Source organism: Psychrobacillus sp. (genome assembly GCF_032154225.1).
In the GTDB taxonomy this organism is placed as follows: Bacteria; Bacillota; Bacilli; order Bacillales_A; family Planococcaceae; genus Psychrobacillus.
Genome location: NZ_JALDYF010000007.1, coordinates 57,672 through 114,950, shown reverse-complemented (window position 1 = coordinate 114,950; position 57,279 = coordinate 57,672). Strand labels below are relative to the sequence as shown.

The window sequence follows — 57,279 nt, the reverse complement described above, 5'->3', positions numbered from 1 at the left end:
AACCAGTGTTAGAAAGGGATCGTAATAGAATGGATGAAGCTATTTCGAAAGCATCCAAAAAGAAAAAAGTTTCAGTAGAAGTATGATGAAACTTTTTGCTGTCCCATTCGTATTAATGTAGAGTAAACAAAATGTTTCATACTTTGAACTAATGAGGAGGCCTTTTAATATGCAAGATGAACGCAAACGCATTTTAGATATGGTTGAGAACGGTACAATTACTACCCAAGAAGCACTAGTTCTATTAGAATCGCTAGGTAAACAAACGAAGTCTATAGCTCCACTTGTGAAAGAAGAGCCAAAGCTGGAACAGAAGTTGGAAGGTCGAAAATTTACGTTTGATGACCAAAAAGAATCACAAGAAAAGCAAGGAAATCCTGATTTTATAGAAGATTTAAAACGTGATTTTAACGTAATGGGCGAGCGTTTCATGCATTTTATGCAAGGAACGGTAGATAAATTAAAACAATTTGATTTTGACATGCCATTTGGAGAACCAGTTGTTTTTAAAGAAAAAATAGTAAAAGAACATGCACAGTACGATGATATATCTATTGATATTGCCAACGGTAAAATTGAAATTTATCCAGCTGAGAATGATGTGACATACGCAGATATATCTGTGAAGTCGTTTAAAAATTCTACAGAGGAAGAAGCAAGAACTCGCTTCCAAAGAGAATTTTTCCTTGAAACTGAGGGAAATAAATTACGTGTATACAGTGATATGAAAACAACATCTGTGCAAGTTGAATTGTATGTACCGAAAAAAGCATACAATCAAATTTCCGCACGCTTATTTAATGGTGATTTTATTGCTAAACAAATAGAAGCTAATTCGATTAAAGTGAAAACGACGAATGGTAAAGTTAATTGGGACGATATTCGTTTCGAAACAGCTGATATTGAGACAATGAATGGAGCGGTTCAAATCCAGCATGTCGTTGGTAATTCGATTGAAGTAGAAACGATTAATGGTCGAATTTATGTAGATGGTAAGATAAAAGAGATAGAAGGTTCATCGGTAAGTGGAAATGTAATTTTGACGACGAAGGATAAGGAAGCCCGTAAAATGGAAGGGGTTGCTGTAGCTGGAACTGTCGAATTGTATGTACCAAAAGATGTGTCTCTAAAAGGTGAAGCGACATCTCAATTAGGTAGAATCGATGTTCAGTTAGCGGATGTAACGCAATTGAATCAATCGGAACAATTGCTCAATAAAAAAGTTGGGTTCACGAAAATAGTGGATTCTTCAATAGAGCCTTTACGTGTCTACGGAGATGCAAAAACAGGTTCTGTCGTAGTGCGATACACAACAGAAGGCGAATAAAAAAAGCTGGTCGAAAGCATATATTTGCTTCGACCAGCTTTTTTATCTAAGGAAGTATATAAAAATATAGCCTGAGCACGGGTTTACGGTATCAATATATGAGGGAGTACAGGTATGAATGTAGTGGATTTTGTTACAAGCAGGCGCTTTCCGTGGGGGGCGGCTTCAATCTCCTCGTCGCAGAAAACATCCACTGTTCCCACTGGTGTCGCCGCTTTTCACTACATCCATCCTGCTTATGAGAGTATATTCAGGTTCTTTCTACTTAAGCTCTTTCATGTAGAGGAAGAGTAAAAAGTTAATCAGCACTTCAAGTTAGAAATGACAGACAATTTTCGTACGAAATAAATTTCCATCTACTTCTACATTTTCTATCCAAATGTAGAAGTGTCTCTTTCTAAAACCTACAAAAAGCTTGTTGGAAGAGGCGCAGCCACTTCCGAAAAGTTTTTAAAGTTTTCCCGTTTATTGTATGGCCCAATGGGGAGCCTAGAGCGAGTAAGAAACTATTTCTTATTTATTTCTCCAACAAAGGATTGCTACGGCAATTGCCTTCGCACAGAGAAGGCGATATTGTTCGCTTTGTAGCAATAATGCTTCTTCTTTATTTGTCATAAATCCACACTCCACTAATACTGCAGGCATTTTTGTATCACGAACAACAGCAAAATCTGCTTGTTTCACTCCTCTATCTTTTCTTTTCAACAAAGCGCATATTGAATTTTGTATGGCATTTGCTAGTAATTTGGATTGCTCAGAAGGCTTTGTGTACATAAAAGTTTCAATTCCGCTTACTTCATTCCAAGTGGAGCCAAAAGCATTTGCATGGATCGAGATGAATGCGTGCACCTTGAACTTATTGGCGAGAGATGTTCTTTCACGCAATGGTAAATCAGAAGTTCCACAGTTGCTTAGTAGTACAACAACTCCGAATTGCTCTAATTCTTTTTTGAGAAAATGAACAACAGCTTGATTAAAATCGAATTCTTTCATTTTTCCATCGGGTGTTCTTTTTCCGGCTGTTTCTTGTCCATGACCTGCATCGAGCATAATTTTCAATGTAAAGTCACCCCTTTCTATGAATAAATAGAACGAGAAAAGACAAATGGATACAAAAAGTTTGAATAATCATGCTAAAATAAGAACTATGTGAAAACAGAAGCGTGAGAGGAGTTTTAAAAATGCCCCATGTTACGACAAAAGAGATAAAAGAAAAGTTTAATCTAACATTAGTAAGTGGTGAAGAGGGAATAGGACGTCATGTTTCTCTTAGTGATATTTCTCGACCAGGAATTGAAATGGCAGGTTATTTCACACATTATCCATCGGATCGAATTCAGCTTATGGGTAAAACGGAAATTTCCTTTTTTCAACTTTTAGAGCCGGAAGAAAAAAAAGAAAGAATGTTGAAATTATGTGAGCAGGACACACCGGTAATTATCATTTCGCATGGTATGGAGGTTCCTCCAGAATTAATTGCAGCTTCAAATGAAAAATCGGTTCCTGTTTTAACAACGAAAATGCCGACAACACGATTTTCAAGTTTGTTAACGAATTTTTTGGAAAGCCAGCTTGCACCTACAACCGCAGTCCATGGCGTGCTAGTTGATATATATGGTGTAGGCGTGTTAATTACTGGGAAAAGCGGAGTCGGGAAAAGTGAAACGGCTCTGGAATTAGTGAAAAAGGGTCACCGATTAGTTGCCGATGATTGTGTAGAAATAAGGCAAGAAGGCGAGAATACATTAGTCGGCAATGCTCCGAAATTAATAGAGCATCTTCTAGAAATTCGTGGTTTAGGTATCATTAATATAATGACGCTGTTTGGTACAAGTGCAATTCGTAGCTATAAGCGTATTACACTTGTGATAGAGCTGGAAATATGGGATGAGAAAAAGACGTATGATCGTCTTGGTTTAGAAGAAGAAACGATAGAAATTATTAATACGAATATTACGAAGTTAACCGTACCAGTTAGACCTGGTCGAAATTTATCTGTAATTATTGAAGTAGCTGCAATGAATCATCGTTTAAAACGTATGGGAGTAAATACTGCCGAGGAATTTGCAAAACGTTTAGATGATGTTATTACTCAAAATGGAGAAAGCAGCTTTTAAGTTGAGAGGAGTTTAAGATGAATATTATTTTACAAGCAATAGATCCAGTAGCATTTTCACTAGGCTCGTTAGAAGTACGATGGTATGGAATTATTATTGCATTAGGGATTGTTTTGGCGTTTATTGTCGCACAAAGAGAAATGGTAAAGCGTGGATTTCATCAAGATTATTTAACAGATCTTCTTATTTGGGCAGTTCCTTTAGCTATTGTAGGGGCAAGAATTTATTATGTAATTTTTAAATGGGACTTTTATAGCCAGCATCCAGAGAAAATTATTCAAGTTTGGAATGGTGGAATTGCAATTCACGGTGCATTAATTGCTTCTTTTTTAACTGCGTACTTCTTTACGAAAAAAAGAAACAGTTCTTTTTGGAAAGTAACGGATATTGTTGCGCCAAGTATTTTGATCGGGCAAACAGTAGGGCGTTGGGGCAATTTTATGAACCAAGAAGCGCATGGTGGAGAAGTAACTAGAACTTTTTTAGAAAACTTAAAGCTACCAGAATGGATTATTAATCAAATGTATATAGAAGGTAGTTATTACCACCCTACTTTTTTATATGAATCGATTTGGAATTTGATAGGGGTTATTATTTTAATTTTATTACGAAAAGTAAATTTACTTCGTGGAGAAATGTTCCTGTTCTATTTAACTTGGTATTCAGTAGGAAGATTTTTTATAGAGGGAATGCGTACGGATAGTTTGTATTTAATAGGTGATTTACGTACAGCACAAGTAGTTTCGTTAGTAACGATTGTTATAGCAATAAGCATATTTATTTATAGAAGAATAACTGTAAAACCAGCTGTTCGTTATCAGGATAAGTAAGGGAAGAAGTGAATGCCATGGGAACATTAAAAAGGGGTCTAATGGCCGGGTTAAAGACGACTTGGACATTAAGTAAAATTATTTTTCCTATTACATTATTGATTGTCGTTTTACAATATACACCAGTGCTCCCGTGGGTGATCAGTTTAATATCGCCTTTTATGGGACTGATTGGGCTAAGCGGAGAGGCTGCCATTCCGTTAGTTTTAGGAAATGCGCTTAATCTTTATGCGGCGATTGCTGGAATTCTTTCGCTTGAGCTAACAGTGAAAGAAGTATTTATTTTAGCGACGATGTTATCTTTTTCTCATAATATTTTCATCGAAACAGGTGTAGCACTTCGAGTAGGCGTTAAATTATGGGTAGTTTTAGTTGTTCGTTTTGGACTAGCGATATTTTCAGCAGTAATCATTAACCTTGTTTGGCAAGGTGGTGGTGAAGTTGCAAAATATGGTGTTGCAACTGCGACAACGCAAGTCCCAGATGGTTGGGGAGAAATTGTGTTGCTCGGTTTGCAAAAAGCTACATTCGGTGTGTTGCAGCTTGCCATAATCGTTATTCCTTTAATGATTATTATTCAGTTTTTAAAGGATCGTCATTATTTACAAAAGTTTTCAGAGAAAGTTGCACCATTTACGAAAGTAATTGGCGTACAACCAAATGCTTCGTTAACGTTGGTAGCAGGGCTTGTTATGGGCTTAGCGTATGGAGCGGGCGTCATGATTCAAGCGGTACAGGAAGATGGCGTTAGTAAAAAGGATGCAACGCTAGCTTTTATCTTTTTAGTAGCTTGTCACGCTGTGATAGAAGATACACTCATATTTGTTCCATTAGGAATTCCAATATTACCTTTGTTTTTAATTAGAATTACGACGGCATTTGTATTAACGATTATTATTGCTTATGTTTGGCGAAGGTCTGAGCAGTTGAAACAAAAGGAAGTGATGACATCGTGAAGAAGGATTGTTATAAAGCATTGTTATTTGATTTTGATGGTACGTTACTTGACACAAATGAACTTATTATCCAGTCTTTTTTACATGTATTAGGAGGGCGATTTCCTGGGAAATACGATCGAGAGAGTGTTCTACCTTTTTTAGGTCCAACTTTATATGAATCAATGAATAGTGTCGATCCAACATTAACAAAAGAGCTAATGGAAGAATATCGAGCATGGAATAGTCAAATGCATGATCAAATGGCGGTTCCTTTTGATGGGGTTGTAGAAACATTGCATGCTTTAAAGGAACAAGGATATAAACTCGCGATTGTATCAACGAAGAGAAAAGTGATGATTAATAGAGGTTTAAAGTTAATGGGCTGTGAAGCTTTGTTTGATACGATTGTTGGGTTGGACGATGTGCAAAATCCGAAACCTGATCCAGAGCCAATTGAGCTTGCTTTGGAGAAAGTTGGAGTAGAAAAACAAGATGCTTTAATGATTGGTGATAATTTTCATGATATCGTTGGTGGTCAAAGAGCTGGAGTAGATACGGCAGCAGTTGCTTGGTCTATGAAAGGTGAAGCATTCTTAGCTACATATAAACCGACGTATGTGCTTCGTCATATTAGTGACTTACTAGCAATTGCAAAAGGTAATGCTATATGAGGAAAACAGAAAGATATCCTGTAAGTGGTGCAAATTCGTTATGGCATGTATATGATACCGTTCCTTTTTGGAAAGTAGTGAAAAATTTTGTTTTTATTCAAGCTGCAAGATATACGCCGTTTTTGAGTTGGAAAAACTTTTTCTATCGTACGTTTTTAAAGATGGAAGTAGGGGAACAGACGTCTTTTGCATTGATGGTTATGGTAGATGTGATGTTTCCAGAGCGAATTAAAATAGGTGTGAATTCAGTTGTTGGGTATAATACGACAATTCTAGCGCATGAATATTTAATCGATGAATACCGAATCGGTGATGTTATTATTGGTGACCGGGTGTTAATTGGTGCGAACACGACCGTTTTACCTGGTGTGACGATTGGAAACGATGCGATTATTTCTGCTGCTACGCTTGTAAATAAAGATGTTCCGGAAGGCTGCTTTGTTGGAGGGAACCCAATGCGTATTATTTATACGAAAGAACAAATGTTAGAACGAAAAAATAAGTAACTAAAAAGCTATTTTTCTAAGAGATAAAACTTAGAAAAATAGCTTTTTTTAGGGAAGTATATGAATTGATAGCAAGGATTCCGTTTCAAGCGGACGCTTTCCGGCTGGCACGGCTTCAATCTCCTCGTCGCTGTAAAAACATGTGCTCCTGCGGTTACTCGTCGCAAAGACACTGGCCGAATAAAGTTCGGCCAGTGTCTTTCCTGCGGGGTTTTCTGCTCGGTGCACCTGCCGCTTTGCTTTCGGTGCAAAAAACATCCGCTATTCCCGCTCGAGTCGCCGCTTTGCACTGTATCCATCTAGTTTAGAAGGATGTAATCATATTCTTTCTAATCAAGTGTTTTTACGAAGTACTTACTTCACTATCTTTAAACACTAAGTGGTGAATCTGGTAAGAAAGTGAATAATTTGTCATCTCGTCTTTCTTACTAAAAAGGTAAGATTCATTTTTGTAGGTAGTAAGTGTTCTTTCTACAGACTGGATCAACCAATAGAAGTGTCCCTTTATAAAAAACTACAAAAAGCTGCCAAAATTGTATCTTTGGCGGCCTTCAAATGATATAGAATGTGACTCGCTTCTTCTATTGCTAAAAATATTTAACTGCCTGGTATAGTAGTTTCTGGAGAGTGGAAAGCGAACATTTGCCATAGGACGACCGAACAAAAAGTGTGTTGGAAGAGGCGTAGCCGCTTCCAACACATTTTAAAAATTTCACCGTTCATCGCATAGCCCAATGAGAAGCCTGGAGCGAGCCGGAAACTCTATCGTCACGGTATTCTGTTTTGCGGTTTTCTTAGGATAAAAAAGGAAATATATAAGAAGTTGACGAATTGAACAATTTAAGATAGAATTTATTTTAATTCAACTCTCTAGTTCTCTAGTGTGTTAAAGTGTTGTTAAGGGGTGGGAAAATGAGTACTATTCAAATGTTTGAGAAACCGCTAGGAATGCGGGATTCATTTCCGAAAGTAAATGAACAAAAGGAATACATACGCTCAGTGGCAAGGGAGTTTATAAGAAATAAAGGATACGACTTTATCAAAACACCATCTGTTGAATATTTTGAAACAATTGGTAAAGCATCTGCAATTGATGAGTCTTCCCTTTTTAAACTCGTTGATAACCAAGGAGAAATGCTTGTTTTACGCCCAGATATGACTACTCCGATTGCTCGAATTGCAGCTTCAAAGCTATTAAAAGAAAAAAATCCGCTGAGGTTAGCTTATTATGCCAATGTATTTCGGGCACAGCATCGAGAAGGTGGTAGACCAGCGGAATTCGAACAGCTAGGTTTAGAGTTAATTGGCGATTTTAGTCCATATGGGGATAGTGAAATTATTCATACGGCCGTCGAGCTTGTGAAGGCTCTTGGCGTAGAAAGCTTTCGAATTACGGTAGGGCATGCAGGTGTACTAACGGCCATTTTAAAAAATAATACGAATAAAAAAGATCAAGCTGAAACTTTACGTCAGCTGTTAGTAGAAAAGAATTTTGTAGGATTCGAACAAAAATTAGAAGATATGTTATTGCTAGAAGGCGATAAAGAAAATTTAATGACATTAATTGATAACACAGTAGAATCGAAGTCAATTGAAGATTATAGACCATTATTAACAACTGATCAGCAACATTTGATTGATCAAGTGGAGCAGCTTCAATCTTTATTGACAATGCAGTTAAATGATCCTTCGATTGTTTCATTCGACTTTACATTGGCAAGTCATATGAGTTACTACACGGGCATGCTTTTTGAAATTCATGCTGCCGGAAGTGGATTTCCTATTGGAAATGGTGGTCGCTATGACGAACTGTTTAAGCTATTTGATGAGGAAGTCGGAGCAACTGGCTTTGGCATTCGGGTCGATCGATTATTAGAAGTATTACCTCCTAAAGAAGTGGAAGAAAAACATACGCTTTTATTATTTCATAAAGATTCATATGCAAAGGCAAATGGACTTGCAGAAGAAAAAAGAAAAAATGCAGAAAGAGTGACGGTTCAATATATGGGAAGTGTCAGTGACTTAGAGGCATTTAAACGGATTTTTGATGACGTCATAATTGTTTCAGAAGGTGGTTCTGTACGTGAATGAATTAACGATTGCCATGCCAAAAGGGCGCATTTTTGAAGAAGCATATAAACTTTTTATAGAAGCAGGATTTGATTTGCCGAATGAAATAAATGATTCTCGCAAGTTAATAGTAGAAGCACCTAATGAAAGAATTGCATTCATCTTAGCAAAGCCAATGGATGTTCCAGTGTATGTAGAACATGGCGTAGCGGATATCGGAATAGCAGGCAAAGATGTGTTGCTTGAGCAGCACCGAGATGTGCATGAGTTACTTGATTTACGTATAAGTAATTGCTACATCGCAACGGCGGGACTTCCAAATACAAAAATGAATGAAATCGCACCGAGAGTAGCAACGAAATATCCGACAATCGCAACGAATTTTTATAAAGAAAAAGGCGAGCAAGTAGAAATTATTGAGTTAAACGGTTCGATTGAATTAGCACCGATGATTGGGCTGGCGGATCGAATTGTTGATATTGTTTCCACTGGTCAAACATTAAAAGAAAATGGACTTGTGGAGTATGAAAAAATTGTCGCTATATCCTCTCGATTAATTGTGAATCCAGTAAGCTATCGAGTGAAAAGTGAACGAATACGAGAATTTGTCGCACAATTAAAAAATGCGCTGAATAAAAGGTAGGGAACTTCTATGAAAATAGCAAAGCTTACGGATAAAATTTCTTTACAAAGATCAGTAGAACAAGCAAATGAACAGCATGTATCAACTGTTCGAGAAGTTATTGCAAACGTTCAAAAGAATGGGGATCGAGCACTTTTTGATTATACGAAACAATGGGACGGGGCAACGCTTTCTAGTCTTCGAGTGACTGAGCAAGAAATGGAGGAAGCGTACGCTAATTTTGATGAACAGTTAGTGAAAGATTTAGAAGAAGCTGCTGCTAATATTCGGGCATTTCATATACAGCAAGTGCGTCAAGATATCGATTTTTCATTAGCTAAAAATTCGTATATAAAATATAAAATCACTCCACTGGATGCAGTAGGTTTGTATGTACCAGGGGGAACTGCTGCCTATCCGTCATCTGTATTAATGAATGCTATTCCAGCAATTGTTGCGGGAGTGGAACGTGTCGTTATCGTATCACCACCTTCGAAGGACGGGAAGCTTCCTGCCTCCGTACTTGTCGCAGCTCAGATAGCTGGTGTAACCGAAATATATAAAGTCGGAGGAGCGCAGGCAATAGCGGCGCTTGCTTATGGAACGGAAACGATTCCTGCGGTTGATAAAATTACAGGACCAGGGAATAGCTATGTGGCACTTGCTAAAAGAGAAGTGTTTGGTAAAGTTGCGATTGATATGATTGCCGGGCCAAGTGAAATCGCTATAATTGCAGACGATACAGCGTATGCAGATGAAGTCGCAGCTGATTTATTGGCACAAGCAGAGCATGATCAGTTTGCAAGTTCTGTTTTAATAACGACGAGTGAAGGACTTGCAAAAGAAGTGGCGAAGCAAGTGGAAATACAGTTAAAGCAGCTTCCAAGGAAGGAAATTGCGAGAGCTTCCATTGAAAACTTTGGCTGTATTTATATTGCGGAGTCGATGGAAAAAGCAATAGAAGCAGTTAATGAGTTAGCACCAGAGCATTTAGAAATTATAACGGAGCAGCCAGAGCAAGTTAGTGAAAAAGTGAAACATGCAGGAGCTATTTTTATCGGAAGATTTAGCAGTGAGCCAGTCGGCGATTATTTTGCTGGAACGAACCATGTGCTGCCAACAAATAGTACAGCAAGGTTTTCAAGTGGATTATGTATAGATGATTTCGTGAAGAAAACAAGTATTGTTTATTATTCAGAGGAAATGTGGAATGAGCAATATCCTAAAATTGCTCGGTTAGCGAGATTAGAGCAGTTAGAAGGCCATGCTCGTTCCGTTGAGTCGAGAAGTTGGGATAAGGGGGAAGTAAATTGATGAATAAAAGAACGGCAAGTATAGAGAGAATGACAAACGAAACGAAAGTATTTGTTGAAATAGACTTAGATGGAGAAGGAAAAGCGGACATTGAGACAGGGGTTCCGTTTATGGACCATATGCTTGATTTATTTACAAAACACGGTTTATTTAATGCGAAAATCAAAGCAGTTGGCGACACGCATATTGATGACCACCACACGACAGAAGATATTGGGATTGTGTTAGGGCAAGCAGTGAAAGAAGCACTTGGCGATAAAAAAAGCATCAAACGATACGGAAATGCATTTGTACCAATGGATGATGCACTTGCACAAGTAGTTATTGATATCTCCAATCGTCCACATTTAGAGTTTCGAGCTGCATTTCCTACTGAAAAAGTTGGACAGTTTGACACAGAGCTTGTGCATGAATTTTTATGGAAATTTGCATTGGAAGCGCGTATGAATGTTCATGTAATCGTCCATTATGGTGTCAATACACATCATATGATTGAAGCAATATTCAAGGCGTTAGCTCGTGCAATTGACGAAGCAATTACGATAGATGAAAGAGTGAAAGGTGTTCCTTCCACAAAAGGATTACTAACATGACAACTATTCAAGTATATCCGGCAATTGATATGAAAGGCGGAAAATGCGTTCGTTTATATCAAGGGGATTATAATCAGGAAACAGTTTATGGCGATTCTCCTTTTGAAATGGCAAAAAAATTCGTAGATGAAGGCGCAACATGTATCCATCTAGTCGATTTAGACGGTGCAAAAGATGGTGAAAAAATTCATGCAAATGAAGTAATTCGTATTGCAAAGGAACTTCCTGTACAAGTTCAAATTGGCGGAGGTATTCGTTCCAAAGAAGACGTCAGCTTTTACTTAAATAACGGTGTTACGAGAGTCATTATTGGTAGCCTAGCTATTTCGAATCCTCAGTTGGTCGCAGATTTATTGGAGCAATTCGGTGGTGATCGAATTGTTATTGGATTAGATGCGAAAGATGGAATGGTTGCTACGCATGGTTGGCTAGAAACGTCGACTCAATCAGCTATAGAAGTAGGACAATATTTTGCTTCTAAAGGGGCAAAGCATGTTATTTTCACAGATATTGCAACGGATGGGACACTTCAAGGTCCAAACCTTGCTGCGAATAAAGAACTTGCGGAAGCAACTGGTCTTTCGGTCATTGTTTCGGGAGGCATTAGCTCATTAGAAGATCTTCGAGAAGTAGCAAAACTAGCGAATGATACATCTGTTTCTGGTGTTATTACTGGAAAAGCATTATATAATAATCGATTTACATTAACAGAAGCATTGGAGGAAACCGCTAAATGGTAAAGAAAATAATTCCTTGTTTAGATGTGAAAGATGGGCGAGTTGTAAAAGGAATCCAATTTGTTGGATTAAGAGATGCTGGCGATCCTACGGAGTTAGCTGCATTTTATGATCAACAAGGTGCGGATGAACTCGTATTTTTAGATATTTCTGCTTCTGTTGAAGGTCGAGATACGATGCTGGATGTGGTGAAAAAAACAGCTGCACAAATTTCGATTCCTTTAACAGTTGGTGGTGGAATTCGAACTGCTGAAAATATGAAGCAATTATTAGAAGCTGGTGCTAGCAAGGTATCGATGAATAGCGCTGCAATAAGCAATCCTGCTGTCATTACAGAAGGTGCAAAATTGTTCGGTTCAAATAAAATCATTATTGCCATAGATGTGAAACAGTCTGAAGAAGATAATGAGTGGTTTGTTTATACACATGGTGGACTGAAAAAAACGGAATGGAAAGCTGTCGACTGGGCGAAAGAAGTAGAAATGCTTGGAGCAGGTGAAATTTTATTGACAAGCATGGATCGTGACGGAGAAAAAGATGGCTATGATTTAGCTATTACAAAGCTCGTGAAGGATGCTGTTTCCATTCCAGTTACGGCAAGTGGCGGAGCAGGGAATGTAGAGCATATTTTATCTGCATTTACAGAAGCTAATGCAGATGCTGCACTAGCAGCTTCTATTTTTCATTTTAAAGAAACAAGTGTGCAGGAAGTGAAAAACTATATTCGTGAACGAGGAGTAGAGGTACTATGACAAACTTACAATTTGACGACAAAGGACTCATTCCTGTCATTGTGCAACATGCCATCACGAGAGAAGTGCTGACACTAGCGTATATGAATGAAGAATCATATAAAAAAACGGTAGAAACAAAAGAAACATGGTTTTTCAGCCGTAGTCGACAAGAATTATGGCATAAAGGGGCAACATCAGGCAATAAGCAACAAGTGGTTTCCATTCGCACAGATTGCGATTCAGACGCTCTTGTAGTGGAAGTATTGCCAAATGGGCCAGCATGTCACACGGGAGAAGAAACTTGTTTCCACAATAACTTAGAAAAATTTGATGATACAGTTGGTTACAATGTTATTACGTCATTGATTAGTATTATTGAAGAAAGACAGAAAACGATGCCAGAAGGAGCTTACACAACTTATTTGTTTAACGAAGGCGTCGATAAAATTTGTAAAAAGGTTGGAGAAGAATCAGCCGAAGTAATAATTGCTTCCAAAAATAATGATGCAGAAGAGCTAAAATGGGAAGCTGCGGATTTAATGTACCATTTATTGGTGCTGTTACAAAATCAAAATGTTAGTTTCTACGAGCTTTTACAAGTGCTCCAAAAAAGACATGAGACGAAAACACATAATTAATATTTGTTTATGATATACTGAAGAATATACTGATAAGGGACGTTTATAAAACGTTCCTTATTATTTTTCGGAGGACTATTTTGAATAAAAAAAGCAAACAGATATTAAAAGAAAATATTATTTCGTTTTTGCCAACGGGCGAATACTACTATAAAAAAGCACTTGATGAACTACAAAAGGAACGGTATGAAAAAGCACATAAATATTTAAAAAGAGCAGCAGATTTAAGCCCAGAAGATCCATTAATTTTAATGCAATATGCTATTTTACAAATGGAAATAGAGAACTTTGATTTGGCTCATGAGCTTTTACGAGCAGCCTATTCAGCCGATTCGAATGAACCTGAAATTGTATTTTTCCTTGCGGAAGTAAATGCACATTTAGGGAACTTTTTAGACGCAAATCGATTCGCTAGAAAGTATATAGAAATGGCAGAGAACGGTGAATATGCCGAGGAAGCGATGGAAATTGTCGAGTTTTCAGAACAAGAAGATATTGAGGCTTTAAATATGGAAAATAACCCTTCCAGTGAGGCACTTTTTTTGCAGGAGAAATCTCGTCGATTAATGGAGCAGGGGAAATTTCAAGAAGCAGTAGAGTTATTAGAATCGATTATTACCGATAATCCAGATTTTTGGGCAGCCTATAATAATTTAGCGCTCGCTTATTTTTATGTTGGGGAAGAAGAACAGGCAAAAGCTTTACTTCACCAAGTGTTAAGCGAAAATAGAGGGAATATCCATGCACTTTGTAATTTAGCTGTCATTCATTATTATGAAAAAAATGAAGAAGAACTAAATGAAATTGCAGAATTTTTAACAAAGATTAATCCTTATTTTATCGAGCATCGGTATAAATTAGGAGCAACATTTGCATTGATCGGAAAATATGAGGAAGCATATAAATGGTTGAGAAGTTTACAACGTAAAGGGTTTGAAGGCGATCCAGGGTTTTATTTCTGGTTGTCGCATTCTGCTTATTTCGCTGGACATGAGGAAATTTCTCGCAATGCTTGGAAATCATTATTGAAGCTAGATCCAGAAAAAGCAGGCTTCGAGCCGTGGTTGCCACAGATGAAAGAGATTAACAATCATGGTACCGAGCATCAAAAGGAGTTTATTTTGGAGAAGCTTCAAAATAAACATGTGAGTGAGCGTATTTTTGGGTTTTATTTATTGGGAAAATCAAAACATCGCCAAGAGATTATTTCACATCCAAAGTGGATTGTAGTCGATGAGTTAACGACGATGGAGAAATTGTTTTTAGCACAGTCTTTAGGACATTCATTTGAAGAAAATTCCGTTGCAGAAAAAGCTTTTTTACGTGCGATTGCAGCAACGGATTTACTTTTCGAAAAGTATAAACCATTAGCGCAATCCGCGACGTATTTATTTCAAATGTGGTTTGTCCTAGTGGAACGAGCACTTGAAAAAGGATATGACTTCAAAAATCCGAAAGCATTAGCAGCAGCAACGGAGTATATGTTTGAATCGTCACGTGAAAAAAATGTGACGAAAAAATCTTATGCGGAGCAATATGGTATTACGACAAACACATTGACGAAATATGTGAATGAACTAATTCAATTTTTGCCATTGTTCGACTCATAAGCAAAAAAGTTGAATACGGCATAAAAATCCTATAGATTGAGTGTTAGTAGAGTTGTAGGAGGAATTAACGATGACAGAAGAGAAAATTTATGATGTTATAATAATTGGAGCAGGACCAGCAGGAATGACAGCAGCAGTTTATACTTCACGTGGAAATCTTTCGACATTAATGATTGAGCGCGGAATACCTGGCGGGCAAATGGCCAATACAGAAGAAGTAGAAAACTATCCTGGATTTGAAAAGATTTTAGGGCCAGAGCTTTCAACAAAAATGTTTGACCATGCAAAAAAATTCGGTGCTGAATATGCATACGGTGATGTTTCGGAAATTATTGATGGCGAACAATATAAAACAGTAAAAGTTAGTGGAAAAGAATATAAAGCATTGGCAGTTATTATTTCTTCTGGTGCAGAATATAAGAAAATGGGGATCCCTGGTGAGAGTGAGCTTGGCGGACGTGGCGTAAGTTATTGTGCGGTATGTGACGGAGCATTCTTTAAAGGGAAAAACCTTGTAGTTGTAGGTGGAGGAGACTCTGCTGTTGAAGAAGGAGCATTTTTAACGAAATTTGCTGATAAAGTAACGATTATTCACCGTCGTGATGAGCTTCGTGCACAAAAAATTCTTCAAGAACGTGCATTTGCAAATGAAAAAATTGACTTCATCTGGAATACTACGTTAAAAGAAATTAACGCAAAAGATGGAAAAGTAGGTAGCGTAACATTAGTTTCTACTGTAGACGGTTCTGAAAAAGAATTCGAAGCAGATGGAGTTTTTGTTTATGTTGGAATGCTTCCATTAACGAAACCATTTGAAGGTTTAGGAATTCTAAACGACAATGGTTATATCGTAACGAATGCAGAGATGGAAACGAATGTACCAGGAATATTTGGAGCTGGAGACGTTCGTGAAAAAACGCTTCGCCAAATTGTAACTGCTACAGGTGATGGTAGTATTGCAGCTCAAGCAGCTCAGCATTATATCGAAAAATTAAAAGATAAAGCACTTGCGAACGCTTAATATTATTTAACTTTATTTTAATCCTATTGTAATCGTTTTGAAATAAAGTGGGTGTATAGTAAGAATTATAAATTGACCCCCTTTTTATATAAGAAATATTTGAACAGGCTGTTTCTCGATATTAATCGATGAAGCAGCCTCTTTTTTGCAAGTATATGAAAACATATTGTGATCACTCGATTTGGTGCATTCTAAGTGTAAAAAAGTATCGGGCTGTATAGAGTGGTTTCCGTTCTAATCGGACGCTTTCCGCAGGCACTGCCTCAGCCACTTCCAGTGCTCCTGCGGTTACTCGTCGCAAAACAAAGTTTCGCTGCGCTCAGTCCATGTTTTTGGGCTCAGTGCTCCTGCGGTTACTCGTACCATAAAACATCCGCTGATCCCGCTGGAGTCGCCGATTTCCACTTCATCCATCTATTTATTAAAAAAGTAGTCATATTCATTCTAGTATTTTTATGAAGTATGTACTTCTCTACTTATTAGACAGAAAAAAGCTAACTTAATCTGTTGAGAATGAGAACAATTTCTCATTCCATTCTTCTTGTTAAAAAGGTGAAGCCATTTTCAGCTACACAATGAATCAACTTGTAGAAGTGTCACCTTCTAAAAAACAGCGGAGAGCCGCCAAAATTGAATTTTTGATGGCCTGCAAAGAATTTAGAGTGTGACTTGCTTCTTCTATTGCCAAAAGTATTTAGCTACTTGGTACTAAAGTTTTTTGCCAGCGGAAGGCGAACATTTGCCATACGATGATCGATGAAAAAGCGTGTTGGAAGAGGCGCAGCAACTTCCAACATGCTTTAAAAATTTTACCGTTCATCGTATAGCTCAATGTGAAGCCTGGAGCAAGCCGGAAACTGCATTGCAAAGGTTATTTTTACTTTAAAAGACCCGGGTGTTCTTTGCTCGGTTTTTCTTTTTAATTTCATGTATAATAAGTATTAGCAAAGGTTGAGAACAAAACCTAATTTGAATGGATTTGGAGTGACTACTCGTGCAACGAATCGCCAACTTACTTATATGTAAAGATAACGAAGTTTTATTATTAAAAAAACCTAGACGCAACTGGTATGTTGCTCCAGGAGGAAAAATGGAAACAGGTGAGTCCATTTTCGAAGCAGCAGTGAGAGAATTTACGGAAGAAACAAACACTGTACCGATCAAGCCATATTTAAAAGGAATCTATACGATGGTCATCGAAGAAGATGGCAAACGTGTAGATGAGTGGATGCTATTTACGTTTGTAGCGAAAGATTTAGAAGGAACTCCTTTTCAAGAAACAAAAGAAGGTATATTAGAATGGCATCCAGTAGAGGAATTACATAAACTACCTATGGCGGAAGGCGATAGAACGAATTTATTATTCGCGGTTCATGAGCAAGGAATCCAATATGGAACATTTGTGTACACACCTGATTTCACATTAATAAAAGAAACGATACAGTATTCGCTGGAGGGAAAAGTAAACAATGGATAATCAGCAAAAGCTTAATACGGAAGTAGTAATTATTACTGGAATGTCTGGAGCAGGTAAAACAGTAGCGATTCAAAGCTTTGAGGACCTGGGTTATTATTGTATCGATAATCTTCCCCCAGAGCTGTTAGTAACATTCATTCGTCTTATGATTGATTCGAATAAGCAACCTCGCAATATTGCAGCAGTGATGGATTTACGTGGTGGAGAGATGTTCCATTCACTAGTTGAATCTGTTAACAAACTCCATGAAGCTACTTCAGTTTCTCCGAGAGTATTATTTTTAGATGCCGAAGATGAAGTGCTAGTAAGAAGATATAAAGAAACGAGACGCTCTCACCCATTGGCACTTTCGGGTTTGCCATTAGATGGTATAAAAAAAGAGCGTGAACTTCTGTCGGATTTAAAAGGCAGAGCGCAATTTATTTATAATACGTCAAAGATGAAGCCAAGGGAGCTTCGTGAAAAAATTCAAGAAGAGTTTTCACAAAAAGGAAGTAGCTTGTTTACGATTAATGTGATGTCATTTGGCTTTAAGCATGGTATTCCGATAGATGCCGATTTAGTTTTCGATGTACGTTTTCTTCCAAATCCGTACTATATCGAAGAATTACGTTTGAAATCGGGATTGAATGAGGAAGTATCTAGTTATGTATTAAAATGGGCAGATACTAAAACATTAATCGAGAAGCTAACCGATTTATTTTTATTCATGATTCCACAATATAAGCGCGAAGGTAAGACACAGCTTGTTATTGCTTTCGGATGTACGGGTGGGCAGCATCGATCTGTTACACTAGCAGAATATTTTGGTAAACTATTAAAATCAGAAGACAAAACGGTTATTACGCATCGAGATGTTACAATCAGAAAGGATTGAGGTAATGGGACGTACAAAACACCAGAAAAAAATAGTTATTATTGGTGGAGGTACGGGATTATCTACTTTACTGCGTGGTTTGAAAAAACTTCCCCTCGATATTACAGCAATTGTAACTGTAGCAGACGATGGAGGAAGCTCCGGGCGATTGAGGGATGAGTATGATATACCACCGCCTGGTGATATTCGCAATGTTTTAGCTGCGTTATCTGAAGTAGAGCCGTTAGTAGAGGAAATGTTCCAGTACCGATTTTCTAATTCCGCTGAATTAGACGGACACTCATTAGGAAATTTAATGTTAACGGCGTTAACGTCCATTACAGGAGATTTTGCAAATGCAATAAGTGAGATGAGTCGTGTATTAAATGTACATGGGAAAGTACTTCCAGCTGCGAATCAAGTCGTAACACTTCATGCAAAGTTTGATGATGGTACAATTATTAGTGGAGAGTCTAAAATACCAGGCTATGGGAAGAAAATAGAAACGGTATTCATTTCACCAGCTGATGTGAAACCGTTACCAGAAACAATTAATACAATTCGAAAAGCTGATATTATCGCAATTGGTCCAGGAAGTCTATATACTAGTATATTGCCTAACTTATTAGTAGAAGATATTAAGACAGCAATTATTGATTCCAAGGCTAAGAAAGTTTATATATGTAACCTTATGACACAGGCCGGTGAAACAGGTAGTTATACTGCATACGATCATGTAAAAGCATTAATTGATCATGTTGGAGAAAACTTTTTAGATTCCATTCTAATAAGTAAAGAAGAAATTCCAGAAAATGTACAGTATTTATATAAGCAAGAAAAAGCATCGCCAGTTAAAATAGATATAGATAAACTAGAATCTTTAGGAATCGAAATAGTGAAGAAAGATATTTCCGTCGTACATGACGGTGCGGTTCGTCACGATGCACTAGAAGTAGCAAAATGGTTAGTAGAATATGCAGACTGATTATAGAAAATTGTAAAAAACAAGCTATAGTCTCTAGCAAGAAAGGGGGGGACAGCTTATGTCATTTGCTTCCGAAACGAAAAAAGAGATGACACAAGAGGAATCAAAACCTTGTTGTTCAAAAGCTGAACTCTCAGCTCTCATACGAATGAATGGTTCATTATCATTTAGCAATAAAGCATTAAGTTTAGATGTGCAAACAGAAAATGCAGCGATTGCACGAAGACTGTATACACTTATTAAGCAATTATATCCGTATCAAGTAGAACTGCTCGTTCGAAAAAAAATGAGATTGAAAAAAAATAATGTTTATATTTGTCGAGTTCGCGAAGGTGCAAAGAGTTTATTGGAAGATTTGAAAATTCTACAAGAAAACTTTCAATTTGAATATTCGATCTCCAAAGAGCTTGTGAAGAAAAAATGCTGTAAGCGTGCTTATTTAAGAGGAGCTTTTTTAGCAGGAGGATCTGTTAATAATCCAGAAACTTCGTCGTATCATTTAGAAGTGTATTCATTATATAAAACGCATAGTGATGCGCTAGTGGATTTGATGAATGGATTTGATTTGAATGGTAAAACGATCGAACGAAAAAAGGGCTATGTTGCTTATTTGAAAGAAGCAGAAAAAATTTCTGATTTTCTAAGTATAGCGGGAGCTCACAGTGCATTACTGAAGTTTGAAGACGTTCGCATTATACGAGATATGAGAAATAGCGTAAATCGCCTAGTGAATTGCGAAACAGCTAATTTGAATAAAACGATTAGCGCAGCAATTCGACAAGTGGATAATATACGATTTATAGAAAATGCAATTGGCTTAGATCAGCTACCAGAAAAGTTAAGAGAAATTGCCAGGTTGCGTGTAGAATACCAAGATGTTACATTAAAGGAATTAGGCGAAATGGTTTCCACTGGAAATGTAAGTAAGTCGGGTATTAATCATCGGCTACGGAAAATAGATGAAATAGCAGATGCACTTCGCAGAGGCGAGACAATTTAGTGAAATGGAGCGTGCACCAATGACAGAAAAACAAGTCGAAGTGAAATTACAAACTGGATTACAAGCAAGACAAGCGGCATTATTTGTACAAGAAGCTAATCGCTATATTGCAGATGTATATTTAGAAAAAGATGAGAAAAAAGTAAATGCAAAGAGCATTATGGGTATTATGAGTTTGGCTATTAGCAAAGGGATTACGGTTAACTTAAGTGCGGATGGCTTTGATGAAGAAGAAGCTGTAGAGGCATTAGCAAAATTTATTGCTAATGAAGAATAAAAAAAAACGGGCAAAATTGCCCGTTTTTTATTATGCTTTTTTCATATCGCTGCGAGAAATAATATGATCGATTAGGCCATATTCTTTTGCACGTTCAGCAGTCATGAAGTTATCACGATCTGTATCTTTTGAAATAACATCTAATGGTTGACCAGTACGTTCAGCCATAATTGTATTTAGTTTCTCACGTAAGAATAAAATACGTTTAGCAGCAATTTCAATTTCAGTAGCTTGCCCTTGTGCGCCACCAAGTGGTTGGTGAATCATTACTTCTGCGTTAGGAAGTGCGAAACGTTTTCCTTTTGTACCTGCAGTAAGTAAGAATGCTCCCATAGAAGCAGCCATACCGATACAAATTGTTTGAATATCTGGTTTGATGAATTGCATCGTATCGTAGATCGCCATACCAGCTGTAATACTACCACCTGGACTATTAATGTAGATCGAAATATCCTTTTCTGGATCTTCCGCTTCTAAAAATAGTAACTGAGCAACGATGGAGTTAGCAACATTGTCATCAATCCCGCTTCCAAGCATAATAATACGGTCTTTTAATAATCGTGAGTAAATATCGTATGCACGTTCCCCACGATTTGTTTGTTCAATAACTGTAGGAATTAAATTCATCCTGATTGCCTCCTTCAAAGGTGGTTTTATAATTTGCTTACTGAGAAATACTATCCCAGTTGTAACTTTATCATACACAGTAAGGTCAAGGAAGGTCAAATATTAAGCTTCGAAATGTTAGGTTGAATTATTTGCATTACATTTGTATAATATATAAGTCGCTAGCCCTCGTGGTGTAATGGATAACACACAAGCCTCCGAAGCTTGTAATGTGAGTTCGATCCTCGCCGAGGGCATATATTAGGTAATTCCGTGTTAAACTGGAATTATAGAGAAAACACGCTAAAACGCTATTGTAACGTTTCAGTGTGTTTTTTTTGTGTGTTCAATGAATCGAGGATAACATTTCGCTTGTTATCTCCATAATATAAGGTGATAATGAAAAAAAGAGGCGTTATAATGAAATTTTAACTTCATTCAGCAAACAATAACTACTGAATGAAGTTAAAGCCCCGGTGGATGCCACAGATTTTCAGAGGAATTTATCGAGCAAGCTCGATAAAAATCTTGGCGCAGTGTTTTCTGCGACGAGCTTTGCGCAGGAGCAAATACGCCGAGGCGTATTTGATTTAGAAAAAGTGAATAGGGAGTTCAGAGGTCTATGGATGTTGTAACGGAATTTTTTCAAAAAAAAGGCGTAAAACGAGTTTTAATTTTTGTTTTAATTGTTTTCATACTCTATAGCATGAGAAGTATGATGAATCTAATCTTATTGACGTTTATTTTCACATTTTTGGTAGATCGCCTCATAGAATTTGTAGTCAAATACATACGATTAAATCGGAAAACCCTTGTTATCATTATGTATTCACTAATTGTCGGACTATTGACCTTAGGCGTCGTGAAATATTTACCTATTATAACAGTACAAATCAGCCAGCTTGCTAGGCAAATTACTGCTTTTTATACACAGCCTCATGAAAATGTTTTGATTGGTTATATAGAAATGATTATTTCCAAAAATCAGCTTACTGCTTATTTAGAAAACGGCTTATCTTTTTTGTTGAAATATTTTACAGGTATTAGTAAAACAAGTGTTCAAGTCATGATTGCTTTAATTTTGAGCTTGTTTTTCTTGCTAGAAAAACCACGATTAAAAGAATTCACAAGTAAGTTTAAATATAGCAAGATTGCACCTTTTTATTTTGAAATTGAATATTTTGCATCAAAATTTACTCGTACTTTTGGAAAAGTAATTGAAGCCCAATTCATTATTGCTATCGTCAATACTATTTTGACGGTAATTGCATTAAGCATTTTAGGATTTCCGCAAATATTTGGCTTGGCGATTTTGATTTTCTTTTTAGGACTTATTCCGGTTGCAGGAGTAATTATATCGCTCATTCCATTAACTTTAATTGCTTTTACAATTGGAGGAGTCCTAAAAGTAGCCTATGTAGTAGTGGCAATTATGATCATCCATGCAATTGAAGCGTATATTTTGAATCCAAAACTGATGTCTTCCAAAACGGATTTACCCGTTTTTTATACGTTTATTGTTCTTATTTTTTCGGAAAGCTTCTTTGGTGTTTGGGGATTAATCATTGGAATTCCGATTTTTGTTTTCCTTCTAGATGTACTTGAAGTAACGAATAAAGAAACGATAAGTCCGCCTCCCGATCAAAAAAACGGATAAGTATATTAGAATTTCCATTAGTCGCATAAAGGAAAACACTCTTTTCGAATTTGAAGAGGGTGTTTTTTTGAAACTCTTTTCTCTTTTTTCCGTATACATGATATGTTTCAAATTTGAAAATAAAAAGTATAAGAGTACTATATCTATAAGGAGTGAAATACTTGAAAAAATTATTAGGGCAGATTGTGATAGTTCTCGTTATTAGTGCCGTGTTTGCAGCAATATTAATACCAAGTTATAACGGGTTTGTAGATGGAGAAGAAAATGTAAATAAAGCTTACGCACAAATAGAAAATCAATTACAGCGTCGATTAGATTTAATACCAAATCTTGTGAACACAGTAAAAGGGTTTGCAGAACATGAAAAAGAAGTACTTGGCAATATCGCGGATGCTCGTGCAAAATTAGCGGGGGCTGGAACACCGGAAGAACAAGCGGTAGCAAATGATGAATTGTCAGGTGCATTAAACAGACTATTAGTTGTTGTGGAAAACTATCCAGAATTAAAAGCGGATGCAAATTTCCGTCAATTAATGGATGAGCTTGCTGGTACGGAAAATCGTTTATCTGTAGCAAGACAAGATTATAATGAAATTGTTTCTGATTACAATAAAAAAGTAAAGCGTATGCCGGGCAGTATTATCGCATCGATTTTTAATTTCGATGAAAAGGAATATTTTAAAGCAGATGCAAATGCAAAAGATGCACCAGTTGTTGATTTTAAAGGAGATGGTAAGTAATGAAAAAAGTTGCGCGAATGCTTATAGCAGCGCTACTTTTATTTCTATCTGTTCCATTAATAACGGTAGCGGCATCAGATATTCCAAAGCCACAGGGTGGAGAATTATACGTACAAGACTTCGTAGGAGTTTTATCAAATAGCGAAGAAGAGGAAATAGAACAACTTGGTCAAAATTTAGATAATGCGACAGGAGCACAAATTGTTGTAATGATTATTGAAAGTTTAAATGGTCAGGATGTTGCACAATTTGGAGTAGATGTTATTCGTCAATACGGTATTGGTAATAAAGAAAAAAACAATGGTGCATTATTGATTATTGAAACTGATCCTACTAAAAAAGGAAAACGCGATGTGCATATTTCAGTAGGGCAAGGGCTAGAAGGAGCATTACCTGACGGAAAACTTGGTCGTATTGTCGAGGAGTATACGCTGCTATTTTTAGAGCAAGGATCGATCAATGATGCTGTATTGTCAACCTACCAAGTGTTATACAATGAAATTGCAAAAGAGTATGGCTGGGATGGTGAGCTAGTAGAGCCTAAAGATCCAGCTGAAGATGAAGGATTTTCATTTATGACTATTATTGCAATTATCGTGATTATCTACCTCATTTACACAATTACATCTAATGGCGGTAGAGGCGGAGGTAGCGGAGGCTCTAGACGAAGTTCTAAGCCATCCTGGTATGGAACAGGTAGCTTCGGAGGCGGATTTGGTAGCAGTGGTGGAAGATGTTCTAAAGGCGGTTTTGGAGGCTTCGGCGGTGGTAGCTCTGGAGGCGGAGGAGCAGGACGTAAGTGGTAATAAAAGATGCTGAATCTAGAATCGGTTGATTAGTAACCAAATAGCTAAGGGGCTGCCTAAGAAGTCCCTTTTACAACAAAAATATTTGAATTTGAAAATGCCGAAACATTGTTAAATCAATGTTTCGGCATTTTCTATTTTGAAGGAGTGTTTTTTGAAAGAATAAGTATTCGAAAATACATTAATCGGATGGTTCAGGTCAAAAATCGAATCGCTCTAGGATTTCTCATCTCTCATTATTCATTTTCAGCGAATTCATCTAGCTTCTGTTTGATCAATTCATATTCAAGGGCATGTGGTTTAATGGTGATATCACCACTAATTCCAAGATCAAAATCTGGAGCGAACATGATTACTCCATCTTCGAATAATGTAATTGTATACAATGTAGTTCCTTTATCTGCCCCGTTTGTTAAATAAATTTGAAAATTATCCATTTGAGAAAGGGCTTCTGTTCTCTCAAGACTATCTTGCTCAGTTGCTTCTTTAATGAAAAAACTATTGAACATCAACATGATGGATTTTATTTGCTTATTATCGGATGTACATCCCGACTTAAATGCTACTTCATCTTGTTGATTAACGATGCGACCATTGAAGCAAAGTGTGTCAAAGGAAACATCAAACGATGGTGTTTTTACATCACTTCCTTCAACAAATGCGCTGAAGTTCTCTATTTTCTCTTGTAAATCCACGCTATCGCCGTCTCTAAGCAGATTATAGCTCCCTATTTTTCCTGGCTCTGATGTAGAAAAGATAAATTCTTCTCTCAATGTATGAAAAATTTTCTGTCCTTGGCTATTTGTTAAGGAAACCTCTATTTCAGGGCGATAAATATTCGGATGATCTTTCTCTTTCATAATTTCCACGTTCTCTAGATACATCTCTATATCTGTATCTTCTAGGTAATAATGATATTTGAAAACCATATTGGAATAAATCGCTTTTGTCAGCATATCTTCGGTAAAATAATCCCCAAAAGTAGTTGGAAAATAATTCATTAAATCTTTGTACTGCTTAGACTCTAGGAGCAGATCATACTCCTCTTGATTTTTCGCTTCTGTTTCGCTTTGGAGGTTCATCCATTCATTCGTTAAGCGCAAAATTTCCCTATCAGGTCCATTGTATTCTCTCTCTAATACTGCCCTGATAACGTCTTCATTTGAAAGAGGTTTAGCCGATTGCTCGGTTTCCGAAAAAGTAAAAAATAGAAAGGAGGCAATTGCGATTACTGCTAATGAAATAAAGGCGGGGAATATAGTGGGTTTTCTTTTTGTTTCTATTCTATCCTTTAAGGCTAGCCACGAATTGCGCTTTGCTTCCTCTGTTCGCTCCACATCTTTCATTTCTTCAAAAAGCTTATCAAATTCATCCATTTGCTTGACCTCCTTCTTGATGAAATTCTTTTTTTAGTGCCTCTAGTGCACGTGTCATCTTCATCTTTACTTTTGCCTCGGTCCAGCCGAGTATATAGGCTGTTTCTTGGATGGAGCATTCTTGTATCTTTCGCAGGAGCAGCACTTCTTGATACTCCTTTTTTAGTTTGTTTAAGGAGTTATACATTTTGGCAAGCTGTTCCTTTTTTTCAAATCGGCTCTCTGGTGAGAGTTCCTTTGTTTCTAAATCATGTTCTTTCTCGAAGGAGAAAAATTGCACGACTCTTTTCCTTCGAAAATAATCATAGGTCACATTACGTGCTATTTTTAAAAGCCAAGTGGCAGTTGAAGCTTGTTTGTTAAAAGCATCTAGCCCTTTATATGCTTTATAAAATGTTTCTTGGGTAAGATCCTCGGCACATTCTTTATGACGGACAAGATAGTATATATAGCTGTAAACACGATCACTGTGCTCAGTGTATAGCGGTTCCATTTCCACATTCTGACCCCCTTATTGCAATAGACGAAGCAGCAAATCAAAAGTATCACTTTTATTTTACAAAAAGATTATAATAAAAATGTATCACATAATTTTTGGAAGGAGTGATATAAAATGATTGTCCATTTTTATACAAGACCAGGCTGTCATTTATGTGAAGAAGCCAGGCTTATGCTGAAGCTCGTGCAAGAGGATGTATCTTTTGACATAAAAGAAATAAATATCGAACAAGATGACAAGCTCCATGAAAAATATATGCTGATGATTCCGGTTGTCGAATTAGATGGAGACATCATTCAGTACGGACAAGTAGATTACGCAACAATATTAGAAGCATTAGTAAAATAATGCTTCGGTATTGCTAAGCTGAAAATTATATTGTATGATAATTATAGAAATTCAATTTTTTTTGATACACTGGGACATTTTTTTATCTAGTGGGACAAAAACGTCACAAGCGGTTAGGAAGTGAAATATGGAATCTTTTCTCTCTGCTCAATTAAAACTAATTCCTGAAATGAGTGAATTGCTGCAAAAGAGGTATCGAGTCCTTCAAACGATTCAGCTTTCACAAGGAATTGGCCGACGAGTTTTAGGGGAACATCTAGCTCTCACCGAAAGAGATATTAGAAAAGAGCTAGACACTTTAAGAAATCAAGGATTAATTGAAGTAACACGAGGTGGAGCAGCTATTACTCCTGACGGAACGAGCGTTTTATTGGAATTGAAAGAACTTGTTCGTGAATGGTCAGGTAGATTACAGCTAGAGCAAACACTGTCGAAACATTTACAAATTAAAGAAGTCATTATTGTACCAGGAGATGTAGATGGTGATTCCAACTCAAACCTACTTCTATCACAAGAAGCAGCAAAATATTTGGAAAGCATCCTAACGGATGACAAAATAATCGCTGTAACTGGTGGATCAACAATCGCATCTATTTCCAATTATGTGCAGCAAACAACAAGGTTAAAAAACTTATTGTTTATTGCCGCTAGAGGTGGAATAGGGAAAGATGTTCAGCTTCAAGCAAACACAATTGCCTCTCTTTTTGCGAATAAAATGAATGGTTCATACCGAACATTATATATGCCGGATAGATTGAGTGAAGAAGCATACACTACGATGACAAAAGAACCTTTTATTCAAGAAATGATGGATTTGTATGAACGAACGAATATTATTATTCACGGTATTGGCGATGCACTTCAAATGGCCAGTCGAAGAAGTTCAAGTGAAGAAGAACTGAATCTATTAAAAGAAGCAGGTTCGGTTAGTGAAGCATTTGGTTATTATTTTAATGAACAAGGGGAAGTCGTTCATCGGATACGTACAATCGGTGTACAGCTGAACCAATTAAAACATATAGAGTATCTACTTGCTGTTGCAGGTGGTGCATTGAAAGCAAAAGCACTTTTATCGTATTTTAAACAAGCTCCTTCACAAACTGTGTTAGTAACAGATGAAGGCGCGGCAAATGAAATGATGAAAATAATATCACAAAAAAACTAGGGGGAACAAAAAATGACAGTAAAATTAGCTATTAACGGATTTGGACGTATTGGACGTAAAGTATTTAGAGAAGCATTAGAACAGAAAGATTTAGAAATTGTAGCAATCAATGATTTAACAGATGCTGCAATGCTTGCACATTTATTGAAATACGATTCAGTTCACGGGATTTTAGATGCAGAAGTATCATCAGAAGGTGAATATTTAGTTGTAAACGGTAAAAATATTCGAGTTTTTGCTGAGAAAGACCCATCAGCACTTCCATGGAAAGAGCAAGCAATTGATATCGTTATTGAATGTACTGGAATTTTCAGCACAACTGAAAAAGCTAGCAAACATATCGAAGCAGGGGCTAAAAAAGTAATTTTATCTCAACCAGCTAAAGATGATATGCCTACATTTGTTATGGGTGTAAATGAAGAAAATTATAACCCAGCAACGGATCATGTAATTTCAAATGCATCATGTACAACAAACTGCTTGTCACCACTTGCAAAAGTGTTACAAGATCAATTTGGTATTAAACGTGGGATGATGACAACAATTCACTCATACACAAACGATCAACGCATTTTAGACTTACCACATAGCGATTACCGTCGTGCTCGTGCAGCTGGAGAATCTATGATTCCAACTACAACTGGAGCAGCTTCAGCAGTTGCGAAAGTACTTCCGGAGCTTAAAGGGAAACTAGATGGTATGGCAATCCGCGTACCAACACCGAACGTGTCTTTAGTAGACTTTGTTGCAGAGCTTGAAAAAAATGTAACAGCAGAAGAAGTAAATGCAGCTTTAAAACAAGCTTCTGAAAATGAGCTAAAAGGAATTCTTGATTTCAATGAACTTCCATTAGTTTCAATCGACTATAACGGCAACAGAGCATCATCTACAATTGATGGACTTTCAACAATGGTACTAGGAGATAATATGGTAAAAGTATTATCTTGGTATGACAACGAATCAGGATACTCTTCACGCTGTATCGACCTAGCGCTTCTTATGGCGAAAAAGGGTCTTTAATTTAATACAGCAGTAAGTGCAATTCAAAATCTGGGTGCAATTTCGCCGAAGCATGATTGATTCAATACTTTTCATAGAAGTTATGTAAAATAACCTCTATAATGAAAGAGGGTAAAAGGAGCAAGGGTTACCCTTCGCTCCTTCTTTTTATACGAACTAAGGGGGCTGTCTCATGAACCAGAAACAAACAATGAGTGATGTTAATTTAAGTGGAAAACGTGTATTTTGTCGAGTAGATTTTAACGTGCCAATGGAAGAAGGAAAAATTACGGATGATACGCGTATTCGTGCAGCACTTCCAACGATAAACTATTTAATAGAACAAGGTGCAAAAGTAATTCTAGCAAGCCATATGGGACGCCCAAAAGGTGAAGTAAAAGAAGAACTACGTTTAACAAAAGTAGGAGAACATCTAGCAACTTTATTGAATAAAGACGTAAAAAAATTGGATGAATCAATCGGTACAGCAGTTGAGCAATCAATTGCTGAGATGACAGAAGGAGACGTTGTGTTATTAGAAAACGTTCGTTTCCATGCTGGCGAAGAAAAAAATGATACAGAACTTGCAAAAGCGTTCGCTAAATTAGCAGATGTCTTTGTAAATGACGCATTTGGTGCAGCTCATCGTGCACACGCAACAACAGAAGGTATTGCAAAGCTATTACCAGCTGTTTCTGGCTTGTTAATGGAAAAAGAGTTAGATGTACTAGGAAAAGCTTTATCTACTCCTGAAAGACCATTCACAGCAATTATCGGTGGAGCAAAAGTGAAAGATAAGATAGGTGTAATCGATCATTTATTAGATAAAGTAGATAATATTTTAATCGGTGGTGGATTATCGTATACATTCTCTAAAGCACAAGGGAATGATATTGGGACATCCCTTTTAGAAGAAGATAAAATTGAGCTAGCTCGATCTTTTATTGAAAAAGCGAAAGAAAAAGGTGTTTCTTTCTACTTGCCAGTCGATGTGGTTGTTGCAGATGAGTTTTCAAAAGATGCAAACACAAAAGTGGTAGACGTTGATCAAATTCCTTCTGATTGGATGGGGCTTGATATTGGACCGAAAACTGCTGCATTGTACGCAGACGTTATTAAAAACAGCAAATTGATCATTTGGAACGGACCGATGGGTGTGTTTGAAATGGATGCATTTGCAAACGGTACAAAGAGTGTAGCAGAGGCAATGGCCGAAACTGCTGGTTACACAGTAATTGGTGGCGGGGATTCAGCTGCTGCTGTAGAAAAATTCAATGTAGCAGATAAAATGGATCATATCTCAACTGGTGGAGGAGCTTCCCTAGAGTTTATGGAAGGCAAAGACTTACCTGGCGTATCTGCTTTAAATGATAAATAATGGAGGAGACATCATATGCGTAAACGAGTAATAGCAGGAAATTGGAAAATGTATAAAACACTTACAGAAGCAAAAGACTTTGTCGAACAATTAAAAGGGAAACAAGTGGATAGCAGTAAAGTGGAAGCAGTTATTTGTGCACCTCCATTATTTTTAGATCAGCTAGTACAAGCGACAAAAGGAACATTCATGTCTGTTGGTGCACAAACGATGCACGAAGAAAAAGAAGGTGCCTTCACTGGTGAAGTAAGTGCGCATCAACTGAAAGATCTTGGCGTAAGCTATGTAGTTATCGGACATTCAGAACGCCGTCAATATTTCAATGAAACAGACAGCTCTGTCAATAAAAAAGTAAAAGCTGCTTTTGCAAATGAATTAACACCAATTATTTGTGTAGGGGAAACATTAGAGCAGCGCGAACAAAACGAAACAGAACAAATTGTATCCAATCAAGTAATGGCTGCTTTAGAAGGACTTTCGGAAGAAAACGTGGTTCGTTCAATTATTGCTTATGAGCCAATTTGGGCTATCGGTACTGGTAAAACAGCTACGGCTGACGATGCAAACGATGTATGCCAAGCAATTCGTGAAACAATTCTAGACGGCTTTGGCGAAGAAGTAGCAAGCAGTGTTCGCATTCAGTATGGTGGCAGTGTGAAACCTGAAAACATTGAAGAATTACTTTCTAAAGAGCATATCGATGGTGCTTTAGTTGGTGGAGCAAGCTTGCAAGCAGAGTCGTTTTTCCAATTGGTGGAGGCTGGAGAAAATGCCTAAAAGTCCAGTAGCTTTAATCATTTTAGATGGTTTCGGTTTACGCCATGAATCATTTGGAAATGCTGTGGCACAGGCGAATAAACCAAATTTTGATCGATATTGGAAAGACTATTCGAATGCAACATTAATCGCATCTGGTGAAGCAGTTGGTTTACCGGATGGACAAATGGGGAACTCAGAAGTTGGTCATTTGAATATTGGGGCAGGAAGAGTTGTGTATCAAAATTTAACACGAATTCATAAGTCGATTCGTGAAGGGGATTTCTTTTTAGAGCCAAAGCTTCTTGCTGCAACCCGGCATGTGAAACAAACTGGTGGAAAGCTTCACTTAATGGGACTTCTTTCAGATGGTGGAGTGCATAGTCATTACTCGCATTTATTCGCATTATTGAAGCTTGCAAAAGAACAAGGATTACAAGAAGTTTTCGTTCACGGATTTTTAGATGGACGTGATGTAGGTCCAAGGACAGCTGTGGGCTATGTAGAAGAAACCGAAAAACAAATGAAAGATATTGGTGTTGGAAAGTTTGCTTCTATAAGTGGTCGATATTATGCAATGGATCGCGATCGTCGCTGGGAACGAGTAGAACTTGCATACCGTACACTTGTCGATGGATCTGGAAATAGTGCGGAATCAGCAACAGCTGGAATTTTAAAGTCGTACGAAGGAGATATAGTAGACGAATTTATCTTACCGTTTATTGTAGAAGAAAATGCAAAACCAGTAGCAACAATTGATACTGGTGATGCTGTAATCTTTTTCAACTTCCGACCAGACCGTGCGATTCAATTATCATTAGCATTAAATACACCTACATTTGATAGCTTTACACGAAGTGAAAAGCATCCAACGAATTTAAAATTTGTATCATTTACGCATTATAATGACGAAGTTGTATCTGACATAGTATTTGAAAAGAAAGATTTGTCTAATACAATCGGAGAGGTTTTATCAGCTCATCATAAAACACAGCTTCGCATTGCAGAAACGGAAAAATATCCACATGTCACATTTTTTATGAGTGGTGGCCGTGAAGAAACTTTCCCGGGAGAAGAACGTATTTTAATAAATTCTCCAAAAGTTGCAACGTATGATTTACAGCCAGAAATGAGTGCCTATGAACTAACAGATGCTCTACTTGCTGAAATTGAGAATGATAAATTTGATGCAATCATTTTAAACTTTGCGAATCCTGATATGGTTGGTCATAGTGGAATGCTAGAGCCGACGATAAAAGCGATTGAAGTAGTAGATGAATGCTTAGGTAAGATAGTAGATGCTATTTTAGCAAAAGGTGGCAAAGCGATTATTACGGCAGACCACGGAAATTCGGATGAAGTAACAACACTGGAAGGGCAGCCGATGACGGCACATACGACAAATCCAGTTCCGGTAATTGTAACGAAAAAAGATATTTCCCTTCGTTCTGATGGAATTTTAGCAGATTTAGCACCAACCATGTTACACTTATTAGGGATAGAAACACCGCCTGAAATGACAGGTAAAACACTAATCGAAACGGAGAGTTAAAAATGCCAATTATTACACATGTACAAGCTCGTGAAGTATTAGATTCACGTGGGAACCCGACAGTAGAAGTAGAAGTCTTTACAGAGAGTGGCGCATTTGGACGTGCAATTGTTCCATCTGGTGCATCTACTGGTGAATATGAAGCAGTAGAACTTCGTGATGGTGACAAATCAAGATACCTAGGTAAAGGTGTTCTAAAAGCAGTCGAAAACGTGAACAACATACTTGCAGCAGAATTAGAGGAAAACTTCTCTGTTTTAGATCAAGTATCAATTGACCGCGCAATGATCGAGTTAGATGGTACAGAAAATAAAGGAAATCTTGGTGCAAATGCAATTCTAGGTATCTCAATCGCTACTGCTCATGCAGCAGCAGATTACTTAGACATTCCACTTTATCAATATTTAGGTGGATTCAACGCAAAACAATTACCTGTTCCTATGATGAATATTGTTAATGGTGGAGAACACGCAGATAACAACGTAGACATTCAAGAATTCATGGTAATGCCAGTTGGAGCGGAATCTTTCCGTCATGCATTACGTATGGGTGCTGAAATTTTCCATAGCTTAAAATCAGTATTAAAAGAAGCTGGATTAAATACAGCTGTTGGTGATGAAGGTGGATTTGCACCAAACTTAAAATCGAACGAAGAAGCATTATCTACAATCGTAACTGCAATTGAAAACGCAGGTTACAAACCAGGCGAAGATGTACTTCTAGCAATGGACTGTGCTGCTTCTGAATTCTTCAATAAAGAAGATGGCAAATATCATTTAACTGGTGAAGGTGTTGTAAAAACATCAGAAGAAATGGTTGCTTGGTATGAAGAACTTTGCTCGAAATATCCAATCATTTCAATCGAAGACGGTTTAGATGAAAATGACTGGGCTGGACATAAATTACTTACTGAAAAATTAGGTTCAACTATTCAATTAGTTGGGGATGATTTATTCGTTACAAACACGAAGAAACTTGCACAAGGAATTGAGCAAGGAGTAGGTAACTCTATTCTTGTGAAAGTAAACCAAATTGGTACTTTAACAGAAACATTTGATGCAATTGAAATGGCGAAACGTGCTGGCTATACAGCAGTAATTTCTCACCGTTCTGGTGAATCTGAAGATGTAACAATTGCAGATATCGCAGTTGCTACAAACGCAGGCCAAATCAAAACTGGTGCACCATCTCGTTCAGACCGTGTAGCAAAATATAACCAATTACTACGTATTGAGGATCAATTATATGATACAGCTCAATACTTAGGCAAAAAAACATTTTATAACTTGAAAAAATAATAAACAATGGGCAGCCAGTGAAAATTACTGGCTGTTTTTTTGTTTTATTTGAAAGCTCAAAGTAGGTGTTGAAGTACCCAATCTGTGTCGAAAGCCACAAAGATACCATTGAGAGACACAAAGCAGCAATCGAGAGCCACAAAACACCTAACGAGAGCCCCAAAGTAGCATTCGAAAGCAACAAAATACTTCACGAAAGCCCCAATCCAGCTCAAACCCACCTCCAAAAACAAACTTCAAAAGTTCTTTTCCACAAAATTACTTCATACAAATCAGATAAATCAACATTTTTAATGAAAGAAGGTTGTATCTGATAACTGTTTTTGGTAAAATTAACTTTGTTGTGAATGTTCATATCAGGAGGTGGAACAAATGCATGCGTTTTTAATGATTTTACTTGTCATCGTATCGCTCGCATTAATCGTTGTTGTATTATTACAAACTGGGAAAAGTGCTGGTCTTTCAGGAGCCATCTCTGGTGGGGCTGAACAACTTTTTGGAAAACAAAAAGCTCGAGGCATGGACCTTGTATTACATAGAGTAACGATTGTATTAGCAGTGTTATTTTTCGTTTTGACTATAGCTGTAACAAAATTTTAAAACAGATATAAATCAAACCGCCTGACCGACTTTTGATTGGTTAGGCGTTTTCTTTTAATCTTTTTCAAAAATCTAGGCTCAAATCTGCCGATGCGAATTTGATAGGAGGTATTTTATATGCGAATTACAACGCCAACACCTTTTTTCTTTGAAGCGGGAAAACGTGCGGTTTTATTGCTTCATGGTTTTACGGGCAATTCGTCTGACGTTCGTATGCTAGGACGTTTTTTAGAAAAGAATGGGTACACTTCATTAGCTCCGCATTACAAAGGGCATGGAGTGCCACCAGAAGAACTACTTACTACTGGTCCGACTGATTGGTGGGAAGATGTCATGCGAGCCTATGATCAGCTGAAAACGGCTGGTTACGAGGAAATTGCGGTTGCTGGTCTTTCACTTGGTGGAGTGTTTTCATTGAAATTAGGCTATTCAGCTCCTGTAAAGGGAATTGTTACGATGTGTTCTCCTATGACGATGAAAACAACCGACATAATGTTTGAAGGCGTAATAAAATATGCAAAAGAATATAAAAAGTATGAAGGAAAAACAGAACAACAAATCGAAGTAGAAGTAGAGGCAATTCGTCAAACGCCGATGGAAACATTATCGGAATTGAGAGAGTTTGTATATAATGTGAGAGACAATGTTGATCATATATACGCACCGCTTCTCGTTACACAAGGGAAGAAAGACAGTGTAATTGACATCAACTCTGCTAATTATATTTTTGAACAAGCCGAATCATTAGAGAAAAAAATCAATTGGTACGAAAACTCAGGGCATGTCATTACACTGGGTCCAGAAAAAGAACAATTGCATGAAGATATATTAAACTTTTTAGAGACGCTTGATTGGAATGTGTAAAACAGCTCAATTGTGCACACGCTGAAAAAGGAGGGATGTAACATGGAAAATATAAAAGAGACATTACTTGAATTAATGAACGCAGAAGAATATAAACCAATGACGACGAAAGAACTCGAACTCCATTTTGGTTTTGAAGATGCGGATGAATTTAAAGAATTAGTGAAAACACTTGTACAAATGGAAGAAAAAGGTCAGGTCGTACGCTCCAGATCAAATCGCTACGGTATTCCTGCACGCATGAATCTTGTAGTTGGTAAGTTTATCGGGCATGCAAAAGGATTTGGATTTGTTGCACCAGAAGAAGCTGGGATGGATGATGTTTTTATTCCGCCAACGGAAGTAAACGGAGCTGTAAATGGCGATAAAGTACTTGTTCGTGTGTCGAGAGAATCTTCAGGAGACCGTCGAGAAGGCTCTATCATTAAAATTACAGAACGCGGAATTTCGAAAATTGTCGGGACATTCCAAGACAATAAAGGTTTTGGCTTCGTTCTTCCAGACGATAAAAAAGTTCCAATGGATGTATTCATAGCAAAAGGGGATACACTTGGAGCAATCGAGGGACATAAAGTAGTTGTCGAAATTACTGAATGGCCAAAAGAAAGAAAATCGGCAACAGGAATCGTATCACAAATTCTTGGACATAAAAATGATCCAGGAGTCGATATTCTTTCTATTATTCACAAACACGATATTACAATTGATTTCCCGGAGGAAGTAATTGCGCAAGCAGAAGCTGTGTCGGATGAAATCGATCCAAGTGATTTGGAAAATAGAAGAGATCTACGTGATGAAGTGATTGTCACGATTGACGGGGCAGATGCGAAAGACTTGGATGATGCTGTTACCGTTACTAAATTACCTGATGGGACATTCAAACTTGGCGTTCATATTGCGGACGTTAGCCATTATATGCCCGAAGATTCTCCAATGGACCGTGAAGCATATGATCGTGGAACGAGCGTATACTTAGCGGACCGAGTAATTCCAATGATTCCACACCGATTATCGAATGGTATTTGCTCATTGAATCCACAAGTTGATCGTTTAACTTTATCATGCGAAATGATTTTCGATGGTTCAGGTATGGTCGTATCTCATGAAATTTTCCAAAGTGTTATTCGCACAACGGAGCGTATGACGTATTCGGACGTGTATAAAATTTTAGAAGAAAAAGACGCTGCTTTAATCGAACGCTATGAAAGCTTAGTTCCAATGTTTGAAACAATGGCAGAGCTTGCTTCTATTTTAACGAATAAAAGAATAAACCGCGGAGCGATTAATTTTGATTTCCCTGAAGCAAAAATTTTAGTTGATGAAAATGGTTGGCCAACTGATGTTGCGATTCGTGAACGTACAATTGCAGAACGAATAATCGAAGAATTTATGTTAGCTGCCAATGAAACAGTTGCAGAGCATTTCAAGTGGATGGATGTTCCATTTATTTATCGTATTCACGAAGATCCGAAACCTGAAAAACTCCAGCGCTTTTTTGACTTTTTAACAAACTTTGGATTAGTTGTTAAAGGTACTGGCAATGAAATTCACCCGAAAGCATTACAAGAAATCATTGAAGCAATTGAAGGTATGCCAGAGCAACCTGTAATATCAACAATGCTGTTAAGATCTTTACAACAAGCTAAATATTACTCGGAGTGCTTAGGACATTTTGGCTTATCAACTGAATACTACACGCACTTCACATCTCCAATACGAAGGTATCCCGATTTAATCGTCCATCGATTAATTCGCACGTATTTAGTGAATGGTGATGTGTCACAAGCGACGATTAATCATTGGGGTGCGATTATCGATGATATTGCAGATCATACATCGAAGCGTGAACGTCGTGCAGTAGATGCAGAACGAGATACAGACGCATTGAAGAAAGCACAGTATATGGCTGATAAAATTGGCGAGGAATTCGAAGGTATTGTTGGTTCGGTTACAAACTTTGGTATGTTTATCGAGCTTCCGAATACAATTGAAGGCCTTGTGCATGTAACGAATATGACGGACGATTATTACCGTTTTGACGATCGTCAAATGATGATGATTGGGGAGCGTTCAGGGAAGCAATTCCGAATTGGGGATGAAGTAACTGTTCGAGTTTCTTCCGTGAAACCAGAGGAATCTGCAATCGACTTTGAAATCGTAGGCATGAAAAAAGCATTCCGCCGTACGAGAAAAGAAGCACCAAAAGTCATTCATGCGAAGAAAAAAGAAGGCACTGCTAGAAAAACAACTTCTCAACCGGGCGAGAAAAAAGAAGTAAAACAGAAGAAGAAATTTTACGAAGCAATTGCCAAAAAACAATCAAGAAGAAAACGACCGAAGAAAAAATAACGGAGCGATTATTCGCTCCCTCTAAAGTATTTGTGAGGTGGACGGCATGGCAAAAAAGAGTGATGATAGAGTACTTGCCCAAAACAAAAAAGCAAGTCACGATTACTATATCGAAGAAACAATCGAGGCAGGAATTGTCTTACAAGGTACAGAAATAAAGTCTATTCGTAATGCAAAGGTGCAATTGAAGGATGCGTTCGTGCGAATCCGCAACAACGAAGCATGGATTTCTAATATGCATATTAGCCCATACGAACAAGGAAACCGTTTCAATCACGAACCTTTACGCTCTCGAAAACTACTTTTACACAAAAAACAAATTAATACATTAATCGGCGAAACAAAGCAAGATGGCTATTCGATCGTGCCGCTAAAAATGTATTTAAAAAATGGCTATGCAAAAGTATTAATCGGGGTCGGAAAAGGGAAGAAGGATTACGATAAACGAGATGTCCTAAAGAAAAAAGAAGCAAAACGTGATATCGAAAGAGCATTTAAAGAGCGCAATCAATAACGTTTTACTTGAATTTTGACCATATTTGATATATAGTTATTATTGTAACAAAGCTTATATTCCATAAACGGGGACGTTATGGATTCGACAGGGATAGTCTGAGCTTGAGTTGCGCGTCGGAGGCTCGGCTCCGTAAAAACGGAACTTATAACAACAGGCAAAACAAACAACAACTTAGCATTCGCAGCGTAAGCTCGGATCTGCTTTATCTATCCATCGCCCATGTGGCTAGGTAGAGCTCAACTTTAGTGGGATACGGTAGCCAGTGCAACTTGAGCTGTCTACAAGAGATTTCCAAGTTAGCGTACAGGACGCCCGCTTATCGGCATAATGCTACGCGAAACTTTAAATAGGTAAGATACACGCGTAGAAGCTTAAGTGTTAGAGTTTCTGGACGCGGGTTCAAATCCCGCCGTCTCCATACTACAATTTCATTGAGTTTCAATGAACGTCAAAACCCTTGGTATTCAAGGGTTTTTTCTTTTTGTCTATATCATCTGGTTTCAATGAGTATCAATCGAACGTAGTCAAAAACGTAGTCAAAAACATAGTCAAAAACATTACATGTTCAAATAGCTAGAGAACTTTAAAACTGCCTCTTCTTTTGCTTTCTGTGTAACATGTGTGTAAATGTCCATTGTTGTTTTTACATCAGAATGACCTAAGCGAACTTGAACTTCTTTTAAAATAGCACCTGCTTCAAATAGCAAAGAACAATGTGTATGACGTAAACCATGTGTTGTTATTGTGCCAAGCTTATATTTGTCTTGAACATGTATAATCCACTTACGAGTTTTTGTAGGCTGTAAGTATTCATTTTGTTCATTGCTAAATACAAGTTGTTTAGGCTGCATCGTATTAAAACCTAGAATTAGATAATCTTGCTTCTGCTTTTTCTTCCAGTCTTTTAATATTGCCATCGTTTTATCATCCATTTTGATTGTACGAGCAATACCTGTTTTAGTAGTCTTTACATATAGCTTACTATCTTTACCTCTTGAAAGGGCTTTATTAATGCGAATTTCGTTTGTCGTGAAGTTTAAGTCATTCCATTTAAGAGCCAGTGCTTCACCTTTACGCATTCCACTGAAAGCGAGTAAGCGAAATAGGACATACGCCTTGTAGTTACTTTCACGCTCTAAGCATGTTAGGAACTCAATAAGCTGTTCACGTGTGTAGAAGTTCTCGACTTCGTCTTCATCTGCTCCATTAACCTTTTTAGAAGTATTAGCGGGCAATTCTACATGTGCAAACGGATTTGTTTGTATATATCCACGTTTAATCGCAAAGTCCAGTACCTTGGAAGCATATGCTTTTACCATGCGGAACTTCTTTAACTTTGACGCCCATTCATCAACATGCTCCTGACATACATCGACATGCATCCTTTCAATTTTATATGTACCCATCGAAGGTAGAATGTGATTTTTAAAGACGCCAACCGTTTTTACATATGTGCTTTCTTCCACAGTCTTCTCATATTGTTGAACCCATAGGTCGTAAACTTCTTGGTATGTTTCAGCACGTTCTTGGTGGTACGTACCATTTGCAACATCTAGCTTAATACGAGCTAATGCTAATTCAGCTTCCTTACGTGTTTTAAAACCACGCTTAATCGTGCGCTTCTGCTTACCTGTTAGTGCATCAACACCTAAATAAGCAGGGAACTCGTATCGTAGCTCTCCGTTTTTTAGCTTGTAGCTTTTGATTGGTGATACTTTTTTCTTTGTCATGATTTTCCCCTTACTCTTGTGAGGGCAAGATTTATAGAGGAATAATGCTAAGATAGTAAAACGTAGCATTAAGTCTATATTATAATATAAAAGCCATGACATGATAGTATCAGAGTCATAGCTTAATTATAAAATATTTTGTTTCTCCGCTTAGTATTTAGAAACTATGTTGATGAAAAAAGGAATCTATCGTTGATTTAGAAACCCGTTTTATGCCATCAATTTCTGTCACTTCTAACCCCATTTCTCTAAATTTGATGAACGTGTTATAACTAACCCCAGCATATGAAGCTCCTTCTTTTAAGCTCAACCACTCCTTAGGTTGATAGTTATTAATAGCACGTTGTATCGTATCCGATACCATATTTTGTAAAATTTTTACCGTTTCTAGTTCCACTAAATATACCCCCACATATGTTATGTAATATAGTAGTCGGAGCATGGTAGGGGATAGTTGCGATATATTGTGTAAGATTGTCTATATTAAAACTCTACTTGATTTGGTACATATTTTGCTATTCAAGAGGCATGTTTCTAATAGTTCTCTAGTATTGGGTCAAAATATCTGTTAATATAATTATAGGTTTATTCCAAATTAAAGAATATGTGGAAGTTTGGCTCCTAATAATCGTGATAGGTGTAGGGGGCTTGCTGTATTGATTATTGTGTCCAGAGTGCCAATATCTTTGGAAATGTGTGGATAGCTTACTAAAAGAGTGTAGTAAAAATCAGAGAGCCTATTTAATAAAGGGATAAATAAAAAAGAACAGTGAGGGAATTTTATGCATTACATTGATAGTAAGGGTAAGTATTTTACCAAGAAACTTTTAATTGAGGCAAATAATGCTGCTATTAGAGAAGATAGGAATCGTCAACTAAACGAAGAGTATTTAGAAAGATTAACAGACGAAAATGTTTACCCAATTATCCTTTCTTTCGATGAACATAATAGAGGAGAAATTAGAGTACAAATAATGTTCGATGAGAAAGGCACGATGGGCTTTTTAGATTTAACAAAAAATAGATATAATCTCTTACCAACGGCAATTGTTAAAGAAGATGGAACAGTCGAACTTGAGTCAGAAGAATCCATTAATTCTAGAAGGCTATATCCCGAAGGTAGGGAATACACAGAAAAAGTAAGTAGAACAATAATTAGAGAAAATAATTTTAGACCTAAGATACTTTCTGCATATGATAACCAATGTGCTATGTGTGAGAAAAATGATATTTCAATTTTAGTGGCTGCTCATATATATCCAGCACATTTATGTGCGGACGATACAGTGAATAATGGTATTTGCCTATGTAAAATTCATGACAAATTATACGAAGATGGGAATATCTTCATTAAACCTAATGGTGAGGTATTTATAAAAGACGGAAAAAATAAACTGGATTTTGGTAAAATTCGTTTACCAAAAAATCAAAGTGACCACCCATCTCCTGAAAGGTTAAGCCAAAGGTTAGAATTGTCTATGAAACGTGGGGACTAAAAGATAAGTTGAACTTTTGATTACAACTAATGCAATGTTTCTATGACCTTTTAACTGAACATGGAGACTAGTATTATCCCGTCCCTGTTAACTTCTAGTTAAAACATGAGGATTATAGTGGCGACTAGGAGCAGCATAGAGAAATTAGAGCATCCCGTTGGGACGAAAACTTAGAATTATCTTAGTCTTTGTTTGCCTGCATCGTTCGCTACGCTCACCGAGCTCGTACCTCGCTCGATTATTATCTTTAATTATCATTCTATTTATTAGATTAATGGTTTTGGTTTAGGTACTAATTCGAGGAAACATACCACCCCCTGTAAAGGGGATGGGAGATATTAGGACTAATCCTGAGGTATCTGTCATGACATTCAACGTGCCCAGGTGCAGCTTTACCACGTATATTCAACATAACTCTGTCATGCCACCTAGCCAAAAGGCTACTGCGACGGTTTTAGATCTGGGGATGACTTCCACCTTTTAACGGCAGGCACTAGACCTATAAAAGCCAGGAAGAGTTTAAAGTGTTTTCTTTTATCCACTGATACAGCCAATATGAAATTTACCTATGTAAGACCACTCTCAAGTAAGATTAACTAAAGAGTGGTCATATTTAAAGAACAGTATGTGAGCATACCTCTAAACAGTAAAAGTTGAGTTGATTTCTTTTTCTTCAACTCCACAATCTTGTAACAGCTTTACTAATGACTCTCTATCTACGCTGTAGTTGTACTTGGTATGGCGAGAATGGTATCCACCATCAATACGTGGGGCTTTCTGTAGTACCTCACGCTGTAAGTACCCCAGAACTGCCCCTTCGGTAAACGCTATGTTAAAGTGATTTAATACCTTACTCGCACGCTCTACAGTTACCATTAAACATCACCTCGCAGTACTAGTTTACGTAAGCTCTCTTTAGCAAAGTAAATACTATTCCCTTGATGTACCTTCTCTACTCCAGGAGCAACAGCAAGTTCAAACAATCGTTGTGGGGTAATTCCTAAAATCTCTGTAGCTTGTGAAAAACTATATAAGTCAGCATTTACTATCATCTTTAGCTCCTCCTTGTTGTAACCAATCCATGACGACCTCTTTGTTAAAGCGAACAGACTTACCTACCTTTACTCGTCCTGGAATTACTCCCTCACGCAACAGCTTGTAAGTCGTTTGTTCCGACATGCCGATAAGGTTGGCTAGTGACCTTACTGTTAAAAACTCCATACCGTCAAAACCTCCTATTTGTAATATTTTTATCCTCACCCCTATTATAAGAATGGCATCACAATTTTTATCACGGAACAGGTAAAGATATAGTAGTAGAATAGAAAAGGATAAAATACAATAAAGTACTTTGTTTTTGTACGTACATGGGTAGGATTTTATAGGCAACTGGAGGGAACGAAGGTATAGGTATCATCTATAAAAATGAAGGTACCTATCTATATTAGAGGTAGAGATTTAGGGGCATACGTTTTACAATGACGAATAGAAGGGCTTGTAAAAGGTCTTTTGTACATGGGGGATTACCTAACTCTCATACATCTATCTAAACAGCTAATAGTGGTATCCTGTATCGTGTGAAGCTGTGCCCTGCCTTTTGGGGCTTAGTGGTTCCAAACGTCCCTGGTGGGTCGGTCTCATAGCCTGTATATAGGGGAATGCATCGGTATGAATTGTACGTCTTGGAAAATTTAAGGGAATTTCATGCGGACTTTATTGTAGATACCTAACCTAATACTTAGTCAAGTCAATCACTAGGCACTGGGTAGGGTTTAATAATGAAAAAAGAGGGGTAAAATCCCATCCCCCCTTTCATCTAACAAACCTAGTCTATTCATCTTTATCTTGATTAATCCAATCAAGAAAATATGGATAATAGTCAACTTCTTCATTCTCAAAATCACACATATCATTAATTAATATTTCGCTCGTGTTTAAGAACTCTTTTAAGTCATACCCTGATATTCTCACTTTAGTATCCAATTTATAAGCTCTTAAGATATCCATGAAAATCCATGATTTGACAGTGTCAGGTTGAACACCAAAAATTTCTGATACCTCTTTTACGCTGTAAAATCCCTCAAAAGTCTTCATTTCATTCTGCCTACCTTTCAAAATAATTTTGTCATCTGCTTTTCACCTTAGTTGTCGCTTTATCTATCTAGTTAGTTGCGATGAAAAGAAGAAAAATGAAAGAAAAAGCGTTCATAAATTTACTGGGGATTAATGTTTCTGTCTACAAGGATATACTTGCCCTCACAAAATGTTTTTTTATCAAACGTAGTCAAATACGTAGTCAGACATTCTCAAAGACAGCTATAAACCATTGAAAACACTGGTATTATAGCCTTTTATGAGGTGGTTGGTTCGACTCCCGCCGTCTCCATATTTAAATGACTGCTGAAGGTATTCATATCATGCTTTATATTATTTTAGGAAATTTTATGGTTGAATATTAGTAAGGTAAGCCCGATTTATAAAAAATAAACGCACCTTTGTTTTTGTCAACATGGAATTGAGCCAGAGCAATTACATCAAAAGTGAGCCACTTCATACTTCTTGTATCCTAGTAATGTTAGTATATGTATGTTCTCCTCTTTAGAGAGTTTAGTTTGTTTGGGAGAAATAAATTAACATAATCCTTCGTGTTCTATAGATTTTAGTTGTGTCTCACACAGGGAAGCTTTTGAATACATATTTTAACTGAATGGATGGGGATGTAATGGATTTAAAGTTGAATCGAACATCTAAAAAGGCTATTTATAAGCAAATTGCAGATTATATTGAACTTGGAATTTCTACCGGTATGTTTTCTCCGGATAGTATGCTTCCATCTGAACGTATTCTTGCGAAGGATTTAGAAGTCAATCGAAGTACAGTGGTGGCAGCATACGAGGAGCTGCAGTCCCTAGGTATTGTGGAGCGAAAAAAGGGCAGCGGTACTTGGATAAGCACAGATATTTGGGGAGTAACACATAGACGAATACCGAACTGGAATCGTTATATGAAAGATGGTTCTTTACTGCCAAATCTGCCTTTTGTTCAACAAATTCGTTCCGAAAATAGAAAACATCATATTATAAATTTATCAAGTGGAGAGTTGGCCCCAAGTCTTCTGCCACGCGAACAATTTCAAACGATATTTGCGGAAAATCCATTTATGGAGGGTCTTGGTTATGATCACCCGAAAGGAAATGCTTCTTTGCGCGGAACAATTTCTCAACATTTGAAAGAATATAGAAATATACATTGTTCAAGCTCATCAATTTTAGTGACTTCGGGTGCACAACAAGCGTTACATCTTGTCGTGCAATGCTTGTTAAAGCCAGGAGATGCAATTGCGATAGAAGATCCTTCTTATTTTTATTCATTGCCACTTTTTCAGTCAGCAGGATTGAAAGTGTTTTATTTGCAAGTAGATTCGCAAGGTGTTGATCCAAAAGACATTATAAAATTGTACAAAAAACATAGAGTTCGTATGATTTTTTTAAATACAGCCTATCAAAATCCAACAGGTGTTTCGTTAAAATCCGATCGTCTAAAAGAAATATTAGAAATATCTACTGAATACGGCATTCCAATTGTGGAGGATGACCCATATTCTCTCACTTCTTTCAATGGAAAAAATAGTTCGACACTTAAGTCGTTAGATGAAAATGGCAATGTACTTTATATTAGTTCATTGTCCAAAATAGTAGCATCGGGATTACGCATAGGTTGGATTACTGGCCCAGAAAAAGTGATAGACCGTTTAGCGGACGCCAAGCAACAAGTGGATTTTGGACATAGTATATTCCCGCAATGGGTAGCTAATGAATTTCTAAAGTCTCCGTATTTTGACAGTCACATTTCAATGTTACGAAATGAATTAAAAAAACGGAGAGATGAAATCATCAATTACTTAGTAGAGTTTTTGAATGATGAGATTGAGTATATAGCACCTGAAGGAGGAATTCATCTTTGGTGTCGTTTGAAAACAAAGTTTGATGAAAAACTGCTTTTTGAAGAAGCGATAAAAGTTGGTGTTTCTTTCGTACCAGGTAGTGTATTTGGGTCTCGAACGGATTTTGTACGATTGACTTTTGGAAGTGTAGAGTTGAATCAAATACGAGAAGGTATGGCACGATTTGCGGAAGCATTAAAAGCTAGCAAGAAATAAACTGTGAAATCTCTATTAACTCTTCTTTGTTATTCATTAAGAAATTATGACAATCTAGCTATAGTGGCTAGGTATCGCTTTCAAGGCCTACAAGAAGTAGGTCTTTTTTGCGTTTCCGCTAGGTATGACAAATATTGTTCCTCAGCAAGCTCGTTGGATTAGATGTAGTTTCTTATTAAATAAGTGAACATTGTATGTTTTTTTTAGTGGATGGGCAATTTAATGTATAAGTGGATGGTTATATTTTTGCTTACATCAGTCAAGATGAAAGGGGGAAATAAATAAATATAAAAGGAGTTGGATCCATTGAAATATGAGAGTTTAATTGACCACACATTATTAAAAGCAGATACAAAACATGAGGATATTAAAAAGTTGTGTGAGGAAGCAATAGAATATGGGTTTGCTTCAGTTTGTGTCAATCCTACTTGGGTAAAGACCTCTGCTGAATTGTTAAGAGGAAGAGGTGTAAATATATGTACGGTTATTGGTTTTCCACTTGGAGCAAATAGTGCTGAAACGAAGGCATTTGAAGCAATAAATGCAGTTGTAAACGGTGCAACCGAGGTGGATACAGTAATTAATATTGGAGCCCTTAAAGGGAAAGATAACAAATTAGTGGAGCAAGACATTCGTGCTGTAGTCGATGCGGTTCGGGATAAAGCACTGGTCAAAGTCATTATCGAAGCATGCTTATTGACAGATGAAGAGAAAATTCGTGCATGTAAACTTGCAGTAAAAGCTGGAGCAGATTATGTGAAAACTTCAACTGGTTTTTCTCTTCACGGCGCGACGTTCGAGGATGTAAAAATTATGAGAGAATCAGTTGGACCTGCAATAGGGGTGAAAGCTTCTGGTGGAGTTCGAAGTATTGAAGACTTAAAAAAAATGGTTGAGTGTGGTGCTTCTAGGATAGGTACAAGCTCAGCGGTTAGGCTATTTACTGATCAAGAGAATACTAACGGGTATTAAGGGATGGCAATATTCTATTTGTTTGACTTTCGTTCCTTATGGAGCCCCTTTTACGCAACAGCTTTGATTGCAGTTTTATGCTTCTATTTTTTAATAACGGTGAAATACAGAAGTCGTTTTAAAGATAGTGAACCCTTATCAAAAACACAAGCACTTTGTTTTTGTATAGTGATAGGCCTGTTCTATATTATAAAGGGTTCGCCTATCGATTTATGGAGTCATATGATGTTGACAATGCATATGATTCAAATGGCCGTACTAGTATTAATCATTCCAGTATTAATCATAAAAGGGATACCAGATTGGGTTTGGAGAGTATTAGTATATAACAAATTCATTCGCCCATTCTGGAGTTTTGTTACAAAACCTCTTATTGCATTAGTTTTGTTTAATGGAGCTTTCTCGCTATACCATGTTCCTTTAGTGCTAGACTTTTCAAAAACAAATAGTTTTTATCATGCTTCTATTCATTTACTTTTGTTTGTTCTAGCAATCTGTATGTTTTGGCCCATACTCAACACACTAAAAGAGTATAAAAAGATGCCGAATCTTCTTGAGATAGGGTATTTATTTGCAAATGGTGTATTAATGCTTCCGGCTTGTGCACTTATCATTTTTGCAACAGATCCTATGTATTCTACTTATTCAGATCCAGAATCTTTGATAAATGCTCTTGCCCTATGTGCAACATCGGAATCGGTATCGGGTTTAGATGCAATTGGCCCAGAGATTATAGAGATATTTAATCCCCTCGAATTAATTAATGACCAGAAATTAGGCGGGATAATTATGAAAATTGTGCAGGAAATCGTATACGCAATTATTTTAGGTTTCCTATTTAGAGATTGGTACCGCTCTGAGCAAAAATTAGGTAGAGAGAGTGATTTAAATGCGCAAACCTATTAAAAATACAAGAAAGGTAGGATTCCTACTTTTGATTTGTAGCATTAGTTTTGTTTTATTTGGATGTGAAAAAGACATTTCCGAACCATTAAACTGGGAGTTGAGTAATTTTTCTGCAACTAACGAAGACGGAGATAATCTGGAGTTAAAAGATTTAAAGGGTAAGGTATGGATAGCTGATTTTGTTTTTACAAATTGTACAAGTGTATGTCCACCAATGACGGCAAATATGAAAGAGCTTCAAGGTAAATTAAAAGAAAAAAAACTTGATGTAGAACTTGTTTCTTTTAGTGTGGATCCATCCTTCGATACACCGGAAATATTAAAAGAATACGTTGGAACCTATGACGGAGACCTTTCCAATTGGACGTTGTTAACAGGTTACGATCAACAGTTTATAGATGATTATGCCCTAAAAAACTTTAAAACAATTGTGAAAAAACCAACAGTAGGGGACCAAGTAATTCATGGTACTAGCTTCTATTTAATAGACCAAAATGGCATTGTGAAGAAAGACTATGATGGTCTTAATCTGCCATTTGAAGAAATCATACAAGATATTGAAATTTTACTATCTAAAACGGAAAAATGAAAAACTTAATCCGAAGATCCATTTTAATTGTCGTACTATCAATTGGTTTCTATGTAATATTCTTTAAACCTACCGATATATCGAAGGAACGTATAATCTTAGAGCATACTTTTCGTTCTTATATAGCTCCAGAGTGTTTCGAAGAGCTTGAACTAACGAATTATTTAGAAGAATCATCATTGAAAGTTGCGAAAGAAAAAAAATATAAACCTCATTCAAAATGTACGGAAGAAATTTTAATGAAAAAGAGTAGAACAATCTATCAAAAATGGAAAAGTAATTAGTCTATATGTAAAAATATGCTTGTATATGTGAAATAATATATACACAGTGAGATAGCAGTGACACAAGAATCTGGTCGGAGCATGGAATTCAAAGTGTAAACCTTTCCGCTGGTTATAAAATGAATATACGGAGAGAATACTTGGATATAAATGCTTGTTACAAAGTGACGAAATTGTTGAAGGAAATCTTTAGTCAGCAGAGAGAGCTTCCGAATGTTGTTAGGAAGAATGTTTGTTTTTCGTGATTATTTTTCAGGGGGGAACCAAAAAAATTTTGAATAGTTTGGGTTCCTGACACCGAAAGCTATGAAACGTCTTCAAATAATGCAGCTGAAAGAGTGGTGGCTATTTTGAAAAATTCTCTTCCAATTTTATCAAAAGTACTGTCAGTGATTGAGTAGCCTTCTGCGAGGCACGTGCAGCATATGAAGGATTGACAAGCTTTTAAAAGCGTTGGTAGTAAATAGTACTGCTACTGCATTAGAAGAAGCAGAGCAAGCTCTAATGAACTGTTTCTAAAAGGTAGATATAAACATTTACCAATATTTATTTATTTTAGAAATTGAAATGTCCCTGTATTCTGAATAATTCAGAACACAGGGACATCTTCATTCTACTCTAAACTTGTCTAACATGGCTTCACGTGTACTTTTACCATATACTCGATAAATCATTGTGTTAGTTTTTTTGGAAAGTTTTATTAGCTCATTGTACGCTTTTTTTGTTTTATCGCTATTTGGATCTTGCTTATAGAAAGATTGATAATTTTGAAATTGTACTAACAACTTCTCCCCCGAATTTATGGCATCAATATACGCCTGGGTTCTAATATATATATCATTCAAGGCATTTAATCTCTCTTCAAGATCGCTATAAAGTAATACATTTGAATTAGCTTTTGCAGCATTGATGGCACTTTTTGTATTGTTGTAAAGCTTCATGTCAATTTGACTAACAGGATTACTAGAATACTTGGATACTCTATAGTCATATGATGTTTCCCATTTAAGAGAACCTGCATAGCTTTCAGCAGTTTTTATTAATGCTTCCGCTTGCGTGTATGGATCAACATATATTGTCTCTGGTTTAGTATTTACAGTTTTACTTGTTGAAGTCTTTTTGGTAGTACCACCATTATGATAGTGATACTCTCCGTAGTTTAAACCCCATTTTCCACAATTTGTACGACATGTGTGTCCGCCATTAGCATCTGTTCTCCCTGGATGCGCCATTGCTGGTGTTGTAATTACCAGTAACAAAACAAAGGAAAGTAAAATTCCTACCACCTTTTTCATCTCATATATCTCTCCTTTTAAATCAATATATACCAACTTTACCATTAAACTTATTCATAAGATAGGATATAAGTAATAAGGAATGTTAATATAGGTAGAAAACGATGTTCAGATGGGTGTGTAGTAGAAATATAAAAGTACCCTCTTTTGCTTAAACAAATGCAACCGATTATAATTAAATGTTAGTAAGCATTTTAAAGGAGTTTGATTATTTAATGAACACACGATATAAAATTACACGTTTAGATAAAGAAGGAAATCCAACGCTAAGCTTAGAGGAATGCCAAAACTTCTTTGCGACGAAATCGGATTTTGAGTACAATGATTCATTTGGTGCAAGTCAGGACGGCGTACAAATGAAGATTAAAGGACACTTCTTCATGTGGCAATTAGAAAGCGTCAAAATTCCCTTTCGTTTTTTCGAAGGTGAAATATATGTAGCCGTTTCAGATTCTGTTGTATTAGAGAAAATGAAGGAAATTGCCCGTTTACTAGAAGCCAATTATGTGGAAGGTTAAGATTTGCTGCTAGGAATGTCTGCAATTTCAAATACTTCAGGAAAATAAGGTATATTATATTTGTTGAATAGATTCTCTTTAAAGGCAAGAAAAGTAGGCGAACAAAGTGGGGAAATATCAATTGGATACAAAAGGTCAGTTGGCTGTGGCAAAGTATCATGAAAAAAATAAGCCTGCCAAATTTGATAAAAAGCAGCAACTTGAAAAAATACGTGTGGAGTATTCGCAAAAAAAGCAAAAACAAACAGATAAATAATAGGAATGCCAACATAGGAAGACTAAGATTTCCCTATGTTTTTCTTATTCAAAATAATAAGATTGTAAACACTTCACCTATAAAAGCAGAGAGGATTTATCTTTACGGATAAGTTCTCTCTCTTTTTTTTATTAATGCTTGTTATTAATGAACTACGAATTCAATTCTAGAGAATTTTTTTCTGTTGCACGAATATACGAAAATGAATCGTATTATAAAGGGAAGGGGGTTAAGTATGAAAACGTTCGCCGGCGCACTTGTTCATGAGATTGTTCAAACTTATAGCGATACCTTAATACGAATTGCTGTGCAGCAGACAAAAAATATGTCTGAGGCGGAGGATATTGTTCAAGAGGTCTATATGACACTTATGAGACAGAAAAAGCCCTTCGATAATGAAGCACATTTAAAGGCTTGGCTCATCAAGGTGACTTTTAATAAATGTAAAGATTACTTTAAGTCTTCTCGTATCAAGAAGACGATACCGATAACAGAAGAGATGACCTTTATTGCAAAAGAGGAACAGATTGTTCTCCCAGAGATTTCTGAGCTAGACCCTCATGAAAGGGCCATTGTATATCTACATTATTATGAAGGCTATACGACTGCAGAAATTGCCGATTTATTGGAGATGAAGATAAACACAGTAAGCTCAAAGCTGAGAAGGGTTCGAATGAAGTTAAAAATTATTTTAGAAGAAGGGAGTTAAGTGTGATGAATGCTTATAAGAAAGTGATGAAGCAGATTCATGCTTCCGACGAATTTAAGAGCAAAATGCAAAAAGAGATGATGGAATATGATCAAAAAAAGAAGAGGGATTATATGAAAAATATAAGAATAATTGTTGGAAGTTTAGTAGCCTGTGCCGTAATTGCTGTAGTAGCTTTAACAAATGTAAACAACGATGCAGCGCTAGATTTGACGGAAAGAATTGTAGTGGATAATTCAGGTCCAGCTGCAAGTGCAATGCTTAATATCGAGGGACTCATAACAGAAGTTGGAGAAGATGGACTGAGCTTTACATTGGATAATGGAATGGAAGTAGTCGTTACAGATGAAACAAAATTGGGGATAGATGGTCCAACTGCAGCTCCTAAGGAAGAACAGTTATTTGAGCCTACATTTAGAGTAGGCAATCTAGTAGGTGGATTCACGGAAGACACGTCCGCAAATCCAGTCTCTGCAGCGGTAATTTATACTAACTGGAACTTTGAGAATCCTATTCGATGAGGTTTTAATTTTTAAATCAGTGAAAACTTCCATAGAATAGACTGCAATATATGAAGGTTTAAAAGCTACGATTACCGAAGATGATTCGGTAATCGTGGCTTTTTATCTATCTGTATCAAGGAATTGGTTTAGTAAAAAATATATGAGGGAATACTTTCCTTGGACATGATAAATAATAAATGTATACTTAATAAGTGAATCAAGTGGTCAGACGTTCGACCTTTTTTTAATACAACTTTGTGGAGGCATAAAATGAATTATTTAATCTCAATCGTAGGCTTAATTGTCGTGCTAGGTCTTGCCTGGGTTGCAAGTAACAATCGGAAAGCAATAAAAATCAGACCAATTATCCAGATGCTCGTTATTCAAGTAATTTTAACTTTTTTATTACTGAATACGAAATTTGGATTGATACTTATTAAGGGAATCGCGGCTGGGTTTGAAAAATTACTTGAATTCGCTGGTGAAGGAATTAATTTTGTATTCGGTGGCCTTGCAAATGAAGGACAAGCTCCTTTCTTCTTAACAGCTCTACTACCGATCGTATTCATTTCCGCTTTGATTGGAATTTTGCAGCATATTAAAGCGCTTCCATTTATAATGAAATGGATTGGTTGGGCAATCAGTAAAGTAACCGGCATGGGTAAATTAGAATCATATAACGGAGTAGCATCCGCTATTGTTGGACAATCTGAAGTATTTATTACCGTGAAAAAACAGCTTGGACAATTATCTCCTCAACGTCTATACACATTATCTGCGTCAGCGATGTCTACAGTATCGATGTCTATTGTCGGAGCTTATATGACGATGGTTGAACCGAGATATGTCGTAACGGCAATCGCGATTAATTTATTTGGAGGATTCATAATTACTTCCATCATCAATCCATACACTGTAACCGAAGAAGAAGATATCCTTGTTGTGCAATCAGAAAAGCAAAGCTTCTTCGAAATGTTGGGCGAGTATATTTTAGATGGATTCAAGGTTGTAATTATAGTTGCGGCGATGTTAATTGGATTCGTTGCATTAATGGCAGGAGTAAATACCTTATTTGATATGATATTTGGGGTCTCATTCCAAGAAATTATTGGATATGTCTTTGCTCCAATTGCGATTTTAATGGGTATCCCTGTTTCAGAATCTGTAACGGCAGGCGGTATTATGGCTACTAAATTAGTTACAAACGAATTTGTAGCGATGCTCTCTTTAAATGAATTAGCATCAGGCTTAAGTGAACGATCAATCGGAATCATTTCCGTGTTCCTTGTTTCCTTTGCAAACTTCTCTTCCATTGGAATTATCTCTGGTGCTGTAAAAGGGCTTCATGAAAAACAAGGAAATGTTGTAGCACGATTCGGCTTGAAACTTTTATACGGCGCAACATTAGTAAGTATATTATCAGCGATTATTGTGAGTCTTATCTTATAATGAGAAAAATGATGGGAGTTTAGTGCTCTCATCATTTTTTATTATTTGGGCTTACAATCAAATCTCAGGGAACCTTATAGCCGTTCATAACATCTCCTTATAGGAGATTTTTTTTTGTAACATTGCTGTCACTTAAGGAGATTATGATAGCAATTATATAAATGATCAATGAGAGGGTGAGATAAGATGAGAAAAGGAAAAATTGCATTGCTTGCAATTACCTTTATAGCGGCAATTGTGATTTATTTTATGTCTGATAAAGAGATTGCTATTCCAATAGAGAAGATCAAAGAAATTCAAACAATTGTAGATGAAACAAGTCATGGAAAGGTTCAAGTAGATTGGCGAAATGTAGCTGCGGTTGCACATACTGAATATGGACTTGATTCAATAACTACAAATGAAATAGAGAGCATTACAGCTCGTTTTATTGAAAAAAAGGAAAATGATTATGTTTTAAAAGACTTGGAAGAAGTGACAAGTGAGCTGGAATTCAATAAAAGGAAAAGCAAACAGGTTAGCTCGTTCTTAGAGCAACTTGCTAGTGAAGTGGTGGTTACTACTGAAAATAGTATGCAGCGACTATTTATTGAGAGTATTCAAGAGGCAGCGATTCATAATTATAAATCGTATAAAATTCTTCCTTCTATTACAATCGCACAAGCTATATTGGAATCGGATTGGGGGAGGTCAGGGCTATCAACTCAGTATCATAATCTCTTTGGTATAAAAGGATTTAACTGGAGTGGGAAAACGACAAATTTAAGTACAAATGAGTTTTACGATCAAACGATTAAAGATGATTTCAGAATGTATGAAAATATATATGAATCAGTTGAAGATCATGGTTTATTCTTGTCGGAAAATCCTCGTTACGGTAAGCATGGAGTGTTCACTTCCAGAACGTATATGGAGCAGGCGAATGCTTTACAAGAAGCAGGGTACAGTACGATAGAAAATGAAAAAGGCGAGAAAATTTATAGCAAGCAATTAATCGAATTAATTCAGCAGTACCAGCTACAGTTATTAGATAGTCATGTTCAGTTATGAACTTCATGTTAGCAAGAACAATCTGAGAAGGATTATTTAAGTGGGAGCAGAAAATCAAATCGGTTTATTTAACAATACTTTGAATATAGGAGTTGGTGTTCATGAAATGCGGAGCCAAGTGTTTTACTGTTCATGCTGAAATGAATGGCAAGCTACAAACGATCCCGGTGACGGCAAGGACTTCAATTCAAGCACGTAAAGTTGTACGCTTAGAGTATGGCGATCAGTTAAAGATTATTACGGTGAAGGCTGAGACAGCAAACTGAAGAAGAGATGAAAGTGTTGAGTATCAGACTCTCGTGGTATTTAAAACTCGCTTGTAAAGATTACTCTTAAGGGAGGTAAAAAATAGATAGAATCTAGTTACGATTGCAACCCAGTTATTTCACTTTAATAATTACTCTAGAGTCAATACTACTTTTTTGATGGAAAAAAGCCCTTGTGTAAACAGGGCTTAAGGTTTTCAAACTGATTTCGTTTAAAATATATATAAATGAAAAAAACTTCTTATCTCACTTTCTGCTTCCTCATCCACTGCGTAGCAACCCACTTTTCACCAGTAATAACTGGTGCTCCACCATGTAAAGTTAACTCGTTTAATTCTTGATCGTTATAAAAATACTCGAAATAAACGGCCATTCCTTTTTTCGGTGTTACGGAAAGATTCAGTTTAGGGAAAAAGGTTTCTCCGCCTTCTTCTACATCGTTTAAGTACATCACGAGCGTACTAATTCTATTATTGTTTGCTGCTTTACTTGTTGATGAAAAATAATCATAATGAGCTTTATATTCTTGACCGGGAGCATAGCGAAGGACTTGAAGGCCTTCTGCGTGCTCAATCGGGATATTCATAATAGATGACACTCTTTTTTCGACTCTAGCAACAATTTCGTTTTCACTTTCTTCAAAAAACATACCGCTACTTGTTCGGAGTTCATTTACTTCGCGTGTCGCTCCAATTTTTGAACGTTGCATTTTGTCCGTAGACAATTTGATTAGTTCATCACACTCTTCGTCACTTAAAACATTATCTAAAACGACTATCAATGGTTCTTCGAATCTAGTAACTATGTCAATTTCTCTATCCGTAATTATTTTACTCCCAACATGGTCAAATATCGTTTGCTCTTTATTTTCCTCTATCAACTTCATAAATCACCTTATCCTTTTAATGGAATTAAATTCAATTAATTGTATCACATTGTGTGAATGTATCTCAAATTTAAGGGGATTTTAACGGGATTTTTTTGGGTGATATCGTGCCTAATAATGTGTAAATTAAAAAGGTACTAATACAATTTAAATGTATCAGTACCAGGTATTTTTTTTACTTAACTAGTTTCATCAATTGAAAGATATCTTGGCGTAATATCTTTCTTAGGGAAGGTAACTCTTAGTGTTTCATCGTGAAAAGAGGATTTTGCTCCTTTTTCAGAAACTGTAGATGGAAGTGGGATGAAGTGCTCTCGTCGTTGATAAAATTGTTTTCTAGCGATGTGGGTCTCATGATTGACTTCTTCCAGAATTGAGCCCTCAATACCAATTCTTAATCTGCTGTTGGTGATTTCTAATTGAATTTGGCTATAATCGCAACCTGGTAATTTTACTTCAACAATTACTTCAGAGACGGTTTCATACGTATTTACCGAGAGGGAATCCAGGTTAAAATGGGTGTTCATTTGGGTAAAGAATTGATTGAAAAAAGAATCCATCCCGTTGATCAAATTCCATATTGGATTATGATCGATGTCCGGCGTTTTGGCAATCTGATTGTCAATTCTTTGAGGGAGGTTGTCATTTCCAAAAGTCATTTCATTTCCTCCTTTTTCTTGATATACATGAAATAACTTATGTAAGAAGAGGAGAAAGGAAGTGGGCGATTGTATACACCTTTAAAAACAGCATTATATTTGCAGGTGGAAGAGTGAATATTTTGCTTCAGAAATTCTAGTAGTTAGTATCTATTTTAGAACATACGTGTGGTATAATAGAGAGATAATAGATTGGTAGCTCAAGGGTGGTTGGCTCACTCCCGTTCGAAAGGGGGTGGTGCCGGTGTCAGTATTTGAAGCATTAATGTTTGCAGTAGCTTTCGCAGCATTGATTGTATCAATTCTTTCATTTGACCATAAAAAATAACCCATCCTTGAGTTGACAGCTCAGATGGGTTACTACCTTATCTAATAGCCAATCCCCTTGAAGGGAACCTACTATTATATTTGACCGTTTGATGCGCAAACATCATTCGGTCTTTTTTATTGTACTCAGATGTTGATTTTAGTATACGTTTATATTTATCTTTTTTCAAGTATGAGGTATGTATTATCATAGGAACTCACCTTGTTTAGCTGCTATATATATTATTGCTCTGCATTCGTCACATATAAACCCCTTCGTGCATATTTATATGAACAACGATTGAAAACATGGAGATCGGTAATATATCCATATGGCTTTAAATATACTAAGGATACATATTGGATTGGTGTTTAGGGGGTATTATATGAAAAGAAAATATTTTAACAAATTGAGGATAGTTCTTTCTAGTGTTGTAATCATTTCATATATTTTATTTATAAATTCTTTTAAAGAATCAAGTGAAAATGTTAATAGTTTTTCGGAAATATTAAGTTACAATGAGTTAATTAGCTTCATAGAACAAAGTGTACAAGAAAACGGCTATGGAAAAACTAGTTTGGACTATACTATTTTACCTGGTAAAAACGTTGAAATAATAATAAAACTGGCAGATGAAAATATGGATGATAGCATAAAAAATGAGGTACACCAAATAGCAATTGAATCAATAATTTCTTATAGTTTTGATCCTCAATATTTTCGGATTTCCATTACAGATTATACAACGATGTAAAACTTTAAAGTCCTGCTCTTCGGAGTGGGGCTTTTTTCAATAGGTATAAATCAAAAGAGCAAAACAATTTAAGATTGACGTTGATTAGTATTATCATATACTATTATAAATAGTAATGATAATCATTTTCAATTAAGTGCTTCACAACTTCTATTTCAAAAAGAGAAAGTAATAATACAGTTAAAGAACTAAGTTACATAAGGAGGAATATCTTTGAATGAAAATTTTATAATACTAGAATTGTTTCAGCAACAAATAAGTTGCTGCTGTCCAAAACAAAAGCACCAACATATGATTGAGTTTCGTCAAGGGGATGTTTGGACAATTACAAACGAGCGGAAGTATGTTGATTGTTTAGGATGGCATATTTTAATGACTGTTAATAGAGAGTTTCAGTTTCTTATACATGTGGAAGATTTAGAGGAACTGTATAACAAAGGGAAGATTTGCTCCATTATGGATTTGGACCTAAAAATGATTCATTTGAATTTTAAAATAAACGAGGCACTTGATTCACATGATAAGGAGTCATTTAATTTATTTGCTAATGAACTGAGTGAAATTCAGAAAATCAAGAATGAAATGCACTACTCTGTAAATGTACAAGCTTTTTGAGAAAAAAGGGTATGTTCATGACAGTTTCCAACTATAAGTCCTA

At 36.6% G+C, this 57,279-nt stretch carries 63 protein-coding genes, 1 tRNA gene and 1 other RNA gene (1 of these 65 cut by a window edge); 52 read left to right on the top strand and 13 right to left on the bottom strand.

Annotated features, from left to right (window positions below; genetic code table 11):
• Window positions 1-86, top strand: partial view of an excinuclease ABC subunit UvrA gene (uvrA, locus tag RUH95_RS11480; protein ID WP_313893008.1) — the 3' end only. Its footprint begins 2,803 nt before the window's first position; 86 of the gene's 2,889 nt are visible here — the last part of the coding sequence; its start codon lies beyond the left edge, outside the window; the stop codon is at window positions 84-86.
• Between the two features lie 83 nt (window positions 87-169).
• Entirely contained in the window at window positions 170-1,327 is a 1,158-nt protein-coding gene (locus tag RUH95_RS11475; RefSeq protein ID WP_313893007.1) for a DUF4097 family beta strand repeat-containing protein, read from the top strand.
• Between the two features lie 513 nt (window positions 1,328-1,840).
• Here the strand turns inward: RUH95_RS11475 and RUH95_RS11470 are convergent.
• Complete coding sequence (locus tag RUH95_RS11470; protein WP_313893103.1) at window positions 1,841-2,377, bottom strand: N-acetylmuramoyl-L-alanine amidase; 537 nt, start codon at window positions 2,375-2,377, stop codon at window positions 1,841-1,843.
• A gap of 131 nt (window positions 2,378-2,508) precedes the next feature.
• On the opposite strand from RUH95_RS11470, the gene hprK reads away from it, so the two are divergent.
• From hprK to RUH95_RS11375, 19 genes are all read left to right on the top strand, one after another.
• Window positions 2,509-3,444, top strand: coding sequence for an HPr(Ser) kinase/phosphatase (gene hprK / locus RUH95_RS11465; protein ID WP_313893006.1), 936 nt, complete (start codon window positions 2,509-2,511; stop codon window positions 3,442-3,444).
• A gap of 17 nt (window positions 3,445-3,461) precedes the next feature.
• Window positions 3,462-4,274: a prolipoprotein diacylglyceryl transferase gene (gene lgt / locus RUH95_RS11460; RefSeq protein WP_313893005.1), complete on the top strand. Its 813-nt coding sequence runs from the start codon at window positions 3,462-3,464 to the stop codon at window positions 4,272-4,274.
• 17 nt (window positions 4,275-4,291) lie between these two features.
• Window positions 4,292-5,230, top strand: a complete 939-nt coding sequence (locus RUH95_RS11455; RefSeq protein ID WP_313893004.1) for a nucleoside recognition domain-containing protein — start codon at window positions 4,292-4,294, stop codon at window positions 5,228-5,230.
• The gene (gene ppaX, locus RUH95_RS11450) at window positions 5,227-5,883 is read left to right on the top strand and encodes a pyrophosphatase PpaX (RefSeq protein WP_313893003.1); all 657 of its coding nucleotides are present in this window, start codon (window positions 5,227-5,229) and stop codon (window positions 5,881-5,883) included. Before RUH95_RS11455 ends, ppaX begins: the two co-directional genes overlap by 4 nt.
• Entirely contained in the window at window positions 5,880-6,389 is a 510-nt protein-coding gene (locus RUH95_RS11445) for an acyltransferase (RefSeq protein ID WP_313893002.1), read from the top strand. The genes ppaX and RUH95_RS11445 overlap by 4 nt, the downstream gene beginning before the upstream one ends.
• Before the next feature lie 912 nt (window positions 6,390-7,301).
• A complete protein-coding gene (locus RUH95_RS11440; RefSeq protein ID WP_313893001.1) occupies window positions 7,302-8,480 on the top strand; it encodes an ATP phosphoribosyltransferase regulatory subunit in 1,179 nt (392 codons plus the stop codon).
• Entirely contained in the window at window positions 8,473-9,102 is a 630-nt protein-coding gene (gene hisG, locus RUH95_RS11435; RefSeq protein WP_313893000.1) for an ATP phosphoribosyltransferase, read from the top strand. The genes RUH95_RS11440 and hisG overlap by 8 nt, the downstream gene beginning before the upstream one ends.
• 9 nt (window positions 9,103-9,111) lie before the next feature.
• On the top strand, window positions 9,112-10,395 hold the full coding sequence (gene hisD, locus RUH95_RS11430) for a histidinol dehydrogenase (RefSeq protein WP_313892999.1): 1,284 nt from the start codon (window positions 9,112-9,114) through the stop codon (window positions 10,393-10,395).
• Complete coding sequence (gene hisB, locus RUH95_RS11425; protein WP_313892998.1) at window positions 10,395-10,988, top strand: imidazoleglycerol-phosphate dehydratase HisB; 594 nt, start codon at window positions 10,395-10,397, stop codon at window positions 10,986-10,988. The genes hisD and hisB overlap by 1 nt, the downstream gene beginning before the upstream one ends.
• Window positions 10,985-11,728, top strand: coding sequence for a 1-(5-phosphoribosyl)-5-[(5-phosphoribosylamino)methylideneamino]imidazole-4-carboxamide isomerase (hisA, locus tag RUH95_RS11420; protein WP_313892997.1), 744 nt, complete (start codon window positions 10,985-10,987; stop codon window positions 11,726-11,728). The genes hisB and hisA overlap by 4 nt, the downstream gene beginning before the upstream one ends.
• Window positions 11,722-12,477, top strand: a complete 756-nt coding sequence (hisF, locus tag RUH95_RS11415) for an imidazole glycerol phosphate synthase subunit HisF (protein WP_313892996.1) — start codon at window positions 11,722-11,724, stop codon at window positions 12,475-12,477. The genes hisA and hisF overlap by 7 nt, the downstream gene beginning before the upstream one ends.
• On the top strand, window positions 12,474-13,097 hold the full coding sequence (hisIE, locus tag RUH95_RS11410) for a bifunctional phosphoribosyl-AMP cyclohydrolase/phosphoribosyl-ATP diphosphatase HisIE (RefSeq protein ID WP_313892995.1): 624 nt from the start codon (window positions 12,474-12,476) through the stop codon (window positions 13,095-13,097). The genes hisF and hisIE overlap by 4 nt, the downstream gene beginning before the upstream one ends.
• A gap of 80 nt (window positions 13,098-13,177) precedes the next feature.
• The gene (locus RUH95_RS11405) at window positions 13,178-14,707 is read left to right on the top strand and encodes a tetratricopeptide repeat protein (protein WP_313892994.1); all 1,530 of its coding nucleotides are present in this window, start codon (window positions 13,178-13,180) and stop codon (window positions 14,705-14,707) included.
• Window positions 14,708-14,777: 70 nt separating this feature from the next.
• A complete protein-coding gene (gene trxB, locus RUH95_RS11400) occupies window positions 14,778-15,728 on the top strand; it encodes a thioredoxin-disulfide reductase (RefSeq protein WP_313892993.1) in 951 nt (316 codons plus the stop codon).
• Between the two features lie 994 nt (window positions 15,729-16,722).
• Window positions 16,723-17,205 carry an NUDIX domain-containing protein gene (locus RUH95_RS11395; RefSeq protein ID WP_313892992.1) on the top strand — a complete coding sequence of 161 codons (483 nt, stop codon included), beginning with the start codon at window positions 16,723-16,725 and terminating at the stop codon, window positions 17,203-17,205.
• Entirely contained in the window at window positions 17,198-18,082 is an 885-nt protein-coding gene (rapZ, locus tag RUH95_RS11390) for an RNase adapter RapZ (RefSeq protein ID WP_313892991.1), read from the top strand. Before RUH95_RS11395 ends, rapZ begins: the two co-directional genes overlap by 8 nt.
• Window positions 18,083-18,086: 4 nt before the next feature.
• Entirely contained in the window at window positions 18,087-19,046 is a 960-nt protein-coding gene (locus RUH95_RS11385; RefSeq protein WP_313892990.1) for a gluconeogenesis factor YvcK family protein, read from the top strand.
• Between the two features lie 58 nt (window positions 19,047-19,104).
• Window positions 19,105-20,046, top strand: a complete 942-nt coding sequence (gene whiA, locus RUH95_RS11380; protein ID WP_313892989.1) for a DNA-binding protein WhiA — start codon at window positions 19,105-19,107, stop codon at window positions 20,044-20,046.
• A gap of 19 nt (window positions 20,047-20,065) precedes the next feature.
• Window positions 20,066-20,323: an HPr family phosphocarrier protein gene (locus RUH95_RS11375; RefSeq protein ID WP_313892988.1), complete on the top strand. Its 258-nt coding sequence runs from the start codon at window positions 20,066-20,068 to the stop codon at window positions 20,321-20,323.
• Window positions 20,324-20,353: 30 nt separating this feature from the next.
• Here RUH95_RS11375 and clpP read toward each other — a convergent pair whose 3' ends face one another.
• Entirely contained in the window at window positions 20,354-20,950 is a 597-nt protein-coding gene (clpP, locus tag RUH95_RS11370) for an ATP-dependent Clp endopeptidase proteolytic subunit ClpP (RefSeq protein WP_313892987.1), read from the bottom strand.
• Between the two features lie 164 nt (window positions 20,951-21,114).
• Here clpP and RUH95_RS11365 point away from each other — a divergent pair.
• From RUH95_RS11365 to RUH95_RS11350, 4 genes are all read left to right on the top strand, one after another.
• A tRNA-Arg gene (locus RUH95_RS11365) sits at window positions 21,115-21,186 on the top strand.
• Window positions 21,187-21,551: 365 nt separating this feature from the next.
• The gene (locus tag RUH95_RS11360) at window positions 21,552-22,586 is read left to right on the top strand and encodes an AI-2E family transporter (protein WP_313892986.1); all 1,035 of its coding nucleotides are present in this window, start codon (window positions 21,552-21,554) and stop codon (window positions 22,584-22,586) included.
• A gap of 161 nt (window positions 22,587-22,747) precedes the next feature.
• Window positions 22,748-23,326 (top strand): LemA family protein, encoded by a 579-nt coding sequence (locus RUH95_RS11355; protein ID WP_313892985.1) that lies wholly within the window; start codon window positions 22,748-22,750, stop codon window positions 23,324-23,326.
• On the top strand, window positions 23,326-24,132 hold the full coding sequence (locus RUH95_RS11350) for a TPM domain-containing protein (protein ID WP_313892984.1): 807 nt from the start codon (window positions 23,326-23,328) through the stop codon (window positions 24,130-24,132). The genes RUH95_RS11355 and RUH95_RS11350 overlap by 1 nt, the downstream gene beginning before the upstream one ends.
• A gap of 236 nt (window positions 24,133-24,368) precedes the next feature.
• On the opposite strand, the gene RUH95_RS11345 is transcribed toward RUH95_RS11350, so the two are convergent.
• Both RUH95_RS11345 and RUH95_RS11340 read right to left on the bottom strand, forming a co-directional pair.
• Complete coding sequence (locus tag RUH95_RS11345) at window positions 24,369-25,508, bottom strand: hypothetical protein (protein ID WP_313892983.1); 1,140 nt, start codon at window positions 25,506-25,508, stop codon at window positions 24,369-24,371.
• Window positions 25,501-26,001 (bottom strand): RNA polymerase sigma factor, encoded by a 501-nt coding sequence (locus RUH95_RS11340; protein WP_313893102.1) that lies wholly within the window; start codon window positions 25,999-26,001, stop codon window positions 25,501-25,503. The genes RUH95_RS11345 and RUH95_RS11340 overlap by 8 nt, the downstream gene beginning before the upstream one ends.
• A gap of 120 nt (window positions 26,002-26,121) precedes the next feature.
• Between RUH95_RS11340 and RUH95_RS11335 the strand changes: the two genes are divergently transcribed.
• The 12 genes from RUH95_RS11335 (at window position 26,122) to ssrA (ending at window position 38,254) form a co-directional block, all read left to right on the top strand.
• Window positions 26,122-26,355, top strand: coding sequence for a glutaredoxin family protein (locus RUH95_RS11335; RefSeq protein ID WP_313892982.1), 234 nt, complete (start codon window positions 26,122-26,124; stop codon window positions 26,353-26,355).
• 127 nt (window positions 26,356-26,482) lie between these two features.
• Complete coding sequence (locus RUH95_RS11330) at window positions 26,483-27,520, top strand: sugar-binding transcriptional regulator (RefSeq protein WP_313892981.1); 1,038 nt, start codon at window positions 26,483-26,485, stop codon at window positions 27,518-27,520.
• Window positions 27,521-27,532: 12 nt separating this feature from the next.
• Window positions 27,533-28,540 carry a type I glyceraldehyde-3-phosphate dehydrogenase gene (gap, locus tag RUH95_RS11325; RefSeq protein ID WP_313892980.1) on the top strand — a complete coding sequence of 336 codons (1,008 nt, stop codon included), beginning with the start codon at window positions 27,533-27,535 and terminating at the stop codon, window positions 28,538-28,540.
• 190 nt (window positions 28,541-28,730) lie between these two features.
• Window positions 28,731-29,897 (top strand): phosphoglycerate kinase, encoded by a 1,167-nt coding sequence (locus RUH95_RS11320; protein ID WP_397469499.1) that lies wholly within the window; start codon window positions 28,731-28,733, stop codon window positions 29,895-29,897.
• Window positions 29,898-29,912: 15 nt separating this feature from the next.
• The gene (tpiA, locus tag RUH95_RS11315) at window positions 29,913-30,674 is read left to right on the top strand and encodes a triose-phosphate isomerase (RefSeq protein WP_313892978.1); all 762 of its coding nucleotides are present in this window, start codon (window positions 29,913-29,915) and stop codon (window positions 30,672-30,674) included.
• On the top strand, window positions 30,667-32,205 hold the full coding sequence (gpmI, locus tag RUH95_RS11310; protein WP_313892977.1) for a 2,3-bisphosphoglycerate-independent phosphoglycerate mutase: 1,539 nt from the start codon (window positions 30,667-30,669) through the stop codon (window positions 32,203-32,205). The genes tpiA and gpmI overlap by 8 nt, the downstream gene beginning before the upstream one ends.
• A 2-nt stretch (window positions 32,206-32,207) precedes the next feature.
• Window positions 32,208-33,503, top strand: a complete 1,296-nt coding sequence (gene eno, locus RUH95_RS11305) for a phosphopyruvate hydratase (RefSeq protein WP_313892976.1) — start codon at window positions 32,208-32,210, stop codon at window positions 33,501-33,503.
• A gap of 372 nt (window positions 33,504-33,875) precedes the next feature.
• Window positions 33,876-34,103, top strand: a complete 228-nt coding sequence (gene secG / locus RUH95_RS11300; protein WP_313892975.1) for a preprotein translocase subunit SecG — start codon at window positions 33,876-33,878, stop codon at window positions 34,101-34,103.
• A gap of 117 nt (window positions 34,104-34,220) precedes the next feature.
• On the top strand, window positions 34,221-34,967 hold the full coding sequence (locus RUH95_RS11295; protein ID WP_313892974.1) for an alpha/beta hydrolase: 747 nt from the start codon (window positions 34,221-34,223) through the stop codon (window positions 34,965-34,967).
• A 42-nt stretch (window positions 34,968-35,009) separates the two neighbouring features.
• Window positions 35,010-37,316, top strand: coding sequence for a ribonuclease R (gene rnr / locus RUH95_RS11290; protein WP_313892973.1), 2,307 nt, complete (start codon window positions 35,010-35,012; stop codon window positions 37,314-37,316).
• Between the two features lie 46 nt (window positions 37,317-37,362).
• Window positions 37,363-37,830, top strand: a complete 468-nt coding sequence (gene smpB, locus RUH95_RS11285) for an SsrA-binding protein SmpB (protein ID WP_313892972.1) — start codon at window positions 37,363-37,365, stop codon at window positions 37,828-37,830.
• Window positions 37,831-37,899: 69 nt separating this feature from the next.
• Window positions 37,900-38,254: a transfer-messenger RNA gene (gene ssrA / locus RUH95_RS11280) on the top strand.
• Between the two features lie 136 nt (window positions 38,255-38,390).
• On the opposite strand, the gene RUH95_RS11275 is transcribed toward ssrA, so the two are convergent.
• Both RUH95_RS11275 and RUH95_RS11270 read right to left on the bottom strand, forming a co-directional pair.
• On the bottom strand, window positions 38,391-39,563 hold the full coding sequence (locus RUH95_RS11275; RefSeq protein ID WP_313892971.1) for a site-specific integrase: 1,173 nt from the start codon (window positions 39,561-39,563) through the stop codon (window positions 38,391-38,393).
• Between the two features lie 157 nt (window positions 39,564-39,720).
• Window positions 39,721-39,960, bottom strand: coding sequence for a DNA-binding protein (locus RUH95_RS11270; protein ID WP_313892970.1), 240 nt, complete (start codon window positions 39,958-39,960; stop codon window positions 39,721-39,723).
• Between the two features lie 385 nt (window positions 39,961-40,345).
• Between RUH95_RS11270 and RUH95_RS11265 the strand changes: the two genes are divergently transcribed.
• The gene (locus RUH95_RS11265; protein WP_313892969.1) at window positions 40,346-41,059 is read left to right on the top strand and encodes an HNH endonuclease; all 714 of its coding nucleotides are present in this window, start codon (window positions 40,346-40,348) and stop codon (window positions 41,057-41,059) included.
• A 639-nt stretch (window positions 41,060-41,698) separates the two neighbouring features.
• Here RUH95_RS11265 and RUH95_RS11260 read toward each other — a convergent pair.
• The 4 genes from RUH95_RS11260 to RUH95_RS11245 form a co-directional block, all read right to left on the bottom strand.
• Window positions 41,699-41,935, bottom strand: coding sequence for a hypothetical protein (locus RUH95_RS11260; RefSeq protein WP_313892968.1), 237 nt, complete (start codon window positions 41,933-41,935; stop codon window positions 41,699-41,701).
• Window positions 41,935-42,111 (bottom strand): hypothetical protein, encoded by a 177-nt coding sequence (locus RUH95_RS11255; RefSeq protein ID WP_313892967.1) that lies wholly within the window; start codon window positions 42,109-42,111, stop codon window positions 41,935-41,937. Before RUH95_RS11255 ends, RUH95_RS11260 begins: the two co-directional genes overlap by 1 nt.
• Entirely contained in the window at window positions 42,095-42,280 is a 186-nt protein-coding gene (locus RUH95_RS11250; protein WP_313892966.1) for a helix-turn-helix transcriptional regulator, read from the bottom strand. The genes RUH95_RS11255 and RUH95_RS11250 overlap by 17 nt, the downstream gene beginning before the upstream one ends.
• Before the next feature lie 609 nt (window positions 42,281-42,889).
• The gene (locus tag RUH95_RS11245) at window positions 42,890-43,153 is read right to left on the bottom strand and encodes a helix-turn-helix domain-containing protein (RefSeq protein WP_313892965.1); all 264 of its coding nucleotides are present in this window, start codon (window positions 43,151-43,153) and stop codon (window positions 42,890-42,892) included.
• A 628-nt stretch (window positions 43,154-43,781) separates the two neighbouring features.
• Here RUH95_RS11245 and pdxR point away from each other — a divergent pair.
• The 5 genes from pdxR (at window position 43,782) to RUH95_RS11220 (ending at window position 47,969) form a co-directional block, all read left to right on the top strand.
• A complete protein-coding gene (gene pdxR, locus RUH95_RS11240) occupies window positions 43,782-45,218 on the top strand; it encodes a MocR-like pyridoxine biosynthesis transcription factor PdxR (RefSeq protein WP_313892964.1) in 1,437 nt (478 codons plus the stop codon).
• Between the two features lie 306 nt (window positions 45,219-45,524).
• Window positions 45,525-46,190 (top strand): deoxyribose-phosphate aldolase, encoded by a 666-nt coding sequence (gene deoC, locus RUH95_RS11235; protein ID WP_313892963.1) that lies wholly within the window; start codon window positions 45,525-45,527, stop codon window positions 46,188-46,190.
• A 3-nt stretch (window positions 46,191-46,193) separates the two neighbouring features.
• Complete coding sequence (ctaG, locus tag RUH95_RS11230; RefSeq protein ID WP_313892962.1) at window positions 46,194-47,096, top strand: cytochrome c oxidase assembly factor CtaG; 903 nt, start codon at window positions 46,194-46,196, stop codon at window positions 47,094-47,096.
• A complete protein-coding gene (locus RUH95_RS11225) occupies window positions 47,080-47,685 on the top strand; it encodes an SCO family protein (protein WP_313892961.1) in 606 nt (201 codons plus the stop codon). Before ctaG ends, RUH95_RS11225 begins: the two co-directional genes overlap by 17 nt.
• A complete protein-coding gene (locus RUH95_RS11220; protein ID WP_313892960.1) occupies window positions 47,682-47,969 on the top strand; it encodes a hypothetical protein in 288 nt (95 codons plus the stop codon). The genes RUH95_RS11225 and RUH95_RS11220 overlap by 4 nt, the downstream gene beginning before the upstream one ends.
• A gap of 608 nt (window positions 47,970-48,577) precedes the next feature.
• Here RUH95_RS11220 and RUH95_RS11215 read toward each other — a convergent pair.
• The gene (locus RUH95_RS11215) at window positions 48,578-49,264 is read right to left on the bottom strand and encodes a YHYH domain-containing protein (protein WP_313892959.1); all 687 of its coding nucleotides are present in this window, start codon (window positions 49,262-49,264) and stop codon (window positions 48,578-48,580) included.
• Between the two features lie 215 nt (window positions 49,265-49,479).
• Here RUH95_RS11215 and RUH95_RS11210 point away from each other — a divergent pair, with 215 nt between their 5' ends.
• The 7 genes from RUH95_RS11210 (at window position 49,480) to RUH95_RS11180 (ending at window position 54,015) form a co-directional block, all read left to right on the top strand.
• Window positions 49,480-49,782: an excinuclease gene (locus RUH95_RS11210; RefSeq protein ID WP_313892958.1), complete on the top strand. Its 303-nt coding sequence runs from the start codon at window positions 49,480-49,482 to the stop codon at window positions 49,780-49,782.
• Window positions 49,783-49,888: 106 nt separating this feature from the next.
• Window positions 49,889-50,038, top strand: a complete 150-nt coding sequence (locus tag RUH95_RS11205; protein ID WP_313892957.1) for a hypothetical protein — start codon at window positions 49,889-49,891, stop codon at window positions 50,036-50,038.
• A gap of 235 nt (window positions 50,039-50,273) precedes the next feature.
• Complete coding sequence (locus RUH95_RS11200) at window positions 50,274-50,747, top strand: RNA polymerase sigma factor (RefSeq protein ID WP_313892956.1); 474 nt, start codon at window positions 50,274-50,276, stop codon at window positions 50,745-50,747.
• 5 nt (window positions 50,748-50,752) lie between these two features.
• Window positions 50,753-51,268, top strand: a complete 516-nt coding sequence (locus RUH95_RS11195; protein WP_313892955.1) for a hypothetical protein — start codon at window positions 50,753-50,755, stop codon at window positions 51,266-51,268.
• Between the two features lie 252 nt (window positions 51,269-51,520).
• The gene (locus RUH95_RS11190; RefSeq protein WP_313892954.1) at window positions 51,521-52,699 is read left to right on the top strand and encodes a NupC/NupG family nucleoside CNT transporter; all 1,179 of its coding nucleotides are present in this window, start codon (window positions 51,521-51,523) and stop codon (window positions 52,697-52,699) included.
• 186 nt (window positions 52,700-52,885) lie between these two features.
• A complete protein-coding gene (locus tag RUH95_RS11185; RefSeq protein ID WP_313892953.1) occupies window positions 52,886-53,749 on the top strand; it encodes a glucosaminidase domain-containing protein in 864 nt (287 codons plus the stop codon).
• 101 nt (window positions 53,750-53,850) lie between these two features.
• Window positions 53,851-54,015, top strand: coding sequence for a hypothetical protein (locus tag RUH95_RS11180; RefSeq protein ID WP_313892952.1), 165 nt, complete (start codon window positions 53,851-53,853; stop codon window positions 54,013-54,015).
• 241 nt (window positions 54,016-54,256) lie between these two features.
• Here RUH95_RS11180 and RUH95_RS11175 read toward each other — a convergent pair whose 3' ends face one another.
• Both RUH95_RS11175 and RUH95_RS11170 read right to left on the bottom strand, forming a co-directional pair.
• Window positions 54,257-54,901 carry a 2OG-Fe(II) oxygenase gene (locus RUH95_RS11175; protein WP_313892951.1) on the bottom strand — a complete coding sequence of 215 codons (645 nt, stop codon included), beginning with the start codon at window positions 54,899-54,901 and terminating at the stop codon, window positions 54,257-54,259.
• A 179-nt stretch (window positions 54,902-55,080) separates the two neighbouring features.
• Window positions 55,081-55,560, bottom strand: coding sequence for an Hsp20/alpha crystallin family protein (locus tag RUH95_RS11170; protein WP_313892950.1), 480 nt, complete (start codon window positions 55,558-55,560; stop codon window positions 55,081-55,083).
• A gap of 692 nt (window positions 55,561-56,252) precedes the next feature.
• Between RUH95_RS11170 and RUH95_RS11165 the strand changes: the two genes are divergently transcribed.
• Entirely contained in the window at window positions 56,253-56,621 is a 369-nt protein-coding gene (locus tag RUH95_RS11165) for a hypothetical protein (protein ID WP_313892949.1), read from the top strand.
• Between the two features lie 213 nt (window positions 56,622-56,834).
• Window positions 56,835-57,236, top strand: coding sequence for a hypothetical protein (locus tag RUH95_RS11160; protein WP_313892948.1), 402 nt, complete (start codon window positions 56,835-56,837; stop codon window positions 57,234-57,236).
• Window positions 57,237-57,279: the final 43 nt, after the last annotated feature.

Coding starts and splice junctions, on each gene's coding strand:
- RUH95_RS11475 (WP_313893007.1), top strand. CDS start 170: ATGCAAGATGAACGCAAACGCATTTTAGATATGGTTGAGAACGGTACA.
- RUH95_RS11470 (WP_313893103.1), bottom strand. CDS start 2,377: ATGCTCGATGCAGGTCATGGACAAGAAACAGCCGGAAAAAGAACACCC.
- hprK (WP_313893006.1), top strand. CDS start 2,509: ATGCCCCATGTTACGACAAAAGAGATAAAAGAAAAGTTTAATCTAACA.
- lgt (WP_313893005.1), top strand. CDS start 3,462: ATGAATATTATTTTACAAGCAATAGATCCAGTAGCATTTTCACTAGGC.
- RUH95_RS11455 (WP_313893004.1), top strand. CDS start 4,292: ATGGGAACATTAAAAAGGGGTCTAATGGCCGGGTTAAAGACGACTTGG.
- RUH95_RS11445 (WP_313893002.1), top strand. CDS start 5,880: ATGAGGAAAACAGAAAGATATCCTGTAAGTGGTGCAAATTCGTTATGG.
- RUH95_RS11440 (WP_313893001.1), top strand. CDS start 7,302: ATGAGTACTATTCAAATGTTTGAGAAACCGCTAGGAATGCGGGATTCA.
- hisD (WP_313892999.1), top strand. CDS start 9,112: ATGAAAATAGCAAAGCTTACGGATAAAATTTCTTTACAAAGATCAGTA.
- hisB (WP_313892998.1), top strand. CDS start 10,395: ATGAATAAAAGAACGGCAAGTATAGAGAGAATGACAAACGAAACGAAA.
- hisA (WP_313892997.1), top strand. CDS start 10,985: ATGACAACTATTCAAGTATATCCGGCAATTGATATGAAAGGCGGAAAA.
- hisF (WP_313892996.1), top strand. CDS start 11,722: ATGGTAAAGAAAATAATTCCTTGTTTAGATGTGAAAGATGGGCGAGTT.
- hisIE (WP_313892995.1), top strand. CDS start 12,474: ATGACAAACTTACAATTTGACGACAAAGGACTCATTCCTGTCATTGTG.
- trxB (WP_313892993.1), top strand. CDS start 14,778: ATGACAGAAGAGAAAATTTATGATGTTATAATAATTGGAGCAGGACCA.
- rapZ (WP_313892991.1), top strand. CDS start 17,198: ATGGATAATCAGCAAAAGCTTAATACGGAAGTAGTAATTATTACTGGA.
- RUH95_RS11385 (WP_313892990.1), top strand. CDS start 18,087: ATGGGACGTACAAAACACCAGAAAAAAATAGTTATTATTGGTGGAGGT.
- whiA (WP_313892989.1), top strand. CDS start 19,105: ATGTCATTTGCTTCCGAAACGAAAAAAGAGATGACACAAGAGGAATCA.
- RUH95_RS11375 (WP_313892988.1), top strand. CDS start 20,066: ATGACAGAAAAACAAGTCGAAGTGAAATTACAAACTGGATTACAAGCA.
- clpP (WP_313892987.1), bottom strand. CDS start 20,950: ATGAATTTAATTCCTACAGTTATTGAACAAACAAATCGTGGGGAACGT.
- RUH95_RS11360 (WP_313892986.1), top strand. CDS start 21,552: ATGGATGTTGTAACGGAATTTTTTCAAAAAAAAGGCGTAAAACGAGTT.
- RUH95_RS11350 (WP_313892984.1), top strand. CDS start 23,326: ATGAAAAAAGTTGCGCGAATGCTTATAGCAGCGCTACTTTTATTTCTA.
- RUH95_RS11345 (WP_313892983.1), bottom strand. CDS start 25,508: ATGGATGAATTTGATAAGCTTTTTGAAGAAATGAAAGATGTGGAGCGA.
- RUH95_RS11340 (WP_313893102.1), bottom strand. CDS start 26,001: ATGGAACCGCTATACACTGAGCACAGTGATCGTGTTTACAGCTATATA.
- RUH95_RS11335 (WP_313892982.1), top strand. CDS start 26,122: ATGATTGTCCATTTTTATACAAGACCAGGCTGTCATTTATGTGAAGAA.
- RUH95_RS11330 (WP_313892981.1), top strand. CDS start 26,483: ATGGAATCTTTTCTCTCTGCTCAATTAAAACTAATTCCTGAAATGAGT.
- gap (WP_313892980.1), top strand. CDS start 27,533: ATGACAGTAAAATTAGCTATTAACGGATTTGGACGTATTGGACGTAAA.
- RUH95_RS11320 (WP_397469499.1), top strand. CDS start 28,731: ATGAGTGATGTTAATTTAAGTGGAAAACGTGTATTTTGTCGAGTAGAT.
- tpiA (WP_313892978.1), top strand. CDS start 29,913: ATGCGTAAACGAGTAATAGCAGGAAATTGGAAAATGTATAAAACACTT.
- gpmI (WP_313892977.1), top strand. CDS start 30,667: ATGCCTAAAAGTCCAGTAGCTTTAATCATTTTAGATGGTTTCGGTTTA.
- eno (WP_313892976.1), top strand. CDS start 32,208: ATGCCAATTATTACACATGTACAAGCTCGTGAAGTATTAGATTCACGT.
- secG (WP_313892975.1), top strand. CDS start 33,876: ATGCATGCGTTTTTAATGATTTTACTTGTCATCGTATCGCTCGCATTA.
- RUH95_RS11295 (WP_313892974.1), top strand. CDS start 34,221: ATGCGAATTACAACGCCAACACCTTTTTTCTTTGAAGCGGGAAAACGT.
- rnr (WP_313892973.1), top strand. CDS start 35,010: ATGGAAAATATAAAAGAGACATTACTTGAATTAATGAACGCAGAAGAA.
- smpB (WP_313892972.1), top strand. CDS start 37,363: ATGGCAAAAAAGAGTGATGATAGAGTACTTGCCCAAAACAAAAAAGCA.
- RUH95_RS11275 (WP_313892971.1), bottom strand. CDS start 39,563: ATGACAAAGAAAAAAGTATCACCAATCAAAAGCTACAAGCTAAAAAAC.
- RUH95_RS11265 (WP_313892969.1), top strand. CDS start 40,346: ATGCATTACATTGATAGTAAGGGTAAGTATTTTACCAAGAAACTTTTA.
- RUH95_RS11260 (WP_313892968.1), bottom strand. CDS start 41,935: ATGGTAACTGTAGAGCGTGCGAGTAAGGTATTAAATCACTTTAACATA.
- RUH95_RS11255 (WP_313892967.1), bottom strand. CDS start 42,111: ATGATAGTAAATGCTGACTTATATAGTTTTTCACAAGCTACAGAGATT.
- RUH95_RS11250 (WP_313892966.1), bottom strand. CDS start 42,280: ATGGAGTTTTTAACAGTAAGGTCACTAGCCAACCTTATCGGCATGTCG.
- RUH95_RS11245 (WP_313892965.1), bottom strand. CDS start 43,153: ATGAAGACTTTTGAGGGATTTTACAGCGTAAAAGAGGTATCAGAAATT.
- pdxR (WP_313892964.1), top strand. CDS start 43,782: ATGGATTTAAAGTTGAATCGAACATCTAAAAAGGCTATTTATAAGCAA.
- ctaG (WP_313892962.1), top strand. CDS start 46,194: ATGGCAATATTCTATTTGTTTGACTTTCGTTCCTTATGGAGCCCCTTT.
- RUH95_RS11225 (WP_313892961.1), top strand. CDS start 47,080: ATGCGCAAACCTATTAAAAATACAAGAAAGGTAGGATTCCTACTTTTG.
- RUH95_RS11220 (WP_313892960.1), top strand. CDS start 47,682: ATGAAAAACTTAATCCGAAGATCCATTTTAATTGTCGTACTATCAATT.
- RUH95_RS11215 (WP_313892959.1), bottom strand. CDS start 49,264: ATGAAAAAGGTGGTAGGAATTTTACTTTCCTTTGTTTTGTTACTGGTA.
- RUH95_RS11210 (WP_313892958.1), top strand. CDS start 49,480: ATGAACACACGATATAAAATTACACGTTTAGATAAAGAAGGAAATCCA.
- RUH95_RS11200 (WP_313892956.1), top strand. CDS start 50,274: ATGAAAACGTTCGCCGGCGCACTTGTTCATGAGATTGTTCAAACTTAT.
- RUH95_RS11195 (WP_313892955.1), top strand. CDS start 50,753: ATGAATGCTTATAAGAAAGTGATGAAGCAGATTCATGCTTCCGACGAA.
- RUH95_RS11190 (WP_313892954.1), top strand. CDS start 51,521: ATGAATTATTTAATCTCAATCGTAGGCTTAATTGTCGTGCTAGGTCTT.
- RUH95_RS11185 (WP_313892953.1), top strand. CDS start 52,886: ATGAGAAAAGGAAAAATTGCATTGCTTGCAATTACCTTTATAGCGGCA.
- RUH95_RS11180 (WP_313892952.1), top strand. CDS start 53,851: ATGAAATGCGGAGCCAAGTGTTTTACTGTTCATGCTGAAATGAATGGC.
- RUH95_RS11175 (WP_313892951.1), bottom strand. CDS start 54,901: ATGAAGTTGATAGAGGAAAATAAAGAGCAAACGATATTTGACCATGTT.
- RUH95_RS11170 (WP_313892950.1), bottom strand. CDS start 55,560: ATGACTTTTGGAAATGACAACCTCCCTCAAAGAATTGACAATCAGATT.
- RUH95_RS11165 (WP_313892949.1), top strand. CDS start 56,253: ATGAAAAGAAAATATTTTAACAAATTGAGGATAGTTCTTTCTAGTGTT.